Annotated in this window: 52 protein-coding genes (1 of these 52 running past the window's edge); 16 read left to right on the top strand and 36 right to left on the bottom strand. The window is 63.6% G+C overall.

Going from position 1 to position 56,640, the window contains the following annotated elements; translation table 11 throughout:
- Window positions 1-12 precede the first annotated feature (12 nt).
- Window positions 13-447 carry an anthrone oxygenase family protein gene (locus BLU35_RS16005; protein ID WP_057253547.1) on the top strand — a complete coding sequence of 145 codons (435 nt, stop codon included), beginning with the start codon at window positions 13-15 and terminating at the stop codon, window positions 445-447.
- A 26-nt stretch (window positions 448-473) separates the two neighbouring features.
- Here the strand turns inward: BLU35_RS16005 and BLU35_RS16010 are convergent, their stop codons facing one another.
- Together BLU35_RS16010 and BLU35_RS16015 are read right to left on the bottom strand one after the other, a co-directional pair.
- Complete coding sequence (locus BLU35_RS16010; RefSeq protein WP_093233687.1) at window positions 474-3,611, bottom strand: efflux RND transporter permease subunit; 3,138 nt, start codon at window positions 3,609-3,611, stop codon at window positions 474-476.
- Window positions 3,608-4,792 (bottom strand): efflux RND transporter periplasmic adaptor subunit, encoded by a 1,185-nt coding sequence (locus BLU35_RS16015; protein WP_093233688.1) that lies wholly within the window; start codon window positions 4,790-4,792, stop codon window positions 3,608-3,610. Before BLU35_RS16015 ends, BLU35_RS16010 begins: the two co-directional genes overlap by 4 nt.
- Before the next feature lie 318 nt (window positions 4,793-5,110).
- Between BLU35_RS16015 and BLU35_RS16020 the strand changes: the two genes are divergently transcribed.
- The 5 genes from BLU35_RS16020 (at window position 5,111) to BLU35_RS16040 (ending at window position 11,319) form a co-directional block, all read left to right on the top strand.
- Window positions 5,111-5,932 carry a cyclase family protein gene (locus BLU35_RS16020; protein WP_093233689.1) on the top strand — a complete coding sequence of 274 codons (822 nt, stop codon included), beginning with the start codon at window positions 5,111-5,113 and terminating at the stop codon, window positions 5,930-5,932.
- A gap of 57 nt (window positions 5,933-5,989) precedes the next feature.
- Window positions 5,990-6,397: a carboxymuconolactone decarboxylase family protein gene (locus tag BLU35_RS16025; RefSeq protein WP_093233690.1), complete on the top strand. Its 408-nt coding sequence runs from the start codon at window positions 5,990-5,992 to the stop codon at window positions 6,395-6,397.
- A gap of 188 nt (window positions 6,398-6,585) precedes the next feature.
- Window positions 6,586-9,051, top strand: coding sequence for an ATP-dependent helicase (locus BLU35_RS16030; RefSeq protein WP_093233691.1), 2,466 nt, complete (start codon window positions 6,586-6,588; stop codon window positions 9,049-9,051).
- Between the two features lie 157 nt (window positions 9,052-9,208).
- Entirely contained in the window at window positions 9,209-9,763 is a 555-nt protein-coding gene (locus BLU35_RS16035) for a hypothetical protein (protein ID WP_143032937.1), read from the top strand.
- A 305-nt stretch (window positions 9,764-10,068) separates the two neighbouring features.
- Complete coding sequence (locus BLU35_RS16040) at window positions 10,069-11,319, top strand: adenylate/guanylate cyclase domain-containing protein (RefSeq protein ID WP_093233693.1); 1,251 nt, start codon at window positions 10,069-10,071, stop codon at window positions 11,317-11,319.
- Between the two features lie 84 nt (window positions 11,320-11,403).
- Here the strand turns inward: BLU35_RS16040 and BLU35_RS16045 are convergent, their stop codons facing one another.
- The 3 genes from BLU35_RS16045 to BLU35_RS16055 all read right to left on the bottom strand — a co-directional run bounded on the left by BLU35_RS16045 (window position 11,404) and on the right by BLU35_RS16055 (window position 13,402).
- Window positions 11,404-11,865, bottom strand: coding sequence for a GNAT family N-acetyltransferase (locus BLU35_RS16045; protein ID WP_093233694.1), 462 nt, complete (start codon window positions 11,863-11,865; stop codon window positions 11,404-11,406).
- 65 nt (window positions 11,866-11,930) lie between these two features.
- Entirely contained in the window at window positions 11,931-12,569 is a 639-nt protein-coding gene (locus BLU35_RS16050; protein ID WP_093233695.1) for a cysteine hydrolase family protein, read from the bottom strand.
- Window positions 12,570-12,733: 164 nt separating this feature from the next.
- Window positions 12,734-13,402 (bottom strand): phosphoribosyltransferase, encoded by a 669-nt coding sequence (locus BLU35_RS16055; protein WP_093233696.1) that lies wholly within the window; start codon window positions 13,400-13,402, stop codon window positions 12,734-12,736.
- Between the two features lie 403 nt (window positions 13,403-13,805).
- Between BLU35_RS16055 and BLU35_RS16060 the strand changes: the two genes are divergently transcribed.
- Window positions 13,806-15,050: a GGDEF domain-containing protein gene (locus BLU35_RS16060; RefSeq protein ID WP_286161536.1), complete on the top strand. Its 1,245-nt coding sequence runs from the start codon at window positions 13,806-13,808 to the stop codon at window positions 15,048-15,050.
- A gap of 164 nt (window positions 15,051-15,214) precedes the next feature.
- Window positions 15,215-15,712, top strand: a complete 498-nt coding sequence (locus tag BLU35_RS16065; RefSeq protein WP_093233697.1) for a CreA family protein — start codon at window positions 15,215-15,217, stop codon at window positions 15,710-15,712.
- Window positions 15,713-15,855: 143 nt separating this feature from the next.
- Here the strand turns inward: BLU35_RS16065 and BLU35_RS16070 are convergent, their stop codons facing one another.
- From BLU35_RS16070 to BLU35_RS16080, 3 genes are all read right to left on the bottom strand, one after another.
- Window positions 15,856-16,158, bottom strand: a complete 303-nt coding sequence (locus tag BLU35_RS16070; protein ID WP_082616023.1) for a hypothetical protein — start codon at window positions 16,156-16,158, stop codon at window positions 15,856-15,858.
- Between the two features lie 240 nt (window positions 16,159-16,398).
- Window positions 16,399-16,863: a chemotaxis protein CheW gene (locus BLU35_RS16075; RefSeq protein WP_057253527.1), complete on the bottom strand. Its 465-nt coding sequence runs from the start codon at window positions 16,861-16,863 to the stop codon at window positions 16,399-16,401.
- 2 nt (window positions 16,864-16,865) lie between these two features.
- Complete coding sequence (locus BLU35_RS16080; protein ID WP_093233698.1) at window positions 16,866-18,968, bottom strand: methyl-accepting chemotaxis protein; 2,103 nt, start codon at window positions 18,966-18,968, stop codon at window positions 16,866-16,868.
- Window positions 18,969-19,336: 368 nt separating this feature from the next.
- Between BLU35_RS16080 and BLU35_RS35640 the strand changes: the two genes are divergently transcribed.
- From BLU35_RS35640 to BLU35_RS16105, 4 genes are all read left to right on the top strand, one after another.
- The gene (locus BLU35_RS35640) at window positions 19,337-19,495 is read left to right on the top strand and encodes a hypothetical protein (RefSeq protein ID WP_093233699.1); all 159 of its coding nucleotides are present in this window, start codon (window positions 19,337-19,339) and stop codon (window positions 19,493-19,495) included.
- 329 nt (window positions 19,496-19,824) lie between these two features.
- Window positions 19,825-20,424, top strand: a complete 600-nt coding sequence (locus tag BLU35_RS16090; RefSeq protein ID WP_058321259.1) for an SCO family protein — start codon at window positions 19,825-19,827, stop codon at window positions 20,422-20,424.
- Between the two features lie 158 nt (window positions 20,425-20,582).
- Entirely contained in the window at window positions 20,583-21,458 is an 876-nt protein-coding gene (locus BLU35_RS16095; RefSeq protein ID WP_093233700.1) for a 50S ribosomal protein L11 methyltransferase, read from the top strand.
- Between the two features lie 808 nt (window positions 21,459-22,266).
- The gene (locus tag BLU35_RS16105) at window positions 22,267-24,102 is read left to right on the top strand and encodes an aminopeptidase P family protein (protein WP_093233701.1); all 1,836 of its coding nucleotides are present in this window, start codon (window positions 22,267-22,269) and stop codon (window positions 24,100-24,102) included.
- Between the two features lie 122 nt (window positions 24,103-24,224).
- Here the strand turns inward: BLU35_RS16105 and BLU35_RS16110 are convergent, their stop codons facing one another.
- The 5 genes from BLU35_RS16110 to panC form a co-directional block, all read right to left on the bottom strand.
- Entirely contained in the window at window positions 24,225-24,464 is a 240-nt protein-coding gene (locus BLU35_RS16110) for a PA2433 domain-containing protein (RefSeq protein WP_058321256.1), read from the bottom strand.
- A gap of 141 nt (window positions 24,465-24,605) precedes the next feature.
- Window positions 24,606-24,920, bottom strand: a complete 315-nt coding sequence (locus tag BLU35_RS16115) for an AzlD family protein (protein WP_058321312.1) — start codon at window positions 24,918-24,920, stop codon at window positions 24,606-24,608.
- A 2-nt stretch (window positions 24,921-24,922) separates the two neighbouring features.
- Window positions 24,923-25,639, bottom strand: coding sequence for an AzlC family ABC transporter permease (locus tag BLU35_RS16120; protein WP_057253512.1), 717 nt, complete (start codon window positions 25,637-25,639; stop codon window positions 24,923-24,925).
- 211 nt (window positions 25,640-25,850) lie between these two features.
- Complete coding sequence (gene panB, locus BLU35_RS16125; protein ID WP_057253510.1) at window positions 25,851-26,672, bottom strand: 3-methyl-2-oxobutanoate hydroxymethyltransferase; 822 nt, start codon at window positions 26,670-26,672, stop codon at window positions 25,851-25,853.
- A 1-nt stretch (window position 26,673) separates the two neighbouring features.
- The gene (panC, locus tag BLU35_RS16130; RefSeq protein WP_093233702.1) at window positions 26,674-27,549 is read right to left on the bottom strand and encodes a pantoate--beta-alanine ligase; all 876 of its coding nucleotides are present in this window, start codon (window positions 27,547-27,549) and stop codon (window positions 26,674-26,676) included.
- A gap of 303 nt (window positions 27,550-27,852) precedes the next feature.
- Here panC and BLU35_RS16135 point away from each other — a divergent pair, with 303 nt between their 5' ends.
- The gene (locus tag BLU35_RS16135) at window positions 27,853-28,095 is read left to right on the top strand and encodes a hypothetical protein (RefSeq protein ID WP_245296060.1); all 243 of its coding nucleotides are present in this window, start codon (window positions 27,853-27,855) and stop codon (window positions 28,093-28,095) included.
- A 36-nt stretch (window positions 28,096-28,131) separates the two neighbouring features.
- Here BLU35_RS16135 and BLU35_RS16140 read toward each other — a convergent pair whose 3' ends face one another.
- The 5 genes from BLU35_RS16140 to BLU35_RS16155 form a co-directional block, all read right to left on the bottom strand.
- Window positions 28,132-28,521: a VOC family protein gene (locus tag BLU35_RS16140; protein ID WP_093233703.1), complete on the bottom strand. Its 390-nt coding sequence runs from the start codon at window positions 28,519-28,521 to the stop codon at window positions 28,132-28,134.
- Between the two features lie 218 nt (window positions 28,522-28,739).
- Window positions 28,740-29,717: an aldo/keto reductase gene (locus BLU35_RS16145; RefSeq protein WP_093233704.1), complete on the bottom strand. Its 978-nt coding sequence runs from the start codon at window positions 29,715-29,717 to the stop codon at window positions 28,740-28,742.
- A gap of 15 nt (window positions 29,718-29,732) precedes the next feature.
- A complete protein-coding gene (locus tag BLU35_RS16150; protein WP_210185143.1) occupies window positions 29,733-30,887 on the bottom strand; it encodes an MFS transporter in 1,155 nt (384 codons plus the stop codon).
- Window positions 30,796-31,191, bottom strand: a complete 396-nt coding sequence (locus BLU35_RS35940; RefSeq protein ID WP_210185144.1) for an MFS transporter — start codon at window positions 31,189-31,191, stop codon at window positions 30,796-30,798. Before BLU35_RS35940 ends, BLU35_RS16150 begins: the two co-directional genes overlap by 92 nt.
- A gap of 23 nt (window positions 31,192-31,214) precedes the next feature.
- The gene (locus BLU35_RS16155; protein ID WP_058321249.1) at window positions 31,215-31,622 is read right to left on the bottom strand and encodes a (R)-mandelonitrile lyase; all 408 of its coding nucleotides are present in this window, start codon (window positions 31,620-31,622) and stop codon (window positions 31,215-31,217) included.
- A 124-nt stretch (window positions 31,623-31,746) separates the two neighbouring features.
- Here BLU35_RS16155 and BLU35_RS16160 point away from each other — a divergent pair, with 124 nt between their 5' ends.
- The gene (locus BLU35_RS16160) at window positions 31,747-32,640 is read left to right on the top strand and encodes a LysR family transcriptional regulator (RefSeq protein WP_058321248.1); all 894 of its coding nucleotides are present in this window, start codon (window positions 31,747-31,749) and stop codon (window positions 32,638-32,640) included.
- A gap of 165 nt (window positions 32,641-32,805) precedes the next feature.
- On the top strand, window positions 32,806-33,213 hold the full coding sequence (locus BLU35_RS16165) for a VOC family protein (protein ID WP_057253499.1): 408 nt from the start codon (window positions 32,806-32,808) through the stop codon (window positions 33,211-33,213).
- Window positions 33,214-33,306: 93 nt separating this feature from the next.
- On the opposite strand, the gene BLU35_RS16170 is transcribed toward BLU35_RS16165, so the two are convergent.
- The 10 genes from BLU35_RS16170 to aqpZ all read right to left on the bottom strand — a co-directional run bounded on the left by BLU35_RS16170 (window position 33,307) and on the right by aqpZ (window position 46,051).
- On the bottom strand, window positions 33,307-33,675 hold the full coding sequence (locus BLU35_RS16170) for a hypothetical protein (protein WP_057253497.1): 369 nt from the start codon (window positions 33,673-33,675) through the stop codon (window positions 33,307-33,309).
- A 34-nt stretch (window positions 33,676-33,709) separates the two neighbouring features.
- A complete protein-coding gene (ligA, locus tag BLU35_RS16175) occupies window positions 33,710-35,863 on the bottom strand; it encodes an NAD-dependent DNA ligase LigA (RefSeq protein WP_093233705.1) in 2,154 nt (717 codons plus the stop codon).
- Between the two features lie 65 nt (window positions 35,864-35,928).
- Window positions 35,929-37,602 carry a DNA repair protein RecN gene (recN, locus tag BLU35_RS16180; RefSeq protein WP_093233706.1) on the bottom strand — a complete coding sequence of 558 codons (1,674 nt, stop codon included), beginning with the start codon at window positions 37,600-37,602 and terminating at the stop codon, window positions 35,929-35,931.
- A gap of 37 nt (window positions 37,603-37,639) precedes the next feature.
- Window positions 37,640-38,506 carry an outer membrane protein assembly factor BamD gene (locus BLU35_RS16185; protein WP_057253491.1) on the bottom strand — a complete coding sequence of 289 codons (867 nt, stop codon included), beginning with the start codon at window positions 38,504-38,506 and terminating at the stop codon, window positions 37,640-37,642.
- Window positions 38,507-38,680: 174 nt separating this feature from the next.
- The gene (lpxC, locus tag BLU35_RS16190; protein WP_058321246.1) at window positions 38,681-39,634 is read right to left on the bottom strand and encodes a UDP-3-O-acyl-N-acetylglucosamine deacetylase; all 954 of its coding nucleotides are present in this window, start codon (window positions 39,632-39,634) and stop codon (window positions 38,681-38,683) included.
- Between the two features lie 334 nt (window positions 39,635-39,968).
- Window positions 39,969-41,756, bottom strand: a complete 1,788-nt coding sequence (gene ftsZ / locus BLU35_RS16195) for a cell division protein FtsZ (protein ID WP_093233707.1) — start codon at window positions 41,754-41,756, stop codon at window positions 39,969-39,971.
- A gap of 106 nt (window positions 41,757-41,862) precedes the next feature.
- The gene (gene ftsA / locus BLU35_RS16200) at window positions 41,863-43,194 is read right to left on the bottom strand and encodes a cell division protein FtsA (RefSeq protein ID WP_057253485.1); all 1,332 of its coding nucleotides are present in this window, start codon (window positions 43,192-43,194) and stop codon (window positions 41,863-41,865) included.
- On the bottom strand, window positions 43,191-44,141 hold the full coding sequence (ftsQ, locus tag BLU35_RS16205) for a cell division protein FtsQ (RefSeq protein WP_093233708.1): 951 nt from the start codon (window positions 44,139-44,141) through the stop codon (window positions 43,191-43,193). The genes ftsA and ftsQ overlap by 4 nt, the downstream gene beginning before the upstream one ends.
- Window positions 44,129-45,055: a D-alanine--D-alanine ligase gene (locus BLU35_RS16210; RefSeq protein ID WP_093233709.1), complete on the bottom strand. Its 927-nt coding sequence runs from the start codon at window positions 45,053-45,055 to the stop codon at window positions 44,129-44,131. Before BLU35_RS16210 ends, ftsQ begins: the two co-directional genes overlap by 13 nt.
- 309 nt (window positions 45,056-45,364) lie before the next feature.
- A complete protein-coding gene (aqpZ, locus tag BLU35_RS16215; protein WP_093233710.1) occupies window positions 45,365-46,051 on the bottom strand; it encodes an aquaporin Z in 687 nt (228 codons plus the stop codon).
- A gap of 323 nt (window positions 46,052-46,374) precedes the next feature.
- Between aqpZ and BLU35_RS16220 the strand changes: the two genes are divergently transcribed.
- The gene (locus BLU35_RS16220) at window positions 46,375-47,685 is read left to right on the top strand and encodes an MFS transporter (protein ID WP_093233711.1); all 1,311 of its coding nucleotides are present in this window, start codon (window positions 46,375-46,377) and stop codon (window positions 47,683-47,685) included.
- A gap of 107 nt (window positions 47,686-47,792) precedes the next feature.
- Here BLU35_RS16220 and BLU35_RS16225 read toward each other — a convergent pair whose 3' ends face one another.
- The 8 genes from BLU35_RS16225 to BLU35_RS16260 form a co-directional block, all read right to left on the bottom strand.
- Window positions 47,793-48,239, bottom strand: a complete 447-nt coding sequence (locus BLU35_RS16225; RefSeq protein WP_093233712.1) for a hypothetical protein — start codon at window positions 48,237-48,239, stop codon at window positions 47,793-47,795.
- Between the two features lie 94 nt (window positions 48,240-48,333).
- The gene (gene murB, locus BLU35_RS16230) at window positions 48,334-49,308 is read right to left on the bottom strand and encodes a UDP-N-acetylmuramate dehydrogenase (protein ID WP_058321243.1); all 975 of its coding nucleotides are present in this window, start codon (window positions 49,306-49,308) and stop codon (window positions 48,334-48,336) included.
- Window positions 49,309-49,310: 2 nt separating this feature from the next.
- Complete coding sequence (murC, locus tag BLU35_RS16235; protein ID WP_057253472.1) at window positions 49,311-50,720, bottom strand: UDP-N-acetylmuramate--L-alanine ligase; 1,410 nt, start codon at window positions 50,718-50,720, stop codon at window positions 49,311-49,313.
- Window positions 50,717-51,841: an undecaprenyldiphospho-muramoylpentapeptide beta-N-acetylglucosaminyltransferase gene (gene murG, locus BLU35_RS16240; protein WP_057253470.1), complete on the bottom strand. Its 1,125-nt coding sequence runs from the start codon at window positions 51,839-51,841 to the stop codon at window positions 50,717-50,719. The genes murC and murG overlap by 4 nt, the downstream gene beginning before the upstream one ends.
- A 3-nt stretch (window positions 51,842-51,844) precedes the next feature.
- Complete coding sequence (gene ftsW / locus BLU35_RS16245) at window positions 51,845-52,999, bottom strand: putative lipid II flippase FtsW (RefSeq protein WP_057253468.1); 1,155 nt, start codon at window positions 52,997-52,999, stop codon at window positions 51,845-51,847.
- 103 nt (window positions 53,000-53,102) lie between these two features.
- Entirely contained in the window at window positions 53,103-54,494 is a 1,392-nt protein-coding gene (murD, locus tag BLU35_RS16250; RefSeq protein WP_093233713.1) for a UDP-N-acetylmuramoyl-L-alanine--D-glutamate ligase, read from the bottom strand.
- Between the two features lie 7 nt (window positions 54,495-54,501).
- Window positions 54,502-55,602: a phospho-N-acetylmuramoyl-pentapeptide-transferase gene (mraY, locus tag BLU35_RS16255; protein WP_057253465.1), complete on the bottom strand. Its 1,101-nt coding sequence runs from the start codon at window positions 55,600-55,602 to the stop codon at window positions 54,502-54,504.
- 251 nt (window positions 55,603-55,853) lie between these two features.
- Window positions 55,854-56,640, bottom strand: partial view of a UDP-N-acetylmuramoylalanyl-D-glutamyl-2,6-diaminopimelate--D-alanyl-D-alanine ligase gene (locus tag BLU35_RS16260; protein ID WP_093233714.1) — the 3' portion only. 653 nt of this gene lie beyond the right edge of the window; 787 of the gene's 1,440 nt are visible here — the last part of the coding sequence; its start codon lies off the right edge, out of view; its stop codon occupies window positions 55,854-55,856.

The raw sequence follows: 56,640 nt of genomic DNA on the forward strand, positions 1-56,640 counted from the left end.
GGGAGAGAGGCAATGCTGGGTCTCACCGCTTTGCTCACCGCGTCGATCTTTTTCGGCGCCGCCATCTACATCAATCTGGCCGAACAGCCCGCAAGGCTCCATCTCGACGATCGCGCCGCACTGGCGCAGTGGGTACCTTCCTACCGTCGCGCCTTCGAGATGCAGGCGACGCTCGCCCTCATCTCGGGCCTGCTCGGCGCTGCCGCCTGGGGAAGGACTGGCCATGTGCTCTGGGGCATGGGTGCCGCCATCATCATCCTGAACTGGCCCTATACGCTGCTCTTCGTCATGCCGGTCAATCGCAAGCTGGAGGCAACGCGGCCGGAGGAAACTGGCGAAGAAAGCCGCAGCCTGCTCAAGCGCTGGGGCAGGCTCCATGCCGGGCGAACCGCACTCGGCGGGCTGGCGGCAACGATCTTTCTCATTGCCGCCTGGCTCGAAATGTAGCGTAGGAATGTCCGCCAGTTACCGGCTCAATGCGCCTCCAGCGCCGCCGCTGCATCCATCTCTTCGTGCAGCTTGCGCTCCTCGTCCGCATGCGGCTTGGTGAAGCGGGCAATGACGAGGTAGGCGACCGGCGTCAGGTAGAGCGTGACGATCACCGCCAGCCCGAGACCGCCGACCAGCACCCAGCCGAGCGCGATGCGTGCTTCCGCACCCGCGCCGCTTGCCAGCACCAGCGGCACCGCGCCGACGATGGTGGCGATCATCGTCATCATCACAGGGCGCAGGCGGATATTGGCCGCGTTCTCGATCGCCGAGCGCACGTCCTGGCCGCGATCGCGCAACTGGTTGGCGAATTCGACGATCAGGATGCCGTTCTTCGCCATGATGCCGACGAGCATGACCAGACCGATCTGGCTGTAGATGTTGAGCGTATTGCCGGTCATGATCATCGCGAAGACCGCGCAGGCAAGCCCCAGCGGCACCGTCGACATGATGATGAGGCCGCTGACGAAGCTTTCGAACTGGGCGGCCAGCACCAGGAAGATGATGACGAGCGCAAAGCCGAAGGTGACGAAGAGGCCATTGGCGTTTTCGTTGAGCGTCGCGGCCTCGGCGAGCGGCATGATGCGCGAGCCCGGCGGCAGCAGCGGTTCGGCCATCTGCTCGACCATGGTCAGCGCTTCGCCGAGGGCAAGGTCCGACTTGAGGCCCGCGGAGAGCGAGACGGCGCGAAGCTGCGATTCCCGCGAGAGCTGCGGCGCCACCGCCATCTCCTCGACGCTGGCGATGGTCGACATCGGCACGATCTTGCCGTCGCCGGCCTTCAGGAAGATGTTCTGCAGATCGGTCGGGTCGTTGACCGGATTGGTGGAGGAGAGCAGCTTCACCGGGTAGGATTCGCCGTCGACATAGACATCGACGACGCTGTTGCCGTCGAGCATCGCCTGCAGCGCCCAGGCAAGGCCGCCAATATCGACACCCATGTCGGAGGCGCGCTCGCGGTCGATGGTGATCGAAAGCTGCGCCTGGTTGGCCTCGTAGTTGAGCCGGACGTTCTCGAAGCGGCCGGTGTCTTCCATCTGGCGCACCAGCTTCGCCGCCGCATCGCCGAGCTTGTTGTAGTCGTTGCCGACAAGCGCCACCTGCAGGCCGCTGCCGGCGCCGCGAATGCCGAGACTGTTCGGCTGCATGGCGAAGACGCGGACCGATGGAATGCGCGCCGTCACCCTGTTGATCTCGGCGACGATCTCCTGCTGGCTGCGGTCGCGCTTCTCCCAGGAAGCGAGCGTCAACACCATGAAGCCGCTGTTGACCGAGCCGCCCTGCCCCGAGATCGAGAAGATGTTGTCGATCTCGCCGGATTTGACCAGCGGCTGCAGCCCGTCCTCGATGCGGCGCATCTGCGCCTGGGCATAATCGAGCGAGACACCCTGCGGCGCGTTGATGCGCATCATCACCTGCGAGCGGTCTTCTGTCGGCGTCAGCTCCGATTTCAGCGTCAGGAAGCCGGCGGCCCCCATCACCGTGAAGAAAGCGGCAACGGCAAAGACGATCAGCGGCGAGTTGAGGCAGGCGCGAAGTGTCACCCGATAAAAACCGGCCGCCCGCGCGCCGAACCGCGCCATCGGCCCCGGCACCGTATGCTGCTCCTTCGTCAGCATGCGCGAGGCCAGCATCGGGCAGAGCGTCAGCGACACGAAGGAGGAAAGCAGGATCGAGAAGGCGAGCACGAAGCCGAACTCGCGGAACAGACCGCCGGTCTGCCCCGGCAGGAACGACAGCGGCACGAAGACGGCAGCAAGTGTCGCCGTCGTTGCCAGCACCGCGAAGAACACTTCGAGCGTGCCGTGCACGGCGGCCGCCCGTGGCCCAAGCCCCTCGGCGCGCCGCCGCACGATGTTTTCGAGCACCACGATGGCATCGTCGACGACGAGCCCGGTCGCAAGCACGATCGCCAGCAGCGTCAGGATGTTGATGGAAAAGCCGGCGAGATAGATCGCCGCCACCGTGCCGATCAGCGCGATCGGCATGCTGATCGTCGGGATCAGCGTCGCCCGCCAGTCGAGCAGGAACATGTAGATGACCAGCGTTACGATGAAGACGGCGACGATCAGCGCGATCTCGACCTCATGGATGGCGCCGTTGATGAAGACGGCATCGTCGCTGGTGATCCTGAGCTGCGTGCCCTCGGGCAGGATCTGCGTCTGGATCGTATCGACGACCTTGCGCACGCCCTCGGAAATATCGACGGTGTTTGACTGCGCCTGGCGCACGATCCCGAGGCCAATGCCCTGGCGGCCGTTGGAGCGCAGCGCCGTCGTGCCGGTATCGGGACCGAGCGTCACGGTGGCCACGTCACGCAGGCGCACATTGTTGACGAGGATCAGGTTTTCAAACTGCTCCGGCGTCTGCAGGTCGGCCGTGGCGCGCACCGAGATGTCCTGGCTGGCGCTGGTCAGCTTGCCGGCCGGCACGTCATATGAGGCGTTGGCGAGCGCGGTCCTCAGGTTCGCCACCGTCACCCCGCGCCCGGCGAGCTTCGCCTGGTCGAGGTCGATGCGGAAGATCTTCTCCTGGTCGCCATAGACGGCAACGTCGGCCACGCCTTCGACGGCAGCCAGCCGGTCGCTGACCTCGTTTTCGACGAGCAGCGTCATGTCTTCCATCGACATCGTGTCGGAGGTGAGCGCCAGCCGCATGATCGGCTGGCTGTCGGCATCGGCCTTCACGATGCTCGGCTCGTCGACATTGTCGGGCAACTGGTTGCGCACCCGGCCGAGCGCGTCGCGAATGTCGTTCGAGGCCTGGCCGATATCGGTCGTGTCGGAGAATTGCAGCGTCACGCGGCTGCGGCCGAAGGACGAGGTCGACGAGATGTCGCGGATGCCCTGCACGCGTGAGACCGCGCCCTCGACCACCGAGGTCACCTCGCGGTCCATCGTCTCGGGGGCGGCGCCATCGAGCGTGGTGGTCACCGAGATGACAGGCTGGTCGACCTGCGGCAGCTCGCGGATCTCGATGCCGTTCCAGGCGGCAAGACCGGCAACGACGATCAGCGTGTTGACCACCAGCGCAAAGATCGGCCGGCGGATGAAGAGTGCGGTAAAGCCGGTCTTGCCGCGCTCGCGGGCGGACGTTTTGCTGTGCCCTTCGCCGCCGCTCACTTGGTTTCCTCCGCGACCTTCTGGGCAGGCTCTTGCTTGCGCTCGCGACCGGCGATGCGCACTTCGCCGCCGTCGCGCAGGCGCTGCACGCCTTCGGTCACGATCTCGTCGCCTTCGTTAAGGGCCGCGTCGACGAGCACCTTGTCCGGATTGCGTTGGATGATCTTCACCGGCACCTTTTCGCTCTTATCGCCGGCAACGCGCCAGATGTAGGAGCCTTCCGAGCTCCACTGGATCGCCAGCGGATCGACGGTCGGATAGGTGTCGCCATCAAACGCGACGGTGACGGAGAAGGACATGCCCGCCCTCAGCAGGTCGTCAGGGTTTTCGAGCCGTGCGCGCACACGCAGTGTGCGGCTTGCCTGGTCGAGGCGGTTGTCGATCGCGTGGATTGCGCCGTCGAGCTGGCTGCCCGGCTGGGCGATCGCAAAAGCCGTGACCGGCTGGCCGACGGTGATCTTGTTGGCAAAGCGCTCCGGCACCCAGAAATCGACGAGGATTTCCGAGCGGTCGTCGACGACGGCGATCGGCGTCGTCGTCGTGACATAGTCGCCGACATTGACGGTGATGATGCCGACGACACCCTTGGATGGCGCGACGATATCGCGGCGCTTGAGGTCGAGCTCGGCGGTTTTCAACGCCAGCTCTGCTGTCTGCATGGCGATTTCGGCGTCGCGCACTTCGACTGCGGTCATAGCGCGTGCGTTGCTGAGATTGCGGTAGCGCTCGACCTTTTCGCGGGCGCTGTCGCGGTTCAGCCGCGCCTGGTCGGCGGCGATCTTCTGATCGTCGCTGTCAAGCTTGGCGATCACCTGGCCCTGGGCCACCTTTTCGCCGGAGCGGACAAGAATTTCGGTGAGGTTGCCGGTGGCCGTCGGCGTCACGGTGACGGAGTGGATCGCTTCGCCGTTGCCGATCGCGTTCAGCCGGTCGTTGACGACAGCGGTCGCCGAAGGACGAACCATGACGAGGATGGCATTGTTGCCGCCCTGGCCGCGGCCATTGCCGCGCTCGCCACCCTCACCGCTACCGGCGCCGGGCTTGGACAGGGCATCGATCAGCGGGTGCGAAACGCCGATGGCGGCGAGCGTCTCACCTGCGCCGGGTACGAACCGCAGCCAGACGGTTGCGCCCACGAGAAGCACAGCGGCGCTCACCGCAAGCTGTTTCCAAACCCGCATTCAAGTCTCCAGATTAAGCATAAAACACGCCCCAGCGCGGCGCGGCCGGCGGTTCGTTCCGAGTGGGCGGAGTATCCCCGTTCGCGCGCGTCGGGGCAATGACGGAATGCCATCATTACGCAATTGTAATAAAAGCGAATTTGGTGGCGGCATGATGACGTGCAGAGCAATTCCAGCGCAGCTTTCAGCGTGAACCGCACTTTGCTGCATAGGCCGGCATTTACAGCGGCGTCGGTCGCGCTATCCTGCAACCGCCGGCCGCTTTTTCGAGCGGTTTCGCCGTCTGGTTTTCAAGTTTCTTGAAGGAGAGCAAGATCGATGTGCGATGCCTGTGTGATGGAAACGGTGAAGGCGCGCATGCTGTCGCGCCGCAGCTTCTTCAAAGCCGCTGCAGTTGGAACCGCCAGCCTCGCCGCCGCGAGCGTCGGTGCAGCACCCCCGGCATTGGCTCAGGGACATAGTAGCGTCACGGACTTGACCCACGAACTGCACGAGGATTTCCCGACCTTCTTCGGCCAGCAGCAGTTCTTCCGCGAGCAAAAGTTCAGCTACGCCAAAGAAAAGTTCAATCTGTTCGAACTGCGCATAAACGAACACACCGGCACCCATGTCGATGCGCCCCTGCACTTCTCCGCCGATGGCCTGTCGGTCGCCGAGCTGCCGGTGGAAAAGCTCGTCGTGCCGCTCTGCATCGTCGATATCCGCGAGAAGGCAACGGCCGACGCCGATGCGCAGGTGACGCCCGACGACCTCAAGGCCTGGGTCGCCGCCAATGGCGAGATCCCGGAAAACGCCTGCGTCGCCATGCTTTCGGGCTGGGGCGCGCATATGGGCACGGAGAAATTCCGCAATGCCGATGGCGGCGGCAAGTTGCACTTCCCCGGCTTTCACGCCGAGGCGGCGAAGTATCTCATCGAGGAAAGCAAGGCCGCCGGCATTGCCGTCGACACACTTTCGCTCGACCATGGCCCCTCACCGGATTTCGCCACGCATTATGCCTGGCTGCCCGCGGGCCGCTGGGGGCTGGAGGCCGCCGCCAATCTCGACAAGCTGCCGGCCAAAGGCGCGACGCTCATTCTCGGCGCGCCGAAGCATCGCGGCGGCACCGGCGGCCCGGCGCGCGTCTTCGCCCTTGCTTGATCCATACTCTTCAATCCGGCGGCGCAGGGCCGCCGGCAACACCATGCAGGAGAGCCCATGAGCACCGTTACGCCGCCGAAGAACCCGGAAGCCGACCCGCGCGTCAAAGCCGTGTTCGACGATATCCGCGCCACGCGCAAATCCGATTTCATCAACAATATGTGGCTGTGGCTCGCCTTCGACCCGGGCCTGCTGGAGCAGACCTGGGGCGACGTCAAGGCGGTGATGGCAACGCCTTCTGCGCTCGATCCGCTGGTGAAAGAGATGCTCTATATCGCCGTGTCCGTCACCAATGGCTGCGGCTACTGCGCCCATTCCCATACGGCCGCGGCAAGGGCGAAGGGCCTGAGCGATGCCGAGCATGCGGACCTCTTGCGGGTGATCTCGCTCGCCGCCCGCACCAACCAGCTTGCCACAGCGCTGCAGGTCCCGGTCGATACCGTCTTTGATAAGACGGCGGGATAAAGCATACCGCGCAAAAGTGCGCAGCGGTTTTGCGATACGACATGCGACAAATCAAAACGTGCGACCAAGAATAAGCGGTCTCGAAATCGCCTGTCTTTCCACAGGCTTGGTGCGGCTGGCGCAGAAAACGGAATAAAAGAAGAACATCCTTTCTGGCCTTTCCCCCCCGAATCACTACATTGAGCCGCATGATGAGTGGTTTCGACGACATTCCTTTCTTCGATGAGGAGCCGGCGCCGCGCAAGCAGCCGCCAGCCCCCGGAGGTATCCCCGCCGCCGGCGGTATTGCCGCGCGCGCCATGGCTGCGCGCGATCGCGCCCAGCCGCGCCCGGATTATCTCTCCGGCCTCAACCCGGAACAGGCCGAGGCGGTCGAAACGCTTGACGGTCCCGTGCTTGTGCTTGCCGGCGCCGGCACCGGCAAGACCCGCGTGCTGACGACCCGCATCGCCCACATCCTTTCGACCAACCGCGCCTTCCCTTCGCAAATCCTTGCGGTGACCTTCACCAACAAGGCGGCGCGCGAGATGAAGGAGCGCATCGGCGTGCTCGTCGGCCATGCGGTCGAAGGCATGCCCTGGCTCGGCACCTTCCACTCGATCGGCGTCAAGCTGCTCCGTCGCCATGCCGAGCTCGTCGGCCTGCGCTCCGATTTCACCATTCTCGACACCGATGACGTGGTGCGGCTGATCAAGCAGCTCATCCAGGCCGAAGGCATCGACGACAAGCGCTGGCCGGCCAAGCAGTTCGCCGGCATGATCGACGGCTGGAAGAACAAGGGCCTCGATCCCGCGCAGATCCCTGAGGGTGACGCCCGCGCCTTTGCCAACGGCAAGGGCCGCGAACTCTACGCCGCCTACCAGAACCGGCTGCTGACACTGAACGCCTGCGACTTCGGCGATCTGCTCCTGCACCCGATCCGCATTTTCCGTAACCATGCGGACGTGCTGAAGGATTATCACGACAAGTTCCGCTACATCCTCGTCGACGAGTACCAGGATACCAACACGGCGCAGTACATGTGGCTGCGGCTCTTGGCCCAGCGGCCGAAGGGCGTTCCGCAGAATGTCTGCTGCGTCGGCGACGACGACCAGTCGATCTATGGTTGGCGCGGCGCGGAAGTGGACAACATCCTGCGCTTCGAGAAGGATTTCCCGGGCGCCAAGGTCATCAAGCTCGAGCGCAACTATCGCTCGACGGAGCACATCCTCGGTGCCGCCGGCCACCTGATCGCCCACAATGAGGGCCGTCTCGGCAAGACGCTCTTTACCGACCGCACCGATCCGGATGATGAGAAGGTGCAGGTGCACGCCGCCTGGGATTCCGAAGAGGAGGCCCGCGCCGTCGGCGAGGAAATCGAACAGCTGCAGCGCAAGAGCCACAAGCTCAACGACATGGCGATCCTGGTGCGCGCATCGTTCCAGATGCGCGAGTTCGAAGACCGCTTCGTCACGCTTGGCCTCAACTACCGCGTCATCGGCGGCCCGCGCTTCTACGAGCGCCTCGAAATCCGCGATGCGATGGCCTATTTCCGCCTCGTCTGCCAGCCGGCCGACGACCTCGCCTTCGAGCGCATCGTCAACACGCCGAAGCGTGGCCTCGGTGACACCACCGTGCGCACCCTGCACGACTATGCCCGCGCTCGCGATATCCCGATGCTGGCTGCCGCCAGTGACATCATCGAGACCGACGAGTTGAAGCCGAGGGCGCGGAAAGCCCTCTTCGACGTCGTCACCGATTTCCGCCGCTGGCAGAGCCTGCTGGAAACCACCGTGCACACCGAGCTTGCCGAGCAGATCCTCGACGAGAGCGGCTATACCGCCATGTGGCAGAACGACAAGTCGGCCGAGGCCCCCGGACGGCTGGAAAACCTCAAGGAACTCATCCGCTCGATGGAAGCCTTCGAGAGCCTGCGCGGCTTCCTCGAACACGTCGCCCTCGTCATGGATGCCGAGCAGAACGAAAACCTCGACGCCGTGTCGATCATGACGCTGCACTCGGCCAAGGGGCTGGAGTTCGACACCGTTTTCCTGCCCGGCTGGGAGGAAGGTCTCTTCCCGCACCAGCGCGCGCTCGACGAAGGCGGCCGCTCCGGCCTGGAAGAAGAACGGCGCCTTGCCTATGTGGGCATCACCCGTGCCAAGCACCGCTGCCACATTTGGTTCGTCTCCAACCGTCGCATCCACGGCCTTTGGCAATCGACGCTGCCCTCGCGCTTCCTCGAAGAGCTGCCGCTCGCCCATGTCGACGTGGCCGAGAGCGAGCAATCCTATGGCGGCTATGGCCGCGGCGGTTACGGCCAGTCACGCTTCGACAAGGCCGATCCCTTCCAGAACACCTACTCCACCCCCGGCTGGAAGCGCGCCCAGCAGCACCGCTCGGACGCCACCCGCGACAACTGGGGCACCCGCTCCGGCCACGCGGTCGAACGCATCGGCTACGGCGAAAGTGGCCCACGCGGCCGCACCATCGACGGCGAGCTGGTGGCGAAATCCACGGCCACGGAACCTTCACGCTTCTCGGTCGGCGACCGCGTCTTCCACATCAAGTTCGGCAACGGCAACATCGCCGCGATCGAAGGCAACAAGCTCACCATCGATTTCGACCGCGCCGGCCAGAAGCGCGTGCTGGATGGGTTTGTCGAGAAGGCGTGAGCGGGTGTTTTCACAAGAGGAGCTCGTCAAGAAATATGTTCTCGGCACATGGTTCCTTAAGATTCGCCTAATCAGTTGCCGCAGGCAGCTGTGGGCAAACCAGGTGTCCCTCATACACCTCGAAAACGCGGCTCTTCAGCTTCGAAAAGCCTGCGAAATGATCTCCTATCTGTGCATCGCGGCCTCAGGCATTGAAGAAGGTAGCCTGTCTAGTCCGCGGCAAGGCTACAAAGTGGGTGCCACATTTAAGCAGCTAAAGGGAAGGAACGAGCTGAAATTTCCCCAACGGGCCACGCTTTCGCAAATTGACGATGCAACCAGCAAAGCAGACTGGCGGTTAGACATCGAACCACTTGACGATGACGACGTGCACAGGGTCGAACGTATCCACGAGCGCACGCATCGCGTCCTTCACGAATTCTCACCTTTCCGTCCTCTTCCAAATGCCACTGACGCTCCCGCTGCCATCCTTTCTGATCAGAACTCTATGCGAGGCGACCATCAATGGCTCTGGAACAGGTTCTGGCGACACGCGATTATGATCAGAGAGATGATCCTGTTCATAAACCTCGGTGATCCTTCGAATAGCAGTAGGCCACAAGTGGTCAAGCACGAAAGATTGCACTCCGGAGACGTCGAAATTGCTTTCGATCCAGAGTACCTGGCCGATTTCACGGGCCCGGTGGATTGGGCACAATTCGATGAAAATTAGCGTCAGACGCCGATCGTTACCGATCTAAAACACTTTCGATACACCAAGACCCCCGACTTCTCCGCCACCCTGTCGTAAAACGCCATCGCCGTCTCGTTGGTCTCGTGCGTCTAACCGGCCGCGCCGCCGTGTAGACGCCCTCGATCACGCCCATCCGAATTCCTCCTCACGTGCATTCCCAAGTAACCGCGCAACCGGCGATCTCATGGCGTCGACCGGCGAAGTGCACTAATAATTGCAAGCACAATTCTCGCGTTTGAACGAAACCTTGTACCGATCTCCCTCGACGCGAAGTGGATGGAGACATGTCCTGGACGAGCGCTGTTCGCGGCCTGCTGGAGGTAGGCGCTTCAAATGCTGCCGAGGATGACCGCGAAGGCATTCTCGTTGCGAATGTCGCGGCGTGCGTGATCGTCGTCACCACCACGGGCTTTGCTCTCATCTACGCACTCCACGGCGAACCAAGTCTGGTCCCGCTCGTCTATGCCAATCTCGCTCTGGCGGCGGCCGCCGCGCTGACGCCCCTCTTTCATCGGTTCGGGCGCGTGGCATCAGGGCTTTGGGAATTCGGGATCTGCGTCGTGATCCTCGTGTGGATCGCCTCCTATGTCGGCAGAGACTCCGGCGTGCTTTTGACGCTGCTCGGCGCAACGCCGGTCGCCTTCGCGATCCTTGGGTTCCAGAACGTCGCCCTGGTGGCGGTCTTGAGCGCCACAGCCACAATCACGGTCATCGCGGCATCCATCGCGTTCCCGGAGGCGCGATCAGGCGTCTATGACGCCAGCGGCTTCCTGCAGCTCATCTATTCCTCATCGATCGTCACCCTCACCCTCATGTGCTTCGCCACGATCTACTATGCCTTCCACTTGGCGAGAGAAGCACAAGGGCGGCTGGCCCGCCTCATGGCGTCGATCATGCCGGACGAGATCGTGGCGCGCCTGCTGAGGAATGAGCGGGAAACGATCATCAACGAATTCGAGCACGCGACCGTGGTCCTGACCGACATCGTCCAGTTCGTGAGCCTGTCAAACAGCCTGGGACCGGAAAGGACCGTGAGCCTGCTCAACGAACTCTTCAGCGAATTCGATCGGCTGGCGGCGGCGGTCGGTGTTGAGAAGATCAAGACCATTGGCGATGCCTATCTTGCGGTGGCCGGCGTGCCCGCCCGACACCCCGCCCCCGAGAAGGCGGCCGCCGCGTTCGGCTTCGGCGCCATCGCCGCTGCCCGCGAGATCGGCGAACGCTACGATGTCGTGCTGAGGCTTCGCGCCGGCATGGCGTCGGGATCGGTGACGGCCGGCGTGCTTGGGCGAACGAAATACGCCTACGACGTCTGGGGGGCGCCGGTGAACCTCGCCGCGCGCCTGGAAGCGATCGGCAAGCCCGGCTGCATCACGACGACCGCGGAGATCAGGCGGCGCCTGAACGAGCACTTCCAATTCGAATGCTCGGGCCATGAAGACATCAAGGGCTTCGGCTTGACCGAAATCTGGACCATGCAGTTGCCGAGCGCCGCTACAAACGAAGTCGGCAACCTCGCAAAGGCGGATACGTGAGGTGCCGCACACCGCTTTGCCGCGCCGTGCGCAGCAGTTTTGCGATAACGTCGTGCGAAAAGATCGCGACGCGCCGTAAGCGCCTCAAACCATCTTGCGATAGACGATAAATCCCGACTTCTCCGCCACCTTGTCGTAGAGCGCCATCGCCGTCTCGTTGGTCTCGTGCGTCTGCCAATAGACCCGTGGCGAGCCGGCCGCCCGCGCCGCCTCGTAGACGCCCTCGATCAGTGCCCGCCCGACACCCTTTCCGCGTGCCTCGGCGTTGGTGAAGAGGTCCTGCAGATAACAATTCGGCTGGATCGCCGTCGTGCTGCGGTGAAAGAGGTAATGGGTGAGCCCAATCAGCCGCCCCTCGCTCTCGGCCACCAGCGCATGAACAGGCTCATAGGCATCGAAGAAGCGCGACCAGGTCATGGCAGTGATCGCGGGGTCGAGCGCGGTTTCGCCGGATCGGCCGTAAAAGGCGTTGTAGCCATCCCAGAGCGGCAGCCATTGCTCATAGTCAGCTCTGGTTATCGGGCGGATGCGGAGGTTTTCGGTCATTGCAGGTTCCGTAGTGGGTTGAATAGAACAGGCGGCGGCAGCGGCACTGCCGCCCTACCCTCTGGTCATCGCCCCTTGGTCATCGCCGCCGTGATCGCCTGAACGTCGGTCATGATCGCATCGCCCATGAAGACGATGTTTTCCATCGAGCGTTCGCCGGCCTCATGATGCCCTGCCCCGCAGGCGTCGCGCACGACGACCGGCACCAGGCCGAGGTCGGTGGCGTGGCGCACGGTCGGGTCAATGCCGATTTCGGTGGCGATGCCGCAGATCGCAAAGGAGGTGAGCCCGAGATCACGCAGGATCATGGCAAGCGGCGTGCCCTCGAAGGCGGAGAACGTGATCTTGTCGAGGATCGCCTCGTCCTCGCGGGGCTGAAGCTCCGGCACGAGCTCGAAGCCCGGCGTGCCGCGCAGGAACCAGGGATGCACCGCATCCGGATCGTCCGTCCGCTGCCACGCCATCGCCTGGCGCATCTGGAAGGCGCCCATCAGCGGCTTCGGCATTGAGAGGTGCCGAAGGAAGATCACCGGAAAGCCGCCTGCCCGCGCTGCGTCCAGCACCTTCAGCACCTGGCCGGTAATCTCGGCACCATTCTTCATCTGCCTGGTGATACCCACCTGCATGTCGTAGACGACCAGCGCCATGCGCTCCGGACGACAGAAATCCTCGAGCGTCTTTCCAATTTCCAGCTTCGCGGCCATAGTCCCTCCTCAGGGTCGCCTCCTCCGGCGCCCACTCCGCCAACATCTCGCGCCGGGAATGTGGCGCGTGAGGCCTGCCGTTGCAATACGGCCGAGCGCGCTTCATGCAACTATTCGGACGGGTTACGGCGTTCACGGCAACCGAGGCGCCAGCGTCGACGCATTCAACTCTCGTCTTCCCGCCGTGCCTTCTTCATCAACGCGATCACTTCCTCATCGCTCGTCTGCTCGAAGTCGCGGTAGTGCAGGCCGACGGCGCGGAAGGCAAAGGGGGTGGCGAGGCAGATGATGAGGTCGACGGAGCTGCGCAACTCGGCGATTTCGCTTTTCGGCGCCACCGGAACCGCAAGGATCAGGCGGCGTGGGCTTGCTCGCCGCAACGCCCTGATCGCCGCGCGCACGGTCCCGCCGGTGGCAATTCCGTCGTCGACGAGGATCACGTCGCGATCCCTGGGTGAGATTGGCGTGCGATCGCCGAAGTAAAGGGTACGGCGCCGCAGGATTTCGGCATGCTGGCGTTGGGTTTCCGCCTCCAGATAGCCCTTTGCCGGACGCACAAGCCGGATCGCCTGGCGATTGAGAACCAGTTCAGGCTCCTCGCCGTCGACCAGCGCGCCGAGCCCGAATTCCGCGTGCCCCGGCGCGCCGATCTTGCGGACGATCAAGATGTCGAGCGGCGCGCCGATGCGAACCGCGATCTCATAGGCAACCGGCACGCCGCCGCGCGGCAGCGCCACCAGCAGCGGATCGATCAGCGTCTCGCCCGCGATCGTCTCAGCGAGCTGCCGTCCGGCATCCGCCCTGTCTTCGAAGAGCCATGTTCCCGTAAACACCTCATCTCTCCCAGGTTTCCACCGTCACCGCGGGTCGGATCCCCATCCAGTGGACGAGGAGGAATTTGGCCCGCAGGCGCGGAATGAGGAAAACCCGCTCGGGTTCCCCCCCGTCCGGCGTTTGCTGTCAGGCCCGGTTTCCAGGTCGTCTCGCGCGGCCCTGGCATCGGCCAAAGGACATCCATGGGTCTCTTATCCTGGCGCGCCTGAAGGCCGGGACAATCCACCGTCTATCGGTTGCCGGGGTGCGCATGTGAACAACCGTGCCAATCCCGACCAATCGGTAAAATTGCAACGGATTTCACCGGGTTTCGTTAAGGCGCCCTCGCTACCAATTGGCCTTGCATATCTGGCTGAGACGCAAGCCGCCTTTGTTGACTTTAGCACGACAGGCCGTTTCGAAATGAGCTTTCTCCCTGCCATATCGATCATTGCCCTCCTGGCGATGCTCCCGGTCCTGATTTCGCTGCGGGCCTCGATGATCGAGGGCGGCACGGACTTCGCCGCGGCCTGTGCGGTGGCAAGTGCCGCGACCCTGTTCATGATGCTCTCCGCGTTTCCGACGCTGCAGCCTCTGTCCCTGATCGGTCTCGTGTTCCTGGCCGGCGCCTGCCTGCTCGTGCTCTGCGGTTTTCACCACGCGCTCGGCGTTCAAAGACGCACCTCGACGTCCCTCGTTGCGGCCGCGTCCCTGGCGTTCGTCGCGCTGTTGATTGCCGCATTCGGTGCCAAGAGCACCACCTTGCATGCGCTCTCCGTCATCGGCATTGCCGCCGCCTTCGTGCTGATCATCGCCGTCTGTTCGCAGCACCGGCGCCAGGCGCCCGGGCCGATAGAGCGGCTCTGCGTCATCGCCTGCGTGGCAACCGGCTGCTCGACGCTGCTCGCGGTCACCGTGTTTTCGCCCGCCGCCCACGCGACAGCGTCGGTCCCGCCTGCACCCGTCAGCTGGGATTTCGCCTGCGCCGTCATGCGTTACTTCTACCTGCCTGCGCTGTTCCTGGGCGTGATCCTGATGATCCAGAACCGGGTGATCACCGAGCTCAAGACCACGATCGCGCGCGACGAGCTGACGGGGGTTCTGTCACGGCGCGCCCTGCTTGATCTCGGCCAGCGCGCCCTCACCACCAGTCTCGCGCGGCAACAGCCGGTATCCTTCCTGCTGCTCGATCTCGATTACTTCAAGCAGATCAACGATCGCTATGGCCATGCGGTCGGCGATGCCGCCCTCGGCCATTTTGCCGGCACCGTCGCCACCTGTCTCACCAGCCGCGGCACGCTGGGGCGCATCGGCGGCGAAGAGTTCGGCATCGTCCTGCCCAATTGCACGGAAGATGCCGCTTTTACGCTTGCCGAGGAGATCGGCCGCGTGGTGCGCGACACGCCGATCGGCCGTTTCGATCGGCCGATCCGGCTGACGGTGAGCATCGGTCTTGCCGAGGCTGTCCCGGGCGACACGATCAGCGACATCATGATCCGCGCCGACATGGCGCTCTACGATGCCAAGGCCGACGGGCGCGACCGCTGCACGATTGCCGGCCGCTTCCAGCCGGACGCGAGCGCGCGGGCGCTGGCGGCCGCAGCCGCACAGATGCGTGCCGCCGATAGCCGAAGCTTCGAGCCGCGGCTGCTGCGCGATACCGGCTGACTGCCCCCCACGGCTTGTAATGCCGCTTCCCGAACCTATGTGAGCTTGGCCAATGCATGTCTCCTTGGACCGCAACCGGTTCGCGGACGAAACATGCAGCCATCGAAACGCTACGGCGACCTCTCACGCGTCTCAGTGACGCGCGTCGCTGCAGGAGGACATCCATGTTGCGTGCTGTTCGCGCTCTCTTCGTTGCCAGTCTCGCCGCCGTTACGGTAACCGCCCTGCCCGCCCGCGCCGAAACGGTCGGCGAGGTCGGCGTCGACTGGCTCGGAAACGATATCATGATCGATGCCGTCACCGACCCGAAGATCAAGGGCGTCACCTGCCACGTCACCTATTTCGACCGCAGCGTCATCGACAGGCTGAAGAACGGCAACTGGTTCGAGGACCCGTCGAACAACTCGATCGCCTGCCGGCAGACCGGCCCGATCGAAATCGGCGACATCGAGCTATCGAAGGAAGGCGAGGAAGTGTTTCGCTCAGGGCTTTCGCTTGTCTGGAAGAACCTGCTGGTCACAAGGATTTACGACCGGAAGAACGATACGCTGATCTATCTCGCGCATTCGCGTGAATTGACCGACGGCTCGGCCAAGATGTCGATCAGCACCATTCCGCTCTACGGCCAGACGGTGACCTGGCAAAACGGAAAGCCGCAGTAAGGGTCCCCTGCCGCCTGCGTCAGCCTGCAAGGATATCCGTCTCAAGAGTGCGAAGCGCCCGCCCCTTCACGGGCGCTCGCGAAACCTCATCAGGGCGGAACAGGGCGAAGTGTCTGGGAGCACCCCATTCCACTTCCGCTGCCCTAGTAGGAGTTCGGCGGGACGATGCCCTGATAATATTCGCCGTCACCGCCCTGATAGCCGCCGAAAGGCTGACGATCGCGATAGACGGGGGTCGGTGTGGAGGTTCTGTTGATGCTGCCCGTCGACATCGTGTCAACCGTGGCAGAGGGCCGCTTCATCAGCGGCATGGCCTTTTGCGTGTTCCGCGTTCCGGGAGGATTGTTGGCGTCGATGCCCTGATAGTAGCTATCAGCCAGAGCCGGGCCAGCCATCAACATCGTTACGGAGAGCGCAGCTACAAGTTTCCTTACAGAGATTGTCATGAGTCCAACTCCTGTTGTCGGGACCGAGCACCCGGCCTCCGTTCGGGCACTCAGCAACAACGGTAAGTTAGTACAAGTATTCCAGCTCGCCACATGACGATTTGTCACAATGGTATCGCCCAAGCGTGAAGATCATTGCCGAAGTTTAATTTGACCGGCGCGATCCACTACCTGCCGAAACGAAAAACACCCCAGCGGAGATCCCGCCGGGGTGCCCGTCAATTCTGCCAGGTGTCGAACTCAGGCGGCCTGGGCCAGCTCGTCGGCAATGACCGTGTCGAGGTTGAGGAAGCAGACCATCGTCTTTTCCAGAGCGACGATGCCGCGGCAGAAGGCGCGCTGCGCTTCCGGAATGATCTCAGGCGCCGGCTGCAGGGCTTCGCTCTTGATCGTCATCATGTCGGAGACCTGCTCGACCAGCAGGCCGACGAGCTTGCCGGCGATGTCGGTGACGATGATCGCCGAGCGTTCCGACGGCTCCGTCATTTTCATGCCGAGGCGGGCGGCCATGTCGATGACCGGGATCACCGCGCCGCGCAGGTTGATGAGGCCGAGCACGTAAGGCGGCGTATGCGGCATCGGCGTCACCGGCGCCCAGCCGCGGATTTCGCGGATCGCCATGATATCGATGCAGAATTCCTGGTCGCCGAGATGGAACGACACGATTTCGAGATAGGCACCGGACTGCTTGAGTGCGTTGGTCATGATCAGAATTCTTCCCAGTTTTCACCGGAAGCCGTCGTCGACGGCACAGAGCCCGGTTTGTTGCCGAATGCGCCCGCCAGCTTGCCCATCAGGGCCTTTGCGGGAGATGGAGTTGGAAACGAGGCCATTTTGGCGGTGCCGATCTTGCGCAGCGGCACCGGTTCGCCGGTGCCCTTGGCGGCCGGCCGTTGAACGGCAGAAGCCGAAGGGGCTTTCGTCTGCGCCGAAGCAATTGCCGCCCTTGCCGGCGGCGCCACCGGGGCCGGCGGCAAGGTGGGCATGGCGCGCTGCATCGTGTGGCCTTCGCGGAACTGGCCGACGAGGCCGGTCAGGCGCTCGGCGTCCTGCGCCAGCGTGTGGCTCGACGCGTTGGTCTGCTCGACCATGGCGGCATTCTGCTGCGTCATCTGGTCGAGCTGGCCGACGGCGGTGCTGATCTCGTTGAGGCCGGTCGACTGTTCGCGCGCAGCCATGACGATCGAGGTCATGTGTTCGTTGATGCGTGCGACATCGGCGCCGATCCGGCCGAGCGCCTCGCCCGTCGCCTGGACGAGCTTGACGCCGCTGCCGACCTCGTTGCCGGAGCGGCTGACCAGCGCCTTGATATCCTTGGCGGCACCGGCGGCGCGCTGCGCCAATTCGCGCACTTCCTGCGCCACGACCGCAAAGCCCTTGCCGGCCTCACCGGCGCGGGCCGCCTCAACGCCGGCATTCAGCGCCAGAAGGTTGGTCTGGAAGGCAATCTCGTCGATGACGTTGATGATCTTGCCGATCTCGTTCGAGGCGCTTTCGATCCGCGCCATGGCGGCGATCGCCTCACCGACAATGCGGCCGGATTCCTCCGCATTGGTGCGCGTCTCGCCGACCATGCGGCTTGCCTCTTCGGCGCGCTGGGTCGCGGTGCGGACCGTGACGGTGATTTCGTCGAGGGCTGCCGACGTCTGCTCCAGCGAGGCGGCCTGCCGCTCGGTGCGACGCGCGAGATCGTCGGCGGCCGTGCGCATCTGGCGACCGTTCGATTCGATCGAGAGCGCATTCTCCTTGACGCTCGAAAGCACCACGCGCAGCCGCTCGACCGTCTGGTTGAAGTTCTGGCGGAGCTGATCGAGATTGCCGTCGAAGGGCCGCTCGATCGCCACGGCAAGATCGCCATCGGCGAGCTGCGTCAGCGCACGGCCGAGATTGTCGATCGCCGCCTGGATACGGCGCACCGCTTCCTCACGCTCGCTCTGCTGCTCTTCGCGTTCCTTCTCGATTTCCCGCCGGCTGAGTGCGGCGCTCTGTTCGAGCGATTGCTTCTCGATGGCCGAAAGACGGAAGAGATCGACCGAGCGCGCCATCGCGCCGATTTCGTCGCCGCGGTCGAGCGCCTCGACCTTGGTTGAAAGATCGCCGTTCTGGATCCGCTGCATGCCGTTGCGTAGGCCGAGGATGCCGGCGCGGAGCGTGCTGCCGTGGAACCAGAGCAGATAAAGCAGTGTGGCCATCGCCAGCAGCCCAGCCGCCACCTGAAGCTGGAACGCCTGGTCGGACACAGTGCGCGCCTCGGCAACGCGCGTCTGCACCAACTCGGTCGCCGCTTCGGAAAGTCCGGTCAAAGCCGTGGCGACCCGTTCGCCGGCGCCATCGATCGCATCATCGATCTTGCCGAAGTCGTCGGCCGAAGCCTTGCCTTCGATCAACGTCTTCAGGTCGGTGCCGATCGCCTTGCGCAGTTCCGCGACATCGGCGTCGAAGGTCGAAAGCACCTCGCTGCGGTCCAAGAGCTTGGCAAGCGCCTGGATCTCGACGGACTTCGTTTCGAGCAGCTTCAGGATCTCGGCAATGCTGGCGGCGCGCGCCGGCTGGATCGCGCCCTCTTCTCTGTCGATGATGCTATCCATCGCGTTGAGCACGAGATTGGTCGTCGCCAGATGGACCTCATCGACGGTCGTCAGGCCGTTCTGCGCCGCGACAGCGCCCTGCAAGGCGTTATTGGCTTGGCTGCCCTGGTACCAGCCCACCCCGAGCACGGAGCCAAAACCGACAAAAGCGGCGCCGGCAAGCGTCGCCAGCCGCTGGCTCACGGAAAGATTGCGTTTCAGGGAAGGAGATGTGGCAGTCATAGGGAGTCCATGGTCACGAATCCGCGTGAAGCGGAGTCCTCCTACGATCGATACGGAAAACCGGGGCCGATAAAGCTGGCTGACCTCATGTCATATCGGAGCACGAACACTCCGACCGCGTGGAAAAACAGTGTCAAACAGACCTTAAGCATTCGCTAAGGCGGTCGCCCAATCCCCAGCGAAATCGGCTATTTCAATGTTTGCGCATATGCGCTGCAAGCTCTGGTTTCCCGGCATTTGCGGGCACAATCGAATGGAACCTCAGGCGCGGTTTTCCACCGTTTCCTGCACCGACCGGAACGCGCCTCCGGCCGTACCCGGCAAATCGCCCGGCTTCCCCTTGCCGCGCGAGCTGTTATGATGACGCCATGAACACGAAGACCCAGCGCTCGATCCGCCTTCCCCTTGCCGCAAGCCTTGCGGCTGCGATCTCGGTTGTGCTCCTGCTCGCCTTCCGCGGCTGGGTCGAAAATGGCGCCGATATCTTCCTGGCGCTCGCCCAATCCGGCCTTTCCTGGTGCTTCTAGACCGGCCCAACAGCTTCGAGACCCGCCTCCGCCCCTCACCCTAACCCCCTCCCCGCTTGCAGGGAGAGGGGACGAGAGCATCAGCAGCGCAACCGCACGGTTCTTCGCCTCGAATGTTAGTGCAGCGATTGGAACGAGACGGTCCGGCGAGGTTCCTTCGCCCCGCCTGCGGGGAGAAGGTGGCCGGCAGGCCGGATGAGGGGCTGAGAGCACCTCCGCGGCCACAACCTGCGGCAATTGTCCCATTTGCGCGGCCCCGGTGAAGGCGGTATCAAGGGCCGATCAACCGGACATGGCCGTCTTCGGCCCCAACAAAATCGGTAGCACGCATGAAAACCATCCGCATTGTCCTCTGGGCCGCCGTCGTCGTCATGGCGGGCATCTTGGGCTGGCTGACCTATGAAATGACCCAGTCGAAGCAGCAGGCCGCCACCGGCCCCTTCGGCGTTCCCTTCACGCTGGTCTCGCAGGACGGCAAGGAGATTACCGAGAAGGCGTTTACCGGCAAGCCGACCGCGCTTTTCTTCGGCTTCACCCATTGCCCGGAAGTCTGCCCGACGACGCTGTTCGAACTGAACGGCTGGCTGGAAAAGGTCGACCCGGAAGGCAACAAGCTGCAGGCCTATTTCATCACCGTCGATCCCGAGCGCGACACGCCCGAAATCCTCGGCCAGTACGTCTCCAACGTTTCCAAGCGCATCACCGGCATTTCCGGCCCGGCCGACAAGGTGATGGAGATGGTCAAGGGTTTCCGGGTCTACGCCAAGAAGGTGCCGGTTGACGCTGCCCAGCCCAACGGCGACTACACGATGGACCACACGGCCTCCGTCTTCCTGCTCGACGCCAACGGCCATTTCTCCGGCACCATCGCCTACGAGGAGAACCCGGAAACGGCGGTCAAGAAGCTGGAAAATCTGACCAAGGGCTAACACGCGCCCTCGACCGATCGATTGCAAGCGCCGGCCCTGCCCGGCGCTTTGCGTTTGCGGGGCAATCGTGATAGCGCACAGCGCACGATTGCCGACGCTTAGCGCACCCCTCAACGGTTTGATGCGGGCGGCGGATTTCCCAGCCGAAGGACAGGGCCTTGAGCGAGATCAGACTTTTCGTCACCACCACCGAGAAGCAGGCGGAAGCCGTGCTCGACCGCCTGAGCGAAGTCTTCGGCGAAGAGGACTTTGCCATCGGCACGACGGAGGTCGATGAAAAGCGCGACGTCTGGGAAGCCTCGATCTACATGATGGCAGTCGACGAGGAGAGCGTGAACGAACGCCTCACTAACGCACTGGCCGAAGACTTCGCCCATCTCCCGATCGAGCGCGAAGTGCTGCCGGATATCGACTGGATCGCCAAGTCGCTCGAAGGCTTGGCGCCGGTGCGCGCCGGTCGCTTCGTCGTGCACGGCTCGCATGACCGCGACAAGGTGAAGACCGGCGAGATCGCCATCGAGATCGACGCAGGCCAGGCCTTCGGCACTGGCCATCACGGCACCACCGCCGGCTGCCTCGAAGTGATCGCCACGGTTGCCCGCACCCGCACCGTGCGCAACGTGCTCGACCTTGGTACCGGCAGCGGCGTGCTCGCAATCGCCGCCTGGAAGCTCATGCACGTGCCGGTGCTTGCCACCGACATCGACCCGATCGCCACCCGCGTCGCGGAAGAAAACGCCCGGGTCAACGGCGTCGTCACCGGCATGACCTTTGCCACCGCCCCCGGCTTTCACTCGACCGCCTTCAGCACCAACGGCCCGTTCGATCTGATCATCGCCAACATCCTCGCGCGGCCCTTGATGAAGATGGCGCCGCAACTCGTCGCCAATCTCGCCCCCGGCGGCTCGGTGATCCTGTCCGGCATTCTCGCCGAACAGCGCTGGAAGGTGCTTGCCCATTACAACGGCCAGCACCTGCGCCACGTGCGCACCATCTGGCGGAACGGCTGGGTGACGATTCATTTGGAGAAGTGAGGCGTAGGCGCGGACGCTTGAAGCTGCCCCTCATCCGCCTGCCGGAACCTTCTCCCCGCATGCGGGGCGAAGGGACCTGCCGCACCGCTTCATCCACCGGTTAACTTCCGACTCGTTGCGGCTGCTTTCAGCCGCGCCCCGACCGGCAGCGAAAGCCCCAGCGCATGACGGCCGCTATCGGGCACGTCCCCTCGCCCCGCCTGCGGGGAGAGGGTTAGGGTGAGGGGCAAATGCGGATTGCCGCGCCGGCTGTTGGCCGCAGCGCCTATGCAAGAAGCTTCACGAGAAATGCCGCGAGCATCGGCGTGACAGCGACAGAAGCAACCCAGGAAAAAACGAAAAGGCCGCCACGTCCATCATGACGGGCGGCCTTTCGAAACAAAGGCGATGCCAGGGGCATCGCCTGCTGGCTGGCTTTTGGCCAACCATGCCCGCGAGCCTGAGGAGGAGGAGTGCTCGAGCGGGCGTCTACCGTTCCGAAGCTGGCCACCCTTGAGGGAGGAGGAGAACAGAATGACCAACTATTCTCGGAACCGCAGTCTTTTGAACCACCGGATGTTCGTCCGTGTTCGTTGAGGCGGCTTATAAACTATCATTCCGATAGAGAAAGGGTTTTCTTAGCATGGGTGCCATGCACTGAGCGCATATGTATTATAAATGAGCAATTGCTCTCCTGCCAAGCTGCAACCAGAAGCGTCGCAGTGTACTGGATCGCAGGATATCGCCTCTTTCCCGGCACGGGCGATTTCCGCTAACATGGCTGCACATCTTTCCCGCGGTTTACCGCTCAATCTACCGGAATTCCCCCATGTTTCAGTCTTTTGAAGTCACCTCCACGCCGCAATTCGGCAAGGAGCGCACCGAAGCCCTGCGCGCGTCCTTCGCGGCCCTCGGCATCGACGGCTTTCTCGTGCCCCGCGCCGACGAGTTCCAGGGCGAATACGTACCCGCCTCGTCGGAGCGTCTGTCCTGGCTGACCGGCTTCACCGGCTCCGCCGGCGTTGCCCTCGTCACGCGGCGTGAAGCGGTTGTCTTCGTCGACGGACGTTACGTCACGCAGCTGAAAGAACAGGTCGACGGCAGCGTTTTCACCGGCGGCGACCTCATCGGCGAGCCGCCGCATCTCTGGCTGGAAAACCACGGAGCCAAGGGCTTCAAGCTTGGCATCGATCCCTGGCTGCACACCGGCGCGGAAGTCCGCCGGCTGGAAAAGGCGCTCGCCGTCATCAGTGGCTCGCTCGTTTTCCTCGATCACAACCCGCTCGACAAGATCTGGACGAACCGCCCCGCGGCACCGCTCGGCAAGGTCAGCATCCAGCCGATCGAGCATGCCGGCGAACTCGCCAAGGACAAGATCGCAAGAATCGCGGCGGGCCTTTCCAAGGCCGATGCCAGCGCCGTGGTCTTGACGGACCCCTCCTCCGTCGCCTGGACCTTCAACATCCGCGGCAGCGACGTGCCGCATACGCCGCATCCGCTGGCCCGCGCCATCATCCACGCCGACGGCCGCGCCGAGCTCTTCCTCGACAAGCGCAAGACTGGCATCGAGCAGGAAGCCTACCTCACCCAGATCGCCGACATTGTCGCGCCCTCGACTTTCGACGATAGCCTGGCAGCGCTCGGTGCTGCCGGCGCCGCTGTCATGATCGACCCGGACCTCGCCTCCTTCGCCATTTCCGAGCTGATCCGCTCCAAGGGCGGCAAGGTGGTCGAAGCGGTCGATCCCGCCCGCCTGCCACGTGCCCAGAAGAACAAGGCCGAGATCGACGGGTCGACCCGCGCCCACCTGCAGGACGGCGCCGCCATGGTCGAGTTCCTGGCATGGCTCGACAGCCAGCAGCCGGGAACCGTCACCGAGATCGCCGCCACCAATCAGCTTGAAGCGGCCCGCGCCACCGTCGGCGAGCGCATGCAGAACCCGCTCAAGGACATCTCCTTCGACACGATCTCCGGCGCCGGCGCGCATGCGGCGATCATGCACTACCGCGTCACCACCGCCACCGACCAGCCGATCGAAGCGGGCACCATGTTCCTGATCGATTCCGGCGCGCAATATATCAACGGCACCACCGACATCACCCGCACGGTGGCGATCGGTGCGGTTCCCGAAGAGCAGAAGCGCTTCTTCACCCTGGTGCTGAAGGGCATGATCGCGATCAGCATAGCCCGTTTCCCCAAGGGGTCGCGCGGCGTCGATCTCGACCCCTTGGCCCGCATCGCGCTCTGGAAGGCGGGCGCCGATTACGCCCACGGCACCGGCCACGGCGTCGGCTCCTATCTCTCGGTGCATGAAGGTCCGCAGCGCATCGCCCGGCTTTCCACCCAGGAGCTGCTGCCCGGCATGATCCTTTCCAACGAGCCCGGTTACTACCGCCCCGGCGCCTTCGGCATCCGCATCGAAAACCTGATTGTGGTGCAGCCGGCGACCATGGTGGAAGGCGGCGACCTGCCGATGCTCGGCTTCGACACCATCACCTACTGCCCGATCGACCGCCGCCTCGTGCTGCCGGCGCTGCTCACCGACGAGGAGCTGGATTGGCTGAACGCCTATCACGCCGAGACGCGGGAAAAGCTGATGCCGCTGCTGACCAGCGACGACACCCGCGACTGGCTGAAGGCCGCGACGGAAGCGCTTTCACGCTGAGTCAGGCGTTCCGCCTGGGCTCCTGAATGGGAGCCCGGGCAACAGGCATTGCGCGCCCGCAGCCGCTTCTTTGCTACGAGGCTCAAGGGGCGGCAATGGGCCGGAGAACCCGGCCTCTGCACTTAGATTCCCAACAGCTTCTTCGCTTCGCCGAGCGTCGCCTCCGAGGCAGGGTGATCACCGGCCTTGTGTTGTTCCTCGCCCTTGGCACGCAACTCTTTGACCTTGGCCATGTCGGCCTCGGATAGGTTCGCAGTCGGCATCGCCGCATCGATCGCAGCCATCATGGTCGGGCATTGATTGGCAAAGGCGGTTGCCGGCGCGAGCGCCAGCAAAAGGGCAATCGAGATCCTGGTTAACATGGTCGCTCCTCCACCGCCGGGAGGCCGCGCCTTGCAGAGGCAGCGCAGATGGCGCGTGCGGCTTTGTCGTGCCTCTCCGGCAGTGGAAGGATCATAATCCAGGATGCATGCGCAGCCAAACGGGCGCCGCGGACGGGCGCCCTACATCACCACATGCCGGATCAGCATCACCACCACCCAGCCGATTACCAGCATGCGCAGGGTCGACAGGTTGAGGCCGAGCGCGATGGCGAAGGCGATGAACATGGCGATCGTCACGTCGAGCCCGCCATAGACGAAGGCTGGCGCCACCAGCGTCGTCAGGACGGCGGCCGGCACGGCGTTGAGCGCCGCTTCCAGCCGCGGTGGGATCTGCTTCATCTGGGTGATGAGGATGTAGCCGCCGACACGTGTCAGGAAGGTCGCGACCGCAGCCGCAATGATCAGGTAGATGAGGTTGAGGTGTTGCGGGTCCATGATCATGCCTCCTTCTCGACGCCGGTCGGTGCGGCAGCCGTCCCGCTCGGCGGCAGGCAGGCGGCAAGCACGATGCCGGCGAGCGCCCCGATGCTCACATGCCAGGGCGAGCCGACGAAATGCATGCCCGCAACCGAGGCAAGCGCCGAGACGGTGACGATCGGCAGGAACCGGTCGCGCTTACGGAAGCCCATGACCAGCCCCATGAAGTAGACCGGCAGCAGCACATCGAGGCCGATCGCCTTGGGATCACCGATCATCTGCCCGAAGATCGCCCCGACCAGCGTGTTGATGATCCAGGGAATGTAGATCACCAGGCCGAAGCCGAGATACCAGGAAAAGCTGATCGGCAGGCCGCGCTCGCCGCGCTTCTCCGTCTCGGCATATTGCGGATCGACCAGCAGGAAGAAGGCCAGGAATTTCTGCCCGAAGGTGAAGTGCCGGACATATTTGGCGATCGAGGCCGAATAGAGCACGTGGCGGAAGTTGACCGCAAAGACCGAGAGCACGACCAACCAGGGCTGGACGTGATTGCCGAAAAGCTCGATGCCGACCATCTGGCTGGCGCCGGCATAAACGGTCGCGCTCATGAACACCGCATCGGCAATGGTAAAGCCGTTGTCGACCGCAAGCGCCCCGAACAGTGCGCCGAAGGGCGACGCCGCCAGCATGATGGGAAAGCCGCCACGCACGCCTTCCCAGAATTCGTCTTTTGTCATGGAAACCTCCGCCGGCCAAGGCGATGAAAGCGCCATGCGGCCGGTGCCGGACTGATAGGCGCTTGCGCCCCCGGCAACAACTCAAATGCGCTGATACATTGATTGAATTTTATGATGCCTTGGCGAACGAGGCTTGAACAAAAGGCGCACCGATCGGGAAAACCGGTGCATCTTGTCTATCAGTTTCACGGGCCCGTGCCGGACGGGCGTCCTACTTCTTGACCTGGAACGTGTGCTCGATGCCCGGGAAGGTGCGCGCCTTCACCTCGGCCGCGTAATCTTCGGCAGCCCTAGAGATCGCCGGCGCGAGCTCGGCGAAGTGTTTGACGAAGCGCGGCTTGAAATCGTTGAAAAGGCCGAGCATGTCGTCGGAGACGAGGATCTGGCCGTCGCAGGCGGGCGATGCGCCGATGCCGATCGTCGGCGAGCGCAGTTCCGCGGTGATGTCGCGCGCCACCGGCTCGACCGTGCCCTCGATCACGATGCCAAAGGCGCCGGCATCGTCGATCGCCTTGGCGTCGCGGCGGATCTTCGCCACTTCCTTGTCGTTGCGGCCGACGGAGCGATAGCCGCCGGTCGTGTTGACCAACTGCGGCATCAGCCCGACATGGCCGAGCACCGGAATACCGCGGCTGACGAGGAACTCGACCGTCTCGGCCATTTCCGCGCCGCCTTCGAGCTTCACCGCGCTGCAGCCGGTTTCCTTCAGGATGCGGGCAGCACTGCGGAACGCCTGTTCCTTCGATTCCTGATAGGAGCCAAAGGGCATGTCGATGACGACGCAGGCGCGCTCCGAGCCGCGCATCACCGCCTGGCCATGGGCGATCATCATCTCGAGCGTCACGCCGACCGTCGTGTCGAGGCCATAAAGCACCATGCCGACGGAATCGCCGACAAGCAGGAAATCGACATGCGGATCAAGCAGCCTTGCGATCGGCGTCGTATAGGCCGTGAGGCTGACGATCGGGCGCTCGCCCTTCAGCGCTTCGATATTGGCGGGGCTCAGGCGACGCTTGGCGGTCTGGACGCTCATGTCAGGCAACCTTTGCAAATGACGCGGATTTCGGGGCGATCACGCGGTTGTCGAGCAGCTTCGTCGTGCCGAAGCGAACGAAGAGCAGGAGCAGCACCGGCCGGTCGCCGATCGTCTCGATGGTTTCGAGCGTCTCGGGATCGCGCACGGCCACGACCTCTGGCCTGGCCAGCGATTCGCTCGACAGAAATTCGGTGACGGCATTTTCGAGCGCCGCCGCGTCGCTGACGCCCGACGCCACCAGGCGCTGCGCCTCGTCCAGCGCCTTCGGTACGATCGCCGCAGCCCGGCGCTCCTCTGCCGTCAGATAGACATTGCGCGACGAACAGGCGAGCCCGTCGGCCTCGCGCACGGTCGGCACGCCGATGACCGTCACCGGCTGGGCGAGGTCATCGACCATGCGGCGGATGATCTGCAACTGCTGGAAATCCTTCTCGCCGAAATAGGCGCGGTCCGGCTGGACGATGTTGAAGAGCTTGGTGACGACGGTGGCGACGCCGGCGAAGTGGCCGGGGCGGACCGATCCTTCAAGCTCGCTGCCAAGCGTCGGCACGTCGACGACCGTTTCCATCGGCCGCGGATACATATCGGAGACACCGGGCGCAAAGAGATAGTCGACCTTACCCTCTTCCAGCATCGCTTGGTCGCGTGCGAGATCGCGCGGATATTTCGAGAGATCTTCGTTGGCGCCAAACTGCAGCGGATTGACGAAGATGCTGGCGACGACGATGTCGTTTTCTTCGCGGGCACGCCGCATCAGCTCCATGTGGCCGACATGCAGGTAGCCCATGGTCGGCACGAAACCGACCGATTTGCCTGCCCGGCGATGTTCGGCAATTGCTGCACGCAGTTCGGCAATCGTGGTGAAAGTCTTCATGTCCGGACCCTCCAATCCGCGCCGGCGCCCTGCCCTTAAGGGTGCTGGTGCGCTGCCTTCGGGACTGGCGACGACCCTGCTCCGCGAAAAGGCATTTGCACAAAATTCGGCTGCAATCCTCTATCTTGTGCAGCGCAAAAAAACAATCGGATTGATGACAGGTTGATGACGCTCGGCCGCGCTTGACTTCCATCGGCAGCCCGTCCGGTTGGCCATCGACGCCACTGCAACCCACGCTGGAGAGCGACATGAAAGCCGGCTTGCGCATTCTTGGTATTGCTCTCCCGACGCTGGCCTTCGCCGGTGGGGCGGAAGCGAAGATCCCTCGTCAACGCCACCTGCCCCGGCAAGATCGAGGTCCACGCCGATGAGGGTGGCCGGGTCTATATCAACGGCAAGGAAGCCAAGCTCAAGGTGTTCAACGAGAACTATTACGAGGCGCACGGTGCCGGCGTCACCATCTCCTTGGGCATCAATCCCGACAGCTCACCCAGCGTCTCCTACACCGGCAAAGGCGGCGCCAATGGTGTGTGCACGCTGAGCTGAGCGGCAACGCTCGCAGCGCTGTTCTTGAGGGCACCGTCACCTGACCGCTGCGTCTTGCGGCAGCCGCCAGGGCGGATCGATCCGGTTCGCGCCTGCGAAATAGAGCACGATGCGATTGCCACCAGGATCGAAAAGCTCGGCTTCTCGCCACCGCCAGCTCTTGTCCTCAGGCGCACGCGCAAAGACGATGCCGGCCTCGGTCAGCCGGTTGACGGTCACATCCAGATCGTCGCATTCGAAATAGACGGTCGTGCCACCGCCGGTCGCGTTTCCCTCGTGCTGGGAAAAGGTTGCCTCCCCAACCGGGCAGAGAAACCGAACATAATGCGGCCGGGCGTCGACGATAGGCGTGAGCCCGAGGCGGCGATAGAAATCCCAGCCGGCATCGAGGTCCGGCATGGTGACAGTCACCTGGTTCAAGCGCATGCGTTCCTCCCGCCATTCGATTCCCCGATCGTGCCGGAAGCTGCAGTCAACGGAAAGCCTATCAGGCGCGCAGGCTACTGCATGTTTCCCTTAGCCGCGGTCGACGAAAGGACAAAAACATACAGAAAATCAAAGTGCTACAGCGGCCTTTGCGTGTCTGAGAAGACGCGCGGCGCTCTAGAGTACGCGCCTGATGGAAGGATATCTGTCGAGTTCGCCTACTTCCCAACGCGCTGCTGCAGATGCTGCGGATAGCGCGCGCCCTGCACCTCGACGGCGGAGAGCGCCGCCTGGATGTCGCCAAGCTCTTCGGCCGTCAGAATGACATCGGCAGCGCCGAGGTTTTCCTCGAGCCGATGCAGCTTTGTCGTGCCGGGAATGGGCGCGATCCATGGCTTTTGCGCTAGCAGCCAGGAAAGCGCGATCTGCGCTTTCGTCACACCCTTGGCCTCGGCAATCACGCCCAAGAGATCAACCAGCGCCTGATTGGCTCTGCGCGCCTCCGGCGAAAATCGCGGCACGATCGTGCGAAAATCGCTTTGGTCGAAGGTCGTGTTCTGGTTGATTGCGCCTGTCAAAAATCCCTTGCCAAGCGGACTGAAGGGCACGAAGCCGATGCCGAGCTCTTCGAGGAGCGGCAAGATTTCGGTTTCCGGCTCCCGCCACCAGAGCGAATATTCGCTCTGCAGCGCCGTCACCGGCTGAACCGCGTGCGCCCGGCGGATCGAATCGGCGCCTGCCTCCGACAGGCCGAAATGCCCGACCTTGCCTTCGGCGATCAGGTCTTTCACCGTGCCGGCGACGTCCTCGATCGGCACGTTCGGATCGACGCGGTGCTGGTAGAAGAGGTCGATGCGGTCTGTCCGCAGCCGCTTCAGCGCGGTTTCGGCAACATGGCGGATGCGCTGTGGCCGGCTGTCCATGCCCTGGCTGACATCGCCGTTGACGAAGCCGAACTTGGTGGCGATCACCACCTCACCGCGGAACGGGGCCAGCGCCTCGCCGACCAGATCCTCGTTACCGGTATAGGCTTCGGCGCTGTCGAAGAAGGTCACGCCGCGTTCATGCGCCGCGCGGATCAGCCTGATCGCCTCACTGCGCTCCGTTGCCGGGCCATAACCGTAGCTGAGGCCCATGCAGCCAAAGCCGATGGCCGAGACTTCGAGATCGCTTTTTCCTAGCCTACGTTTCTGCATTGTCTTGCTCCTTGATCAGGCCGCGAGGTCTGGGGAAACCGAGCGGCAATTCTGGCAGGCGACGGACCGTCCGATCGCCGGACGCTCCACCCGCTTTGCATTGTGCGGCCGCACGATCAGCGCGACGACGGCAAGCGCCAGCGCCAGCAGGACCGTGCAACCGATGAGAACATTATCGACCCGATGGGCAAGCAGAGCGCTGCCATCAAGCCCATCGGCACCGAGTGCTGCGACAGCGACCAGCACGCTGAGACCGAGCGAGTTGCCGAGCTGGTGGGCGACATTGACCACACCGCCCGCCGCCCCCGCGTCACCGGGAGCGATACCGGCAATGCCGGCGACCGTCAGCGGGCTCAGAGTGAAGCCCTGGCCAAGCCCGATCAGCATCAAGGGCGGCGCCATGCCGAAGAGAAAGGACGTGTCGGCCGAGATCTGGCTGATAGAGACCATGCCGATCAGCGCGGAGATCAGGCCAAAGGCAAGCAGGCGGCGGTTGCCGAAACGTGGGCTAAGCCTTGGAACCAAGATCGCCGCAACGAAATTGACTGATGTTGCCGGAATGAAGGCAAGGCCGGAGGCAAGCGGGTCGAAGTGCCGAACACCTTGCAGATACTGGGTGAAGAAGAAAAAGAACCCGATCATCGCGGCGAGGAACAGGACACGCGCCAGATAGGCGCCGACCCTCTCGCGGTTGGCAAAGAGCCGGAGCGGCATGATCGGCTGCCGGGCGCGATGCTCGTTGACCACGAAGAGCGCAAGAAGCAGAAGACCCATGGCAAGCGCTGCGAGCGTCAGCGGATCGTACGCCCCCTCCTCCGCCGAACGGACGATGCCATAGACCAGCGCCGTCATGCCGAGCGTCGAGCTTACGGCGCCCGCAAGGTCGAATTCACCCGTGCGCCGTTCCGTTTCGCCGACGTACTTGTGCGCCGCGAGCATCAGGGCGATGCCGATCGGCAGGTTGATGAAGAAACCGGCCCGCCAGCTGAGCCAGCCGGCAAGCAGACCGCCGAGCACCATGCCGAAGCTCGCGCCGATGCCGGCGACCGAACTGTAATAGGCGACCGCCCGCGTGCGTTCAGGTCCCTCGGAAAAATACGTCTGGATCAGCGCCAGCGTGGCGGGGGGCGAGGATCGCCGAGCCGAAGCCTTGCACGGCGCGCGCGCCAAGCAGCCATTCCGGCGACGGTGCCAGCCCGATCACGACGGAGGCCGCTGTGAAGATGGCAAGCCCGGCAATGAACAGCCGACGCCGGCCGAGAATGTCGCCCGCCCGCGCGCCCAGCAGCAGGAAGCCGCCAAAGGCGAGCGTATAGGCGCTGTGCACCCAGGAAAGCCCGGCGTCGCTGAACTGCAGCTCGTCGCGAATCTTCGGCAGGCCGGTGATCACGATCGAGATATCGAGCACGATCATCAGGTAGCTGACGATGACGATCGCCAGCACCGCCGTCTTGCGGGCTGAAAGGTGTTTCATCGACGTGACGTCCATCGTCGTGCCTACTCCGCCTGCGCAGCGCCGTATTGCGCGTCCGTCACCTTTTCCATCCAGTCGACCGCCTTGCCGTCGAGCGTCTCCTGGATGGCGATATGGGTCAGGGCGGTCGTCGGTGCCGCCCCGTGCCAGTGCTTCTCGCCGGGCTCGAACCAGACGACATCGCCCGGCCGGATCTCCTCGATTGGCCCGCCCTCCCGCTGCACCCGGCCGCAGCCGGAAACGACGATCAGGACCTGGCCGAGCGGATGCGTATGCCAGGCCGTGCGGGCGCCGGGCTCGAAGGTGACGGCATTGCCGGCAGTGCGCGCCGGCTCGCGCACGGGAAACAACGGGTCGATGCGCACGGTGCCGCTGAACCAGTCCTCTGTCCCCCGGGCCGAAGGCTGCGAACCGCTTCTCTTGATCTCCATGAGGTCTTCTCCTTGGCGAACCGGACGACCCGCCGCCCGTTCTGTTGCTGTGCACAATCTAGCGATGGCCGCCGCCAACAATTAGATGGTATAAACGGCATGGACCTATGAGAGAGATTCATGAATGCTGCGCGAGAACATCAATGACCTGATCGCCTTCGCGGCGGTGGCGCGCGAGCGCAGCTTCACAAGGGCCGCCGCCCAGCTCGGCGTTTCGCAATCGGCGCTCAGCCACACCATGCGGGCGCTCGAAGCACGGCTTGGCGTGCGCCTGCTCACCCGCACCACGCGCAGCGTCTCCCCGACCGAGGCCGGCGAGCGGCTGCTTGCCACCCTCGTCCCGCACTTCGAGCAGTTGGAAACCGAGCTCACCGCCTTGAGCGACGTGAGGGACAAACCCGCAGGCACGGTGCGCATCACCACTGCCGAGCACGCGGCAGAGACCGTGCTCTGGCCGAAGCTCGAAAAGCTTCTGCCCGATTATCCCGATATCAAGGTCGAGATCGTCATCGACTACGGCCTCACCGATATCGTCGCCGAACGCTACGACGCCGGTGTCCGGCTTGGCGAGCAGGTCGCCAAGGACATGATCGCCGTGCGCATCGGGCCGGACATGCGCATGGCGGTCGTCGGCGCGCCCAGCTATTTCGAAAAGCATCCGAAGCCCGTCGTCCCTCAGGACCTGACCCAGCACCGCTGCATCAACCTGAGGCTTCCGACCTACGGCGGCATCTATGCCTGGGAGTTCGAAAAGGACGGCCGCGAGCTAAAAGTCCGCGTCGACGGACAGCTCGTCTTCAGCCGGCTGGCGCATCGGCTTACCGCCTGCCTCGCCGGCTTCGGCCTTGCCTTCGTCCCGGAGGAATCGGCCCTCACCCACATCGCCGAAGGTCGCCTCATCCGCGTGCTCGAAGACTGGTGCGACCCGTTCCCCGGCTACCACCTCTATTACCCCAGCCGCCGCCAGTCCTCACCGGCCTTTGCTGTGCTGGTGGAGGCGCTGCGGTATCGGGGGTAATGGCGGCAAGACCGGCTCCTCCGCACGACCCGCAATTGCTGTTGAAAACCCGGGGTTGCGCCCCACATCTCTCCAGCTAAAAAAATGTTTGAGCCGGTGTCGGAATCGTCGATCGGCATTCGTCCTTAGTCCGTAGACACAAAATCCATTCCCAAGGAGCATTTCATGCGCATGATTTTCGTAAACCTGCCGGTCAAGGATCTGAAGGCCTCGCGCGCGTTCTTCGCTGCCCTCGGCTTCACCTTCAACGAGCAGTTCTCCGATGACACCGCCGCCTGCACGGTGATCTCGGACAATATCTTCGTCATGCTTTTGACCGAGCCGAAGTTCCGTGACTTCATCACCGGCGAGATCAGCGACGCCCGGAAGGGAACCGAAGTCATCACCGCCCTTTCGGCCGGGAGCCGCGCCGAAGTCGACGACATGCTCGCCAAGGCGCTCGCCGCTGGCGCCAAGCCCTGGAAGCCGGCGATCGACTACGGCTTCATGTACGGCATCTCCTTCCAGGACCTCGACGGCCACGTCTGGGAGTTCATGTGGATGGACCAGGAAGCGGCGCAGCAGCAGGGCTGATGGCCCAATTCAAGAGAACGTTAAGACAATCGGCCCGAGCCTTCCCAAGCCCGGGCCGATTGCTTTGTGTCGATAGCCAACCATGCCCTGCTGCTAGGGGCCGAGGCGCGCCACCAACTCCGCGATGAGCGGATCGGTAAGGTCGGCAATCGGGTCATCGCTCCCGTCTTCTGCCCGGTGGTACTCCCCGGCATCGAACGCTTCATAAACGACGTAAAAAGGCTCAGGCAGCGCATTGCGGCCGGCTGTGAAGCCCGCCTGCACCGCGCGCCAGAGATCGTTCATGACGCCGTCGCAGAAGCTATAGGTCAGCGCGCCGTGATGGTATTTCCTTGCGATTTCGACAGCAGCGGCGTTGTAGAACTCCCAGTTGTCCAAAGCGCCTGCCCACCGAACCACATCATCATGTGTGATGCGGCCTTCCGGCCCCTTGGCCAGAACGAACTCTAGGAAGTCAGACATCTCTCTGCTTTCCCCCCGAACACCAAGAAAGCCCCTACCCGCCGATCAGCGCCAGCCACTCGTCCTCGTCCATGGTCTCGACGCCGAGTTCGCGGGCCTTGTCGAGCTTGGAGCCGGCACCCGGACCCGCAACGACGATATCGGTCTTCTTCGACACGGAGCCTGCCACCTTGGCGCCGAGGCTTTCCGCCTTGGCCTTGGCCTCGTCGCGCGTCATCTTTTCGAGCGAACCGGTGAAGACCACCGTCTTGCCGGCGACCGGGCTGTCGCTTGCAACCGGTGCTTCCGCCGCCTCCGGCGTCACCTCGGACAGCAGACGCGTGACCACTTCGAGGTTACGCGGCTCCTTGTAGAACTCGACGATGGCGCGGGCGACGACCTCGCCGATGCCGTCGATGCTGTTGAGTTCGTTCCAGGCGTCGCCCGAAAAGGCCGACGCTTCGCCCATCGCCGTGCCAAAGTGCTCGTAGCTGCCATAGGAGCGCGCGAGCAGCTTCGCCGTCGTCTCGCCCACATGGCGGATGCCGAGCGCATAGATGAAGCGATGAAGTGCAATCGAGCGGCGTGTGTTGATCGCCTCATAGAGCTTGCGCACGCTGACCTTGCCGAAGCCGTCGATATTTTCGAGCTTGGTCAGCGACGTCTCCTGGCGCTTTTCCAGCGTGAAGATATCGGGCGCCGTGCGGATCATGAGCGTCGGGTCTTCGCTTTCGAAGAAGAACTCGATCTGCTTGGAGCCGAGGCCTTCGATGTCGTAGGCGTTGCGCGAGACGAAATGCTTCAAGTGCTCGACGGCCTGGGCGCGGCAGACGAAACCGCCGGTGCAGCGGCGCACCGCATCCACCTTGCCGGTCTTCTCGTTGATGTCACGCACCGCATGGCTGCCGCAGACCGGGCATGTGGTCGGGAAGCGATAGGGCTCGGCGCCTTCCTTGCGTTCGTCCATGACGACGTCGACGATCTGCGGAATGACGTCGCCGGCGCGCTGCACGATCACCATGTCGCCGATGCGGATATCGCGGCCCTCGCGGATCGGCTCGCCGGAATTGCCGAGCCCCTTGATGTAGTCCTCGTTGTGCAGCGTCGCATTGGTGACGACGACGCCGCCGACGGTGATCGGCTCGAGCCGCGCCACCGGCGTCAGCGCACCGGTGCGGCCCACCTGGATGTCGATCGCCGTCAGCCGGGTGAAGGCTTGCTCGGCCGGGAACTTGTGCGCCGTTGCCCAGCGCGGCGAACGCGAGCGGAAGCCGAGGCGGGCCTGCAGGTCGAGCCGGTCGACCTTGTAGACGACGCCGTCGATATCGTAGTCGAGATCCGGCCGCTCGCGCTCGATGTGGTGGTAGTGCTCCAGGAGCGCGTCGGCAGACGTCAGCCGCTGCATCAGCGGGTTGACCGGGAAGCCCCAGGACTTGAACACCTCGACCATGCCCATTTGCGTGTCGGCCGGCATCGCCGAGATCTCGCCCCAGGCATAGGCGAAGAAGCGCAGCTTGCGGCTGGCCGTCACCTTGGCGTCGAGCTGCCGCAGAGAGCCGGAAGCGGTGTTGCGCGGGTTGACGTAGAGCGGCTTGCCCTGCGCCGCCATTTCGGCGTTGAGCGCGGCAAAATCGGATTTCGCCATGTAGATTTCGCCGCGCACCTCGACCACATCGGGCGCGCCCGCCGGCAACGTCTGCGGGATCATGCCGATGGTGCGGATATTGGCGGTGACATTTTCGCCGGTCGTGCCGTCGCCGCGCGTGGCGGCCGTTACCAGCCGGCGGTTCTCGTAACGCAGCGACATCGACAGACCGTCGATCTTCGGCTCCGCCGTGAACGCGATCGAATTGTCCGGAAGCTGCCCGAGGAAGCGATAGACCGATGCGACGAAATCGCGGGCGTCTTCGTCTGAGAACGTGTTGTCGAGCGAAAGCATCGGCCGGGCGTGGACGACCGGCTGGAAGGTGACGGACGGCGCCGCACCCACCTTCCTCGACGGGCTGTCCTCGCGGATGAGCGCCGGAAACTGCGCCTCGATCGCATCGTTGCGCCGCTTCAGCGCGTCATAGTCCGCATCAGAAATCTCCGGCGCGTCTTGGCCGTGATAGAGCGCATCGTGACGGGCAAGCTCGGCGGCGAGAAAGGCCAGCTCCGCGGCCGCTTCCTTTTCGTTGAGATTCTCGACGGGTTTCAATTCATTGGACATGCGCGACGACTCCGGATTCGGAGTCGTTTTGTAGAGCAACCATCGCGAAAGAAAAGAGCCTGTGGCTAGCCGTTGCCCGCCAGCAGGCGCGCCGCTGCCGCCCTCGCCTCTTCCGTGATCGAGGCGCCGGCGAGCATGCGGGCGATTTCCTCGGTGCGCGCCTTGTCGTCCATGCGGGCGACGCGGGTCGCGATCGTCTCGGCCTTCTCGGCGGACGGTCCCTTGGAGATCAGGAGGTGCGTTGCGGCCCGCGCCGCCACCTGCGGCGCGTGGGTGACGGAAAGCACCTGGACGGTGCCGGAAAGCCGCTTCAGCCGCTGGCCGATGGCATCGGCCACGGCACCACCGACACCGGTGTCGATTTCGTCGAAGACGAGCGTCGGCGCCGAGCCGCGATCAGCAAGCGCCACCTTCAGCGCCAAGAGAAAGCGCGAGAGCTCGCCGCCCGAGGCGACCTTCATGATCGGCCCCGGCCGCGTGCCGGGATTGGTCTGGACATGAAATTCGACGAGATCGATGCCGTCGGCCGTCGCCTGCGTCGCATCGCTTTGAACTTCCACCATGAAGCGTGAACGTTCGAGCTTCAGCGCTGGCAATTCGTCCATGACGGCGGCGGAGAGTGCCGACGCCGTGCGCTGCCGCTTTTCCGAGAGCGAGCGCGCCGACGCGTCGAAGGCTGCCTTGGCAACACCGACCTGGCCTTCGAGCTGCTTCAGTCTTTCCTCGCCGGCATCGAGATCGGCAAGATCGGAGATCATGCGCACGGCGAGCGCCGGAAGCTCGGCGACCGGGACGGAATATTTGCGGCTGGCACCACGAAGCGCAAACAGCCGTTCTTCCACCCGCTCCAGCTCCTTCGGGTCGAACTCGGTGTTGCGCAGCGCCCGCTCGACCGCCATCTGCGCGTCCGAGAGCTGGTTCAGCGCCCCGTCGAGAAGCTCGACGGTTTCCTCCAGCAGACCCGGCGCCTCATGGCTCTTGCGCTCGAGCCGGCGCACAAGCGAGGCGATCAGCGGAACCGGCGAACCATTGCCATTCAAGAATTCGGAGGCTTCGTTGATGTCGCCGGCGATGCGCTCGGACTTCATCATTCGCGCCCGCTTCTCGGCTAGCTCGTCCTCTTCGCCGTCGCGCGGGCTGAGCTTTTCCAGTTCCTCGACCGAAGAACGCAGGAAATCCGCCTCGCGCGCGGCAGCTTCGACGCGTTCGCGATGCTTCTTCAGACCGCGCTCGGCGTCCTTCCAGGCGCGATAGAGATTGCCGACATGTTGCGCCTCGTCGGAGGTGCCGCCGAAGGCATCGAGCAAGGTGCGGTGCGCGTCGATGTCGACAAGCGCGCGATCGTCGTGCTGTCCGTGGATCTCGACGAGCGTCTGTCCGAGCTGGCGCATGAGCTGGACGCTGATCGGCTGGTCGTTGACATAGGCCTTGGTGCGGCCGTCAGCGGATTGCACGCGGCGGAAGATCAGGTCGCCATCATCGTCGATGCCGTTTTCGTGCAGCATCAGCCGCGCCGAATGACCGACGGGCACGTCGAAGACCGCTGTCACCTGCCCCTTGTCGGAGCCATGGCGCACCAGCGAGCCGTCGCCACGGCCGCCAAGGGCCAGCGACAGGCTGTCGAGCAGGATGGACTTACCGGCGCCGGTTTCACCGGTCAGCACCGAGAGCCCGGCGTCGAAAGCCAGATCAAGCCGTTCAATCAGGACGATATCGCGGATCGAAAGCTGGGCGAGCATCCGGGTTCGTATCTTCCTTGACGGGCGCTGATAAGGATCAGGCGCCGATGAGGTTCTTGGCAGCGCGCGATATCCAGGAGTTGCCGCTTTCACGCGGCTCCAGGCCGCCAGACTGCAGCAGCTTGAAGGAATCGGAGTACCACTGGCTGTCCGGATAGTTGTGGCCGAGAACGGCAGCAGCGGTCTGCGCCTCCTGGGTCACGCCCATCGCGTAATAGGCCTCGGTGAGGCGCGCCAGCGCTTCCTCCACCTGGTTGGTGTTCGGATACTGCTCGATGACGACGCGGAAGCGCGATACGGCAGCGAGATATTCCTTGCGCTCGAGATAGTAGCGGCCGACCTGCATTTCCTTGCCGGCGAGCTGGTCGCGGGCAAAGCGGATCTTCGACTTGGCGTCGTCGACATATTCGGAGTCCGGATAGCGATCGACGACGGCCTGCATGGCCTCGATCGCCCTCATCGCCGGCTTCTGGTCCTGCGTCACCGCGGGGATCTGCTTGGTGTAAGCCAGCCCCTGGATGTACTGCGCATAGGCCGCGTCTTCCGACTGCGGATAGAGATTGAGGTAACGACCGGTGGCGTTGATCGCCTCCTGGTACTGCCCGTTTCGGTAGGAAACGAAGGCGTTCATCACCAGTGCCTTACGGGCATATTCCGAGAACGGATGCTGGCGGTCGAGCGCTTCGAACTTGCGCGACGCTTCCGTCGTCTTGCCGGCGTTGAGGTTGGCAAGGCCCTGATTGTAGAGCACTTCCGGCGGATCCGTCTCCGCCGTCAACTTGGTGATGTCGATATCGGGATCGTTCTGGCAGGCGGTAATCAGGGCGCTGCCGGCAATGGCCGCGACGATCACGGCGGCGACGCGCGCTGACTTTCTCAGATCAACAGAAACTGCAAGAACCATCGGATATTCCCGTTCCACGCTGCGGGCTTGGACCCCGCCAGACATGCGCTTTTAGAGCAAGTTACCTTGAGACCGCAACGTCATGATCGGTGATTCATGCAAATTTGTGGCGGCCCTATCATGAAAATGCCGGCCTTTCGGCCGGCGACTGGAGGAGATGATGACTTTTTTTGTTTATGCGGACCAGGGCGCAAAGCCCGGAACTGCAACTGCAACCATGTCGCGGGCGCGGGTGCGCTGACGCGGGGTCGCCGTTTCGACGACTTCGTAGGCCGTCGGATCGCTGAGAAGCGCCTTCAGTGCGTTGGCGTTCATCTTGTGACCGCCGCGGTAGGAACGGTAGCAGCCGATGAACGGCGCGCCGGCGAGCGAGAGATCGCCGACCGCATCGAGCGTCTTGTGACGAACGAACTCGTCCGTGTAGCGCAGGCCCTCGACGTTGATGACGGTGTTGTCGTCGGAGATGACGACCGAGTTTTCGAGCGAGGAGCCGAGCGCAAAGCCGGCAGCCCAGAGCCGCTCGACATCACGCATGAAGCCGAAGGTGCGGGCGCGCGACAGCTCGCGCTTGAAGACGGACGGCGTCATGTCGCCCTTCCAGGACTGGCGACCGATCAGCGGGCAATCGAAGTCGATCTCGACCTCGAAGCGCATGCCGTCATAGGGCGTGAACTCCGACCAGGACGCGCCCGATTCGATGCGCACCGGCTTGACGATGCGGATGTAGCGACGCTTGACTGCAAGGGCGCGAACGCCCACCTGCTCGATCGCGTCGATGAAGGGTTCGGAGCTGCCGTCCATGATCGGCATTTCGGCGCCGTGAACTTCGACCGTCAGGTTGTCGAGGCCGAGCGCATAGATCGCGGCCATCACATGTTCGATCGTAGCAATCGACGTCGCCGGCGACATGCCGAGAACGGTGCAGAGATCGGTGTTGCCGACCTGCGAGGAAACCGCCTTGTATTCGCTGATCCGGCCATTGGCGAGAACGCGCTGGAACACGATGCCCGCATCGGCTTCCGCCGGATGGAAGGTGATCGACACTTCTGCACCCGAGTGAACGCCATTTCCCTTCAGCGTTACCGGGCTTGCAATCGTCGTCTGAAACCCGAGCAATTCGATTCCCATTCTCGTCACTTTCAATACCTGTGGCCGATGGCCAAAACCTGCTGGCGGACGCAGCGAACTTCAGGGCACAAACAAGGCGCCCGAGAGTCTCGGAGCAAAATCCGATCCTCTGCGTTTCGAACAGACAGCGCTTGATCGAATCGCATGCGTCCCCAATTCCGAGTCTGAAAATAGGAGTTTGGAGGCACCATTCCAAATCACTGTTCGTTTCGCTTTGTTACGTATTTGCGACGGTCCGCAACATCGAATCAAACATCTGAAATGATGAAGAAAATGCAAAAATGCCCGGGCAGTTGCCCGGGCATTCGGCAAGGTGAAGGAACGGGCCTTCCAATCAGTTCGACTGACGGCGCAGGAACGCCGGGATTTCGAGCTGATCATCTTCTTGCGGGCGCGTCTGCTGCGAAACGCGACCGTGATCGTCAAGCTGGCCGCGACGCGGCGCATAGAGGCTCGCTTCCGGCGAGAGCGGCCGGCGCTGCTGGGAAGCAGCGGTCGGTGCGGAAGCCGTCATGTCGGCGGCCGCCGGGGTCTGTTCGCGCTCACGCAGGCCAAGCGAGCTGGTGATGCGGTTCAAGAGACCCATCGGGCCACGCTCTTCCGCGATCGGGGCTGCCGGCTGGGCGCGACGGTCCATCTCGGCCTTCACGACTGGCGGAAAGTCTTCGACCTTCGGCATGCGAACCTGTTCCGGCTGCTGGCGCATGACCGGAGCAACGGGCTCCTGGCGCATCACCGGCTGCGGCTGAGGCTGGGCCTGAACCGGCTGCATCTGCGGCTGCGGCTGGCGCATGACCGGAGCGGCCTCTACCGGTGCTGCACCGGCGAAAAGCTTGCTCTGGGGACGGAAGTTCTCTTCATGCGCTTGCTGAGCCGGAGCCTGGACCTGTGCCTGGGCGGCGCGGGTCGCGATATCGAGCTCGCGCTCCATTTCGGCTTCGCGGATCGCAGCCGCGATGTGATCGACAGACGGCTGCTGCTGAACCGGCTGCACCGGCTGGGCGACGGGCTGCTGCATTACCGGCTGATGAACCGGGGCCGGCTGGTGCTGGGCAACCGGCTGCGGCTGCTGGGCAGGAATGGCGGCCGACGGACGGACGACCGGTTTGGCTGCTACCGGACGAAAGTCAGCGGAACGACCCGCCACCTCCGCGGCCGTACGGTCGATGCCGGTGGCGACGACCGAGACGCGGATCAGGCCTTCGAGTTCTTCGTCGAACGTCGCGCCGAGGATGATGTTGGCATCCGGGTCGACTTCTTCGCGAATACGGGTTGCGGCTTCGTCGAGTTCGAACAGCGTCAGGTCGCGGCCACCGGTGATCGAGATCAGGAGGCCCTGGGCGCCCTTCATCGAGGTCTCGTCGAGCAGCGGGTTGGCAATCGCGGCTTCGGCAGCGGCCAGTGCACGGCCTTCGCCCGAAGCTTCGCCGGTACCCATCATGGCGCGGCCCATTTCACGCATCACCGAGCGGACGTCGGCGAAGTCGAGGTTGATGAGGCCTTCCTTGACCATGAGGTCGGTGATGCAGGCAACGCCCGAATAGAGAACCTGGTCGGCCATCGCGAAGGCGTCCGCAAAGGTCGTGCGGTCGTTGGCGATGCGGAAGAGGTTCTGGTTCGGGATGACGATCAGGGTGTCGACCGACTTCTGCAGTTCGGCAATGCCCTGGTCGGCGAGGCGCATACGGCGCGCGCCTTCGAAATGGAACGGCTTGGTGACGACGCCGACCGTCAGGATGCCCTTGTTGCGGGCGGCCTGGGCAACGATCGGGGCTGCACCCGTGCCGGTGCCGCCGCCCATGCCGGCGGTGACGAAGCACATGTGGGTGCCGTTCAGGTGGTCGATGATCTCATCGATGCACTCTTCGGCGGCCGCGCGGCCGACTTCCGGCTGCGAACCGGCGCCGAGACCTTCGGTGACGGCGACGCCCATCTGGATGATGCGCTCGGCCTTGGTCATGGTCAGTGCCTGGGCATCGGTGTTGGCGACGACGAAATCGACGCCCTGGAGGCCTGCAGTGATCATGTTGTTGACGGCGTTGCCACCGCCACCACCCACGCCAAAGACGGTGATGCGCGGCTTCAGCTCCGTGATATCCGGCTTCTGCAAGTTGATAGTCATTGTACCCGTTCCTTCTGTTTTCTGGCCGCCTTGCCGAGCCGGCCAAATCTCTCAAAGTCCAACATTTCCTTCATCCGACGCCGTCCCTGTCGGCGCCGAACGTCACTCAAAAGCTCTCTTTCAGCCACTGCCCCATGCGGGCGATGCGACCGTTGCCGGCGCCGAGCGCCGAGAACATGCCGCCGTGGGCGGCATGGGTCTCGAGGTCGGCGACCTGCGGATAGATCATCAGGCCGACCGCCGTGGAGAAGGCCGGCCCCTTGGCAGCCGCGGGCAGCCCGGAAACTCCGAGCGGACGGCCGATGCGAACATTGCGGGCGAGGATGCGGCGCGCCGCTTCCGGCAGGCCCGTGAGCTGGCTTGCGCCGCCCGTCAGAACGATGCGCTTGCCGACGATCGGGCTGAAGCCCGAGCGCTGGATGCGGTCGCGGATCAATTCGAGCGTCTCTTCGATGCGGGCGCGCACGATGCGCGAGACGAGCGCACGCGGCACATGCGTCGGCTGATCGCGGTCGTCCTCGCCGATCGGCGGAACCGAGACGATGTCGCGTTCGTCGGCGCTGTTGGGCAGTGCCGAACCGTGCACGACCTTCAGCCGCTCGGCGTCTTCGATGCGGGTCGAAAGACCGCGCGCCAGGTCCGTCGTCACGTGGTGGCCGCCGAGGCTGACGGCGTCAGCGTGAACCAGTTTGCCTTCGGCAAAGACCGAGATCGTCGTCGTGCCGCCGCCCATGTCGATCGCGGCACAGCCGAGCTCGACTTCGTCGTCGACGAGCGCTGCAAGCCCGCTGGCATAGGGGGTCGCCACCATGCCCTCGACCGAGAGGTGAGCGCGGTTGACGCAGAGTTCCAGGTTCTTCAGCGCTGCACGCTCGGCCGTCAGCACATGCATGTCGACGCCGAGAACGTCGCCGAACATGGCGAGCGGATCACGGATGCCGCGTTCGCCATCGAGCGAGAAGCCCGTAGGCAGTGAGTGCAGGATGGCGCGGTCGGACCGCAGCGACTGCTGGCCGGCGGCCGACAGAACCTTGCGCAGATCGTTGGCGTCGACTTCCTGACCGCCGAGATCGATCGTCGCGGTGTAGACGTCGCTCTGCAGCCGGCCGGCCGAAACGTTGACGATCATGCTGTCGATGGTAAGCCCGGCCATACGCTCGGCCGCGTCGACCGCGAGCCGCACGACGCTTTCGACCGCATCGAGATCGGCGACGACACCGTTCTTGACGCCCCGCGACTTCTGATGGCCGATGCCGATGATTTCGACGTTGTGGGTGCGGTTCGGCAGGATCTGGCTCTCGGCGCGCGGCGTCAGCCGGCCGATCATGCAGACCACCTTGGTCGAACCGATATCCAGCACCGAGACAACGTGAGACCGCTTCGAAGAAAGCGGCTTCAGGCGCGGCAAGCCAAAGCTGGAGGAACCGAACAAACTCATATCCGCCCCTCTTTCTTCTTTTCGGTCTCCTGCGCCTTCAGCATTTTGTCCCTCGCCTTCAAGGCAACTTCGCGCCGGGTGACTGCACCCGGAGTCAACTGAACTGTGGTTCGATCCTGCAGCCTCAGATCCACGGCCGCGATGTCGCGCTCCAGGAGCTGGTGCTGGCTTTCCATGTCGGAGAGCACTTGCATCGCCTGGGCGACGTCGTGCTCCGGCAACTTGACGATGATGCCGTTATCGAGGCGCAGGTCCCAACGGCGACCGGCGACGCGAACGAAGGCCCTCACCCGCGAGCGGATCTCCGGCCAGCGGGAAAACTCGTCGTAGAAATCGGCGGCCGCCGTTTCGGCATCGCGGCCAACGAACAGCGGCAGCGCCGCAAACTTGTTGTCGCGCAGCGGCGCAATCACGCTGCCGCTTCTTTCGATCAGCGAAAGATCGGAGCCGTGCTGCCAGATGCCAAAGGCCTTGCGCTCGGTAAGGTTGACCTCGATCGTGCCGGGATAGACCTTGCGCACCGTCACGCCCTGAACCCAGGGCATTTCCGCGATCAGCTTGCGGGCCTCGGCGATATCGAGCGCCACCAGCGACGTCGTGCCGTCCAGGCCGAGCTGCTGGAGGATGTCGATCTCCGAGGTCTGGTCGTTGCCGGAAACCTTGACGTCTTCGATCGCAAATCCCGCGGCGGCGGTCGAAGCTTGCGCGAAGTTCTGCGTATGACCGCCGAGCGACATGCCGTAGAAGCCCGTCGCAGCAAAAAAGGCGAGCGCCGAGATCGTGCCGGTACGGGCCGGAAAGCGAACGCGGCCAGCACCAAGACTGACGAAGAAGCGCACGACACGACGGAGCGGACGCGGCAGCACACGGCCGCCGTCCACATCGACGGCTGCAGCGCCATCGAGGTGACGAACCCTCTTGCCCCTTCTGCCCCTCAACGCAAACACGACGCTTCCTCCACCATCCAACTCAAAAACTCACCGAAACTATAGCCGGCATGCGCGGCCATCTCGGGCACCAGGGAGGTTGGCGTCATGCCGGGCTGGGTGTTGATTTCCAGCCAGATCAGCTCGCCCTCACCGGAGGAACTGTCATCGAAACGAAAGTCGGATCGGCTGACGCCCCGGCAACCGATTGCCTGATGCGCCTTCAGAGCGAGTGTTTGTATTTTTTGGTAAATATTTGGTGAAATCTGTGCCGGAATGACGTGGCGAGAACCACCTTTTACGTACTTGGAGTCATAATCGTAGAAGGCATGGCCCTGCGGGATGATTTCGGTCACGCCAAGGGCCTTGTCGCCCATGACGCCACAGGTCAGTTCGCGGCCGGCGACATAACGCTCGACCATGATTCGGTCGCCATAGCGCCACTCGCTCGAGGTTACCACTTGCGGCGGATGCGACCGATCTTCCTTGACGATGACGACGCCGAAGCTCGAGCCCTCACGGACCGGCTTGACGACATAGGGCGGCTTCATCGGGTGCTTCGGACCGAAGGCATGGCGATCCATCACCTGCGCGTCGGCAACCGGAATGCCGGAGGCGGCCGCAACGTGCTTGGCCTGCGCCTTGTCCATGGCGAGCGCCGAGGCGAGTACGCCGGAATGGGTGTAGGGAATTTCCAGATATTCGAGGATGCCCTGGATCGTGCCGTCCTCGCCGAACGGACCATGAAGAGCATTGAAGGCGACGTCCGGCCGGAGTGCCGCGAGCACCTCGGCAACGTTGCGGTCGACGTCGATTCGGGTGACGCGATAGCCGGCGGCCTCAAGGGCATCCGCGCAGGCAGCCCCGGACGACAGGCTAACCGGTCGCTCCGAAGAAAATCCGCCCATCAGGACAGCCACATGCTTGCCGCTCATTCAAACCCCCAAACAATACGCCACTATCGCAAGGTTTCCTTGCGTCTGGCTGATTCCGGTCCCCGCGAGTCACCGGTGCCATTGGGTCACTAGAACGGCATTATGGTTAACGAACCGTTTACTTTCGTTAACCTTAGTCGGGAAACGAAACACGCGCCGTGCGTGCACGCGCATAGGCGACAAGGCATTTTGGCGGGAGATCAAAGGGTTGCGGAGCAATCCTGAATCTATTGCGTAACAAGCGAAAAAAAAATGAAAAACCCGCCGCAAACGAGGCGGCGGGCTCAATTCGGACAATGAGATGAACGCTCAGTCGTCGTCGCCGACGATCTTCCAGACGATGCCGGCGATTGCCGCACCGACGATCGGCGCCACCCAGAAAAGCCACAGCTGTGCCAGCGCCCAATCGCCTACGAAAAGCGCCTGCCCCGTCGAGCGGGCCGGGTTGACCGAGGTGTTCGTCACCGGAATCGAGACCAGGTGAATGAGGGTGAGCGCCAGGCCGATGGCGATCGGCGCGAAGCCGGCCGGCACGCGGCCATGGGTGGAACCGAGAATGATGAACAGGAAGAAGAAGGTCAGCATCACCTCGGCAACAAGCGCTGATATCAGCGAATAGCCGCCCGGTGAATGCTCGCCATAGCCGTTGGCGGCAAAGCCACCGAGCTGGAAACCGGCCTTGCCGCTGGCGATCAGATAGAGCACGCCCGCAGCGGCAATCGCGCCCAGCACCTGGGAGACAACGTAGCCGACGAGCTTGTGGGACGGAAACTTGCCGGCGACCATCAGCCCAACCGAAACGGCCGGATTGAAGTGTCCACCGGAGATGCCGCCGACCGCATAGGCCATGGTGAGTACGGTGAGACCAAAAGCAAAAGAAACGCCGAGCAGGCCGATGCCGACCTCAGGAAAGGCAGCCGCCAGCACCGCGCTGCCGCAACCGCCGAAAACGAGCCAGAATGTACCCAGAAATTCCGCAGAAAGCCTTTTGAACATGCATTCGCTCCTGAAAAACGAAGCCGATCGCTTCAAGTGCCCAGAGTTTGCCACAATTTGATTCCGGTCAAGATGGGTTGTGAGGCGATGTCAAACGCGCGCAAAAGGTGAAATCGACCAAGCGCAGCTCAATATATTGCCCAAGCAACAGGCAGACCCAACCTCTGCCGCAGAGAGCCATGCACCAGCGGAATAATGTTGCGCATGACGCCGATATCGTTCGCATTTCTTACGGTTTCAGGGTTTCGTCATGCCGAAACTTGCGTTAATAGCCCTCAACCGCCTCCCAAGACGGTATGAAATCCATATCAGGAACCATCATAATGACAGACGCGACAACCTCCCTGTCGCCGAAGGACAATGCGTCGAAGCACGCGGCAGTGAACTCCCCTGCCCGGGTGCTGTTCGCAAGCCTCGTCGGCACGACCATCGAATTCTTCGACTTCTACGTTTACGCCACCGCCGCAGTGCTGGTCTTTCCGCACCTGTTCTTCCCGACCGCCGACCCGACCTCGGCAATGCTGCAGTCCTTCGCGACCTTCTCGATTGCCTTCTTCGCCCGCCCCTTCGGCGCCGTCATCTTCGGCCATTTCGGCGACAAGGTCGGCCGCAAGGCGACGCTCGTGGCGGCACTGATGACCATGGGCATATCTACCGTCGTGATCGGCCTTTTGCCGACCTATGCGACGATCGGCGTCGCAGCGCCCCTGCTCTTGGCCCTTTGCCGTTTCGGCCAGGGCCTCGGCCTCGGCGGCGAATGGGGTGGCGCTGTGCTGCTCGCCACCGAAAACGCGCCCGAGGGCAAGCGCAGCTGGTACGCCATGTTCCCGCAGCTCGGCGCCCCGATCGGTTTCATCCTGTCGGCCGGCACCTTCCTGATCCTCGGCGAAGTCATGAGCAACGAAGCCTTCCTCGCCTGGGGCTGGCGCGTGCCCTTCATCGCCAGCATCCTGCTGGTCGCCGTCGGCCTCTATGTCCGGCTGAAGATCACCGAGACGCCGGAGTTCCAGAAGGCGGTAGACAAGCACGAGCGCGTGCAGGTTCCGATCGCCGAGATCTTCCGCTTCCACAAGCGCAGCCTCGTTCTCGGCACCTTCGTGGCGCTCGCGACCTTCGTGCTGTTCTATCTGATGACGGTGTTCTCGCTCTCCTGGGGCACGGCAAAGCTCGGCTACTCGCGCGAGCAGTTCCTCGTCGTACAGATGACCGGCGTCGTCTTCTTCGGCCTGATGATCCCGGTCGCCGGCATCCTTTCGGACCGGTTCGGCCGCCGCCTGGTGCTGATCCTCACGACGATCGGCATCGGCGTCTTCGGCCTCTTCATGGCACCGCTGCTGGCCGGCGGCATCGGTGGCGCCTTCCTGTTCTCGATCATCGGCCTAGGCCTCATGGGCCTCACCTACGGCCCGATCGGCGCAGCGCTTGCCGCCCCCTTCCCGACCTCGGTGCGCTACACCGGCGCGTCCATGACCTTTAATCTCGCCGGCATCTTCGGCGCGTCTCTGGCGCCCTACATCGCCACCTGGCTCGCCACCAACTACAGCCTGGATTACGTCGGCTACTACCTGCTGGCCGCCGCCGCCATCACGCTGCTTTGCCTCGTGCTGTCGACGGAAGACGAGGTCTCGGCCTGATATCGGACTGGCCGCGCCCCTGTGCGCGGCCGACCGCAAACAAGGAGAGCCGCAGCGGCAACGCTGCGGCTCTCCTTTTTGGCAGGCTTTGTCGGCAAAACCTCCGCCTAGTCTGAACTCGCGCCAATGAAGATGGCTGCACCTTCCTCATGCCGGAAGATAAGCGCGAAGTCCCAAAACACGGGATAGGCCGGATGCCCGCTCCTAAGCCAGAAGGACTCGATCATGGTCGAGCCCTTGACCATCGCATGGATCTGCTCCCCCAAAAGATCGATCAGCGATCTGAATTTTCCGGATTTGAGTACCAGGTCGGACGGACCAGCGCCGGCATCCCCTGCATAGAGCAGAGCGTCCTTCACTGTTGGCCACACGAGCTCAGGCTGAATTTGTTCGATTCCGCCCAGTTCGGCCCCTGTCCCTAGCGCCATCTGCACAAGTGCGTCTGAATCTACCGGATGGACAGGCTGCACCTCGTACAGCCTCAGGAAGACGGAGTAATTCGTCGAGCCCGCATTCAGTGCGGCCGAAATTTGCGCCAGAGTTTCTTGTTCCATAGTCCTTCCAAAAGCGCGGCGATGCCGCTTGCCAGATAAACGAAAGGCCGCAGCGTCGCCGCCACGGCCTCTCCAAAACATCCTCGCAACAGCCTCAGGCGATGCCGCGGCCGAGGAATTCCTTGATCTCGTAGCCCGGCATGAAGGTACCGATGCGCTTGATTTCCCATTCGAGCCGGACGCCCGAATGTTCGAGAACTTGTTGGCGCACCGTTTCTCCAAGGTATTCCAGCTCGTAGCCGGTCGCCTGGCCGGTATTGATCATGAAATTGCAGTGCAGCGGCGACATCTGGGCGCTGCCGACCATGAGCCCCCGGCACCCCGCTTCGTCGATCAATTTCCAGGCGGAATGGCCCTCCGGGTTCTTGAAGGTCGAACCGCCGGTCTTTTCGCGGATCGGTTGGACCGTTTCGCGATGTTGACGCACCGCATCCATGTCGGTGCGGATCTTGTTCTTGTCCTCGGCGTAACCTTCGAAGACCGCGTGGGTGAAGATCAGATCCTTTGGTGCCGACGAATGGCGATAGGCGTAGCCCATATCGGCATTCGACAGCACATGCTGGTTGCCCTGGCGGTCGACGGCATGGACTTCGACGACACGCTCACGGGTCTCCGTGCCGTTGGCGCCGGCGTTCATGCGCAGTGCGCCGCCGAGCGAGCCGGGGATGCCGTAGAAGAAGTAGAATCCCCCGATGCCGTGATCGAGCGCCATGGCCGCGATGTTCTTGTCCGGGCAGATGGCGCCGGCCTTGATGCGATTTTCGCCGACGAGCTCGAGATCGCCGAAGCCCTTGGCCGAGAGGCGGATGACAACGCCGGGAATGCCGCCGTCGCGCACGAGCAGGTTCGAGCCGACACCGACCACCATGACCGGCACTTCGGCCGGAACCAGCTTCAGGAAGGTGACGAGATCATCCGTGTCGTGCGGCTGGAACATCAGCTCGGCAAGGCCGCCGGCGCGGAACCAGGTGACGCGATCCATCGGCGCGTCGGGCGTGATGCGGCCGCGCACAGCGCTGACACCGCTTCCGAGCGATTCCAGTAGTTTCTGACCGTTGACCTGTTTCATGCTCAAATTCCTGAAATATCCGCGAGTTCCTTAGGCAGGGCAGCCGCCCAGTAGGTGATGCTGCCAGCCCCCAAGAGAACCACAAAATCGCCGGGCTGTGCAATCTTGCTGACAACCGGGGCAATCGCTTCCGGACCGGAGACGTAACGGGCGTCGCGATGGCCGCCGGCCTTGATGCGATCCACCAGCTCCTCGGCCGTCGCGCCCGGTATCGCTTCTTCGCCGGCCGCATAGACCGGCGCGATCAGGATCGTGTCGGCATCGTTGAAGCAGGCGGAGAATTCCTGGAACAGGCTCGAAAGGCGCGAGTAGCGATGCGGCTGGTGCACGGCGATGATTCGCCCCTGGCAGGCCTCGCGCGCGGCCCTTAAGACCGCCTTGATCTCGACCGGATGGTGGCCGTAGTCGTCATAGACGCGCACGCCGTTCCATTCGCCGGTCAGCGTGAAGCGGCGCTTGACGCCGCTGAAAGAGGCAAGCCCCCTGGCGATCGCTTCCGGGCTGATGCCGAGGCGCTGCGCAACCGCAATCGCCGCAGTCGCGTTCGATACGTTGTGGCGCCCGGGCATCGGCAGGCGCAGATCCTTCATCGGGATCACCTGACCGGTGCGGCGACGGCGGATCTCGATGTCGAAGATCGAGGTGCCGTTCTCCATGCGGATGTTGTGGAAACGCACGTCGGCCTGCGGGTTCTCGCCGTAGGTCACGACCTTGCGGTCCTCGATATTGCCGACCATGGTCTGCACTTCCGGATGATCGAGGCAGAGCACGCCGAAACCGTAGAACGGCACGTTCTCGACGAACTGTCGGAAGGCGGCGCGCACCGCGTCGAAATTGCCGTAGTGGTCGAGATGTTCGGGGTCGATATTGGTGACGACGGCCACATCGGCCGGCAGCTTCAGGAAAGTGCCATCGGATTCGTCGGCCTCCACCACCATCCACTCGCCCTCGCCCATGCGGGCATTGGTGCCATAGGCATTGATGATGCCGCCGTTGATGACCGTCGGGTCGAGATTGCCGGCTTCGAGCAGCGCCGCAACCATGGAAGTCGTCGTCGTCTTGCCATGCGTACCGCCGATCGCGATCGCGTTGCGGAAGCGCATGAGCTCGGCGAGCATTTCGGCGCGACGCACGACGGGAAGGAATTTCTCGCGGGCGACGATCAGTTCCGGATTGTCCTTCTTGATCGCGGTCGAAACGACGATCACTTCGGCGTCGCCGAGATTTTCGGCCTTGTGGCCGACGAAGACCTCGATGCCCTTGGCGCGCAAGCGCTGCACATTGGCGCTGTCGGCCTGGTCGGAACCCTGCACGCGGTGGCCGAGATTGTGAAGGACCTCGGCGATGCCGCTCATGCCGATGCCGCCGATACCGATGAAATGGACCAGCCCGATGGTTTTCGGCATTTTCATGAGCGTGTTTCCCTGAATTTCTCGACTGTCAAACCGCTGGCAATAGCCTCTACGAGGGATGCAAGCAAGCTTGCTGCGTCCGGCTTGCCGGTTTCCCGGGCGTTTGCCGCCATCTGGGCGAGCGATTGCGGGTTGCCGATCGCATCCTTGAGGATGCCTGCAAGGCGGTCGGCCGTGAGTTCACCTTGAGCGATCACCCGCGCGCCACCCTTGGCGGCGAGTGCTGCGGCATTGGCCGCCTGATCGTGGTCGAGCGCATAGGGATAGGGCACCAGGATCGCCGGGCGACCGATGACCGCAAGCTCGGAAACCGTCGAGGCGCCGGAGCGGCAGATAACGAGTTGGGCACCGGCGATGCGCTCGGCCATGTCCGTGAAGAACGGCGAGACCTCGGCCGGTACGCCAAGCTTCTCGTAAGTGGCGATCACGCCGTCCCTGTCTTCCGGGCGCGCCTGCTGGGTGACCTTGAACCGCTGGCGAACGTCGTCCTCGAGCCGGCAGATCGCCTGCGGGACCGCCTTGGAGAAGTATTGCGCGCCCTGGCTGCCGCCGAAGACGACAAGATGGAACGGCGCGTCGCCGCTGGCGGCGGCATAGGGCGAATTGGCGGCGGCCAGCACGGCCGGGCGCACCGGATTGCCGGTTGTCACGGTCTTCGCGGCAAAGGCGCCCGTACCTTCCGGCAGGAAGCCGCCGGCGATCGCCTTGACGCGCGAAGCCAGCGCCTTGTTGGCCCGGCCCATGACGGCATTCTGCTCGTGGATGATCGACGGCACGCCCATGCCGGTGGCGGCAAGCAGCGGCGGAACGGTCGGATAGCCGCCGAAGCCGACGACAGCCTTGGGCTTCAGCCGCGCGATCAGCTTGCGCGCCGCACGCATGCCGGTCCACAGCGTCCACAGCGACTTCGCAACACTGATCGGGTTCTTCGAGCCGATCGTCGCCGAGGGCACGACATGCACCTCGTCGGCCGGGAACTTGCCGGCATAACGCTCTGCGCGGCTGTCGGTGACGAGATGGACCGAATAGCCATTGGCCTTCAGTTCGTGGGCCAGCGCCTCCGCCGGAAACAGGTGGCCGCCGGTACCGCCGGCGGCGAGCAGGATGATGCCTTTAGTCATGTTTTACTCCGCCGGCACACCAATGCCGGACCGAAACAGGCTGCGCTCCACGGCGCGCTTCTCCGGACGGTGACGAGTCAAAGCCAGGATGAAGCCGGCAGTGACGCAGATCGCCACCATGGACGAGCCACCATAGGAGATCAGCGGCAGGGTCATGCCCTTGGCCGGGAGCAGTTCGAGGTTCACGCCGATGTTGATCATCGACTGGATGCCGATCTGGAGAACCAGGCCGGCAACGGCGAACCGGTTGAAGTCGTTGCGTTCGCGGAAGGCATGGTTGAGGCCGCGCATCACCAGGAAGGCGAAGATCAGCACGATGACCATGCAAAAGACGATGCCGAATTCCTCGGCCGCAACGGAAAAGACGAAGTCGGTATGGCTGTCCGGGATGATGCGCTTGACGATGCCTTCGCCAGGACCCCGGCCGAACCAGTCGCCGCGAATGATCGCCTCGCGTGCGGTATCCATCTGGAAGGTGTCGCCCTCGCCGGTCAGGAACTTGTCGATACGGGCCGCCACGTGCGGCAGCATCGTATAGGCGACGAAGAAACCGCCGAGCGCAGCACCGCCGAGCAGGATGATCCACAGCCAGGGCATGCCGGCCATGAAGAACATGCCGCCCCAGACCGCGGTCGTCAGGATCGTCTGGCCAAGGTCGGGCTGGGCGACGAGAAGCGCTGCGACGATGCCGAAGAGCAGGATGGCAAAGAGATTGCCGGGGATTTCCGGTTGGCGCGCATGTTCGGAGAAGAGCCAGGCGCAGACGACGACAAAGGCCGGCTTCATGAATTCCGAGGGCTGGATCGAGATGCCGGCGATGGAAAGCCAGCGCATCGAGCCCTTCACCTCCTCGCCGATGAAGAGCACCAGCACCATCATCGCGAGCGAGCCGCCGAGAAGCAGGATCGCAGCGCGCCTGACCTGGCGCGGCGAGAGGAACGAGATACCGACCATCACCACCAGTGACGGCAAGAGGAAGAGCGCGTGACGCTTGACGAAGTGGAAGCTGTCGAGGCCGATGCGCTCGGCGACGGCGGGGCTTGCGGCGAAGGACAGCATGAAGCCGACGCCCATCAACAGGATGAAGGTCGCCAGAAAGAACCTGTCGATCGTCCAGAACCAGTCGGCCACGGGGCCACGTTCGGCTCGGCTTACCATCTTGTCAGTCCCCTTCTCCGGCGCCTCTTGCGCCCCATGTCCGAATACCTGCACCCGCTTCCGTTTCGACCGGTGCCTTCAGCACCAGCCTGACGGTGACGGACTAAATCAGCATCGTCACGCCATCGATCGCGCGCACATGGCCGACAAACGCATCGCCGCGCACCTCGAAGTTCTTATACTGGTCGAAGCTTGCGCAAGCCGGGGATAACATCACCGCCGAAGGGCCGGCTTCGTCCTTGCCTGCCTCTGCGGCCGCATGCGCCACCGCCTGCTCCAGCGTGCCCGAAATTTCGTAAGGAACCGCCTCGCCGAGCGTCGCCGCAAAGGCAGGCGCCGCCTCGCCGATCAGATAGGCCTTGACGATCTTCGGGAAGAAGGGCGCAAGCGTCGTGATGCCCCCTTCCTTCGGTAGACCGCCGGCAATCCAGTAGATGCGCTCATAGCTCGAAAGCGCCGGCGCTGCCGCGTCGGCATTGGTCGCCTTGCTATCGTTGACGAACACGACCGCGCCCTTACGCCCAACCGGCTGCATGCGGTGCTTGAGACCGGGGAAGCTCTTCAGCCCGTCGCGGATCTCCACCGCGCTGACGCCAACTGCGAGGCAGGCGGCAATGGCAGCCGCCGCGTTCTGGGCGTTGTGGCCGCCGCGCAAAGTCTGAATACCGTCGAGATCGACGAACAGGCTGGACGTGCCGCCTTCTGCCTTCAGGATGCGCGAGCCTTCGGCATAAAGACCATTGGCAAGCACATGGCGGCGCGAGATTCGGACCGTCTTCGTGCCCGCGCGCTCCACCCGGTCGGCGATCAGGGCCGAGAAGCTGTCGTCGACGCCGACGATGGCCGTGCCGCTGCCGGCGACCAGCCGCTCCTTGATGTCGGCGTAGTGCTGCATCGTGCCGTGGCGATCGAGGTGGTCGGGCGTGAGGTTCAGGAGAATGCCGGCGCTCGGGTTGAGAGTCGGCGCCAGATCGATCTGGTAGGACGAGCACTCGACCACGTAGAAGCGGCCGGCCTTGGGCGGATCGAGCGTCAGAACCGCCGTGCCGATATTGCCGCCGAGCTGGGTGTCGCGACCGCTTTCCTTCAGGATATGCGCGATCAGCGCCGTTGTCGTCGACTTGCCGTTGGTGCCGGTAATCGCGATGAACGGGCAATCGGGCGCATGGGCGCGGCGTTCGCGCACGAAGAGCTCGACGTCGCCGATGATCTCGACGCCCGAAGCATGGGCGAGATCCACCGTCCAGTGCGGCTTCGGATGGGTGAGCGGCACGCCCGGCGAAAGCACGAAGGCGGCAAAGCCGGACCACTCGACCGTGCGCAGGTCCGCCGTCGGCACCCCCGCGGCGGAAGCCTTGGCGACGCTGTCCGGGTTGTCGTCCCACGCGGTGACGTCCGCGCCACCCGCGACCAACGCCTGCGCTGTCGCAAGCCCCGAGCCGCCGAGCCCGAAAAGAGCGACCTTCCCACCGCTGAATGTGGTGACCGGGATCATCGTCCGCTCACCGCAGCTTGAGGGTGGAGAGGCCGACCATCGCCAGGATGACGGCGATGATCCAGAAACGGATCACGACCTGGCTTTCCGTCCAGCCCTTCTTTTCGAAGTGGTGGTGGATCGGCGCCATCAGGAAGACGCGGCGGCCGGTGCGCTTGAACCAGAACACCTGGATGATCACCGACAGGGTTTCCATCACGAAGAGGCCGCCGATGATGACCATGACGATCTCATGCTTGACGGCAACGGCAACGGTGCCGATCAGGCCGCCGAGCGCGAGCGACCCGGTGTCGCCCATGAATATCGCGGCTGGCGGCGCGTTGAACCAGAGGAAGCCGAGGCCGGCGCCGATGACGGCGCCGAGGATGACGGCAAGCTCGCCGGTGCCGGGCACGAAATGGATCTGCAGGTAGTTGGCAAAGACCGCGTTACCGGCGAGATAGGCGATCAGGCCGAAGGCAGCGGCGGCGATCATGACCGGCACGATCGCAAGGCCGTCGAGACCGTCCGTCAGGTTCACGGCATTGCCGGCGCCGACGATAACGAAGCCACCGAACAGCACGAAGAAATAGCCGAGATTGATCACCAGGTCCTTGAAGAAGGGGAACGTGACCGAGGAGCCGAAGGTCGAGCCGGCGGTACCGCTCGAAAGCGACGCCTGCATCATGAAGAACACCGCAATCGCTGCGATGATGAATTCGAAGCCGAGGCGCGCCTTGCCGGAAAAGCCCTTGTCCGACTGCTTGGTGACCTTGAGGTAGTCGTCATAGAAGCCGATGGCGCCGAAACCGAGGGTGACGAGCAGGGTCGAGACCACGTAGACGCTGGAAAGATCGGCCCAGAGCAGCGACGAGACGACGATGCCGGCCAGAATCATCAGGCCGCCCATAGTCGGCGTGCCGGCCTTCTTGAAATGCGTCTGCGGCCCGTCGGCGCGGATCGGCTGGCCCTTGCCCTGGCGGATGCGCAGCGAAGCGATCATTGCAGGGCCGAACAGGAAGACGATCATGGCCGAGGTGAAGAGCGCCGCGCCGGTGCGGAAGGTGATGTAGCGAAAAAGATTGAAAAACTGAAAGTGGTCCGCCAGTTCCACGAGCCAAATGAGCATAAGGGACCTTTCCCCAAAGGTTTAGTAATAGACGTCGTCCAACAGAATCATCTGAAAAACGATACGCATTACAGCGCCGCGCGTCTAACTAGACGCGCAAAGGTCGCTGCAACATTTTGATCCGCTGCATAATTTTTCCCCTAAATCGATTCCGATTTAAGGAGTTATGCAGCAGCATGCGAAAGTGTTCGGGCGCGCCCACCTAACCCCAGGCTATATCCACCGCGCCCATCATGGGTGGTGTCGCCGGCTTATTCCTCGGCTTCAGGTCCCTCGGCATCCGCTGCCGGATAGGTCTCGATCAGCGCCTGCACGATCTTGGCGCAGCCGGTCCCCTTCGACGACTTGATCATGATGACATCGCCGGGCGCGATGGCGGCCAACGCATACGTCTTCAGGTCCTCGACGCTCTCGCGGTAGATCACCGAAACTTCTGCAGGTAGCGCATCACGGAGATGCGCCATCAAAGGTCCGGCAAGCCAGACATCGGTGATACCGGCTTCGACGAGCGGACGGGCGAGTGCGGCATGCACCTCGACGGCGTGTTCGCCCATTTCCAGCATGTCGCCGAGCACGGCGATGCGGCGGCCGCCGACCGGCGGTTCGCTGTCGCGCAGGAGCGCGATCGCCGCCCGCATCGAGCTCGGATTGGCATTGTAGCTCTCGTCGATCACCTTCAGCGTGCCGGTGCCGATCACTAGCGTATGGCGTCGCCCCCTGCCCGTTTCCGCCTGCATGGTCGCAAGGGCCGAAGCCGCATAGTCGAGATCGCCGCCGGCAAGCTTCACCGCTGCCAGAACGGCCACCGCGTTCTCGGCAATGTGCCGTCCGGGCGCGCCGATCGCCACTTCCAGCGTCCGACCACCGATGCCGGCCCAGAGAATGGAGCCTTCCGGACCGCCACTGTATTCGACCAGGCGGAATTCGGCCTTGGGATTGGCGCCGAAGGAATGGATGTGGCTGACGCCGGCCGTAGCCGCGGCATTTTCCAGAAGCTTGTATTGAGGGCTGTCGTGAATGATCAGCGCATGGCCGCCA

This window comes from Sinorhizobium sp. NFACC03, from assembly GCF_900103435.1.
Lineage (GTDB): Bacteria > Pseudomonadota > Alphaproteobacteria > Rhizobiales > Rhizobiaceae > Ensifer.

Excerpts from the sequence above, each read along its gene's own strand:
- BLU35_RS16160 (WP_058321248.1), top strand. The coding sequence starts at position 31,747 with ATGCTGCGCGAGAACATCAATGACCTGATCGCCTTCGCGGCGGTGGCG.
- aqpZ (WP_093233710.1), bottom strand. The coding sequence starts at position 46,051 with ATGTTCAAAAGGCTTTCTGCGGAATTTCTGGGTACATTCTGGCTCGTT.
- ftsZ (WP_093233707.1), bottom strand. The coding sequence starts at position 41,756 with ATGACTATCAACTTGCAGAAGCCGGATATCACGGAGCTGAAGCCGCGC.
- BLU35_RS16110 (WP_058321256.1), bottom strand. The coding sequence starts at position 24,464 with ATGTTAACCAGGATCTCGATTGCCCTTTTGCTGGCGCTCGCGCCGGCA.
- BLU35_RS16025 (WP_093233690.1), top strand. The coding sequence starts at position 5,990 with ATGAGCACCGTTACGCCGCCGAAGAACCCGGAAGCCGACCCGCGCGTC.
- BLU35_RS16070 (WP_082616023.1), bottom strand. The coding sequence starts at position 16,158 with ATGACAATCTCTGTAAGGAAACTTGTAGCTGCGCTCTCCGTAACGATG.
- BLU35_RS16015 (WP_093233688.1), bottom strand. The coding sequence starts at position 4,792 with ATGCGGGTTTGGAAACAGCTTGCGGTGAGCGCCGCTGTGCTTCTCGTG.
- murD (WP_093233713.1), bottom strand. The coding sequence starts at position 54,494 with ATGATCCCGGTCACCACATTCAGCGGTGGGAAGGTCGCTCTTTTCGGG.
- BLU35_RS16185 (WP_057253491.1), bottom strand. The coding sequence starts at position 38,506 with ATGGTTCTTGCAGTTTCTGTTGATCTGAGAAAGTCAGCGCGCGTCGCC.
- panC (WP_093233702.1), bottom strand. The coding sequence starts at position 27,549 with ATGAAGACTTTCACCACGATTGCCGAACTGCGTGCAGCAATTGCCGAA.
- BLU35_RS16210 (WP_093233709.1), bottom strand. The coding sequence starts at position 45,055 with ATGAGCGGCAAGCATGTGGCTGTCCTGATGGGCGGATTTTCTTCGGAG.
- panB (WP_057253510.1), bottom strand. The coding sequence starts at position 26,672 with ATGAGCGTCCAGACCGCCAAGCGTCGCCTGAGCCCCGCCAATATCGAA.
- BLU35_RS16075 (WP_057253527.1), bottom strand. The coding sequence starts at position 16,863 with ATGACCAACGCACTCAAGCAGTCCGGTGCCTATCTCGAAATCGTGTCG.
- BLU35_RS16140 (WP_093233703.1), bottom strand. The coding sequence starts at position 28,521 with ATGCGCTTGAACCAGGTGACTGTCACCATGCCGGACCTCGATGCCGGC.
- BLU35_RS16225 (WP_093233712.1), bottom strand. The coding sequence starts at position 48,239 with ATGGAACAAGAAACTCTGGCGCAAATTTCGGCCGCACTGAATGCGGGC.
- BLU35_RS16060 (WP_286161536.1), top strand. The coding sequence starts at position 13,806 with ATGAGCTTTCTCCCTGCCATATCGATCATTGCCCTCCTGGCGATGCTC.
- ftsW (WP_057253468.1), bottom strand. The coding sequence starts at position 52,999 with ATGGTAAGCCGAGCCGAACGTGGCCCCGTGGCCGACTGGTTCTGGACG.
- murC (WP_057253472.1), bottom strand. The coding sequence starts at position 50,720 with ATGAAAATGCCGAAAACCATCGGGCTGGTCCATTTCATCGGTATCGGC.
- BLU35_RS16030 (WP_093233691.1), top strand. The coding sequence starts at position 6,586 with ATGATGAGTGGTTTCGACGACATTCCTTTCTTCGATGAGGAGCCGGCG.
- murG (WP_057253470.1), bottom strand. The coding sequence starts at position 51,841 with ATGACTAAAGGCATCATCCTGCTCGCCGCCGGCGGTACCGGCGGCCAC.
- BLU35_RS16105 (WP_093233701.1), top strand. The coding sequence starts at position 22,267 with ATGTTTCAGTCTTTTGAAGTCACCTCCACGCCGCAATTCGGCAAGGAG.
- BLU35_RS16170 (WP_057253497.1), bottom strand. The coding sequence starts at position 33,675 with ATGTCTGACTTCCTAGAGTTCGTTCTGGCCAAGGGGCCGGAAGGCCGC.
- BLU35_RS16145 (WP_093233704.1), bottom strand. The coding sequence starts at position 29,717 with ATGCAGAAACGTAGGCTAGGAAAAAGCGATCTCGAAGTCTCGGCCATC.
- mraY (WP_057253465.1), bottom strand. The coding sequence starts at position 55,602 with ATGCTCATTTGGCTCGTGGAACTGGCGGACCACTTTCAGTTTTTCAAT.
- BLU35_RS16155 (WP_058321249.1), bottom strand. The coding sequence starts at position 31,622 with ATGGAGATCAAGAGAAGCGGTTCGCAGCCTTCGGCCCGGGGGACAGAG.
- BLU35_RS16090 (WP_058321259.1), top strand. The coding sequence starts at position 19,825 with ATGAAAACCATCCGCATTGTCCTCTGGGCCGCCGTCGTCGTCATGGCG.
- BLU35_RS16005 (WP_057253547.1), top strand. The coding sequence starts at position 13 with ATGCTGGGTCTCACCGCTTTGCTCACCGCGTCGATCTTTTTCGGCGCC.
- lpxC (WP_058321246.1), bottom strand. The coding sequence starts at position 39,634 with ATGGGAATCGAATTGCTCGGGTTTCAGACGACGATTGCAAGCCCGGTA.
- BLU35_RS16065 (WP_093233697.1), top strand. The coding sequence starts at position 15,215 with ATGTTGCGTGCTGTTCGCGCTCTCTTCGTTGCCAGTCTCGCCGCCGTT.
- BLU35_RS16045 (WP_093233694.1), bottom strand. The coding sequence starts at position 11,865 with ATGACCGAAAACCTCCGCATCCGCCCGATAACCAGAGCTGACTATGAG.
- BLU35_RS35640 (WP_093233699.1), top strand. The coding sequence starts at position 19,337 with ATGAACACGAAGACCCAGCGCTCGATCCGCCTTCCCCTTGCCGCAAGC.
- BLU35_RS16220 (WP_093233711.1), top strand. The coding sequence starts at position 46,375 with ATGACAGACGCGACAACCTCCCTGTCGCCGAAGGACAATGCGTCGAAG.
- BLU35_RS16020 (WP_093233689.1), top strand. The coding sequence starts at position 5,111 with ATGTGCGATGCCTGTGTGATGGAAACGGTGAAGGCGCGCATGCTGTCG.
- BLU35_RS16035 (WP_143032937.1), top strand. The coding sequence starts at position 9,209 with ATGATCTCCTATCTGTGCATCGCGGCCTCAGGCATTGAAGAAGGTAGC.
- BLU35_RS16120 (WP_057253512.1), bottom strand. The coding sequence starts at position 25,639 with ATGACAAAAGACGAATTCTGGGAAGGCGTGCGTGGCGGCTTTCCCATC.
- murB (WP_058321243.1), bottom strand. The coding sequence starts at position 49,308 with ATGAAACAGGTCAACGGTCAGAAACTACTGGAATCGCTCGGAAGCGGT.
- BLU35_RS16040 (WP_093233693.1), top strand. The coding sequence starts at position 10,069 with ATGTCCTGGACGAGCGCTGTTCGCGGCCTGCTGGAGGTAGGCGCTTCA.
- ligA (WP_093233705.1), bottom strand. The coding sequence starts at position 35,863 with ATGTCCAATGAATTGAAACCCGTCGAGAATCTCAACGAAAAGGAAGCG.
- BLU35_RS16115 (WP_058321312.1), bottom strand. The coding sequence starts at position 24,920 with ATGGACCCGCAACACCTCAACCTCATCTACCTGATCATTGCGGCTGCG.
- recN (WP_093233706.1), bottom strand. The coding sequence starts at position 37,602 with ATGCTCGCCCAGCTTTCGATCCGCGATATCGTCCTGATTGAACGGCTT.
- ftsA (WP_057253485.1), bottom strand. The coding sequence starts at position 43,194 with ATGAGTTTGTTCGGTTCCTCCAGCTTTGGCTTGCCGCGCCTGAAGCCG.
- BLU35_RS16080 (WP_093233698.1), bottom strand. The coding sequence starts at position 18,968 with ATGACTGCCACATCTCCTTCCCTGAAACGCAATCTTTCCGTGAGCCAG.
- BLU35_RS35940 (WP_210185144.1), bottom strand. The coding sequence starts at position 31,191 with ATGAAACACCTTTCAGCCCGCAAGACGGCGGTGCTGGCGATCGTCATC.
- BLU35_RS16165 (WP_057253499.1), top strand. The coding sequence starts at position 32,806 with ATGCGCATGATTTTCGTAAACCTGCCGGTCAAGGATCTGAAGGCCTCG.
- BLU35_RS16050 (WP_093233695.1), bottom strand. The coding sequence starts at position 12,569 with ATGGCCGCGAAGCTGGAAATTGGAAAGACGCTCGAGGATTTCTGTCGT.